51 protein-coding genes and 9 pseudogenes (2 of these 60 only partly in view) are annotated in these 55871 nt (G+C 68.8%); 31 read left to right on the top strand and 29 right to left on the bottom strand.

Going from position 1 to position 55871, the window contains the following annotated elements:
• Window positions 1-57, bottom strand: the start of a protein-coding gene (locus tag OHU89_RS02420) for a DinB family protein (RefSeq protein WP_405639338.1). The gene continues 507 nt to the left of window position 1, outside the view; only the first 57 of its 564 coding nucleotides appear in the window; its start codon is at window positions 55-57; its stop codon lies off the left edge, out of view.
• A gap of 216 nt (window positions 58-273) precedes the next feature.
• Between OHU89_RS02420 and OHU89_RS02415 the strand changes: the two genes are divergently transcribed.
• Entirely contained in the window at window positions 274-447 is a 174-nt protein-coding gene (locus OHU89_RS02415) for a hypothetical protein (RefSeq protein WP_405639336.1), read from the top strand.
• Window positions 448-536: 89 nt separating this feature from the next.
• The gene (locus OHU89_RS02410) at window positions 537-1013 is read left to right on the top strand and encodes a 4-oxalocrotonate tautomerase family protein (protein ID WP_405639334.1); all 477 of its coding nucleotides are present in this window, start codon (window positions 537-539) and stop codon (window positions 1011-1013) included.
• A 27-nt stretch (window positions 1014-1040) separates the two neighbouring features.
• On the opposite strand, the gene OHU89_RS02405 is transcribed toward OHU89_RS02410, so the two are convergent.
• The gene (locus OHU89_RS02405; protein ID WP_405639332.1) at window positions 1041-1625 is read right to left on the bottom strand and encodes a TetR/AcrR family transcriptional regulator; all 585 of its coding nucleotides are present in this window, start codon (window positions 1623-1625) and stop codon (window positions 1041-1043) included.
• A 129-nt stretch (window positions 1626-1754) separates the two neighbouring features.
• Between OHU89_RS02405 and OHU89_RS02400 the strand changes: the two genes are divergently transcribed.
• A complete protein-coding gene (locus OHU89_RS02400) occupies window positions 1755-2186 on the top strand; it encodes a 4-oxalocrotonate tautomerase family protein (protein ID WP_405639330.1) in 432 nt (143 codons plus the stop codon).
• Window positions 2179-3184: pseudogene (locus tag OHU89_RS02395) on the top strand (zinc-binding dehydrogenase); the annotation flags it as partial. The gene OHU89_RS02400 and the pseudogene OHU89_RS02395, both read left to right, overlap by 8 nt.
• Before the next feature lie 377 nt (window positions 3185-3561).
• On the opposite strand, the gene OHU89_RS02390 reads toward OHU89_RS02395, so the two are convergent.
• Complete coding sequence (locus OHU89_RS02390) at window positions 3562-4050, bottom strand: MarR family winged helix-turn-helix transcriptional regulator (protein WP_405639328.1); 489 nt, start codon at window positions 4048-4050, stop codon at window positions 3562-3564.
• A 98-nt stretch (window positions 4051-4148) separates the two neighbouring features.
• Between OHU89_RS02390 and OHU89_RS02385 the strand changes: the two genes are divergently transcribed.
• Window positions 4149-5627 (top strand): MFS transporter, encoded by a 1479-nt coding sequence (locus tag OHU89_RS02385; protein WP_405639326.1) that lies wholly within the window; start codon window positions 4149-4151, stop codon window positions 5625-5627.
• Window positions 5628-6001: 374 nt separating this feature from the next.
• Here OHU89_RS02385 and OHU89_RS02380 read toward each other — a convergent pair whose 3' ends face one another.
• The 4 genes from OHU89_RS02380 to OHU89_RS02365 all read right to left on the bottom strand — a co-directional run bounded on the left by OHU89_RS02380 (window position 6002) and on the right by OHU89_RS02365 (window position 9085).
• Window positions 6002-6391, bottom strand: coding sequence for a nuclear transport factor 2 family protein (locus OHU89_RS02380; RefSeq protein ID WP_405639324.1), 390 nt, complete (start codon window positions 6389-6391; stop codon window positions 6002-6004).
• Between the two features lie 354 nt (window positions 6392-6745).
• Window positions 6746-7255 (bottom strand): ester cyclase, encoded by a 510-nt coding sequence (locus OHU89_RS02375; RefSeq protein WP_405639322.1) that lies wholly within the window; start codon window positions 7253-7255, stop codon window positions 6746-6748.
• A gap of 14 nt (window positions 7256-7269) precedes the next feature.
• Window positions 7270-8220: an alpha/beta fold hydrolase gene (locus tag OHU89_RS02370; RefSeq protein WP_405639320.1), complete on the bottom strand. Its 951-nt coding sequence runs from the start codon at window positions 8218-8220 to the stop codon at window positions 7270-7272.
• A 100-nt stretch (window positions 8221-8320) separates the two neighbouring features.
• Window positions 8321-9085, bottom strand: coding sequence for a 3-oxoacyl-ACP reductase family protein (locus tag OHU89_RS02365; protein ID WP_405639318.1), 765 nt, complete (start codon window positions 9083-9085; stop codon window positions 8321-8323).
• Between the two features lie 129 nt (window positions 9086-9214).
• Here OHU89_RS02365 and OHU89_RS02360 point away from each other — a divergent pair, with 129 nt between their 5' ends.
• Window positions 9215-9808 (top strand): TetR/AcrR family transcriptional regulator, encoded by a 594-nt coding sequence (locus OHU89_RS02360; RefSeq protein ID WP_405639316.1) that lies wholly within the window; start codon window positions 9215-9217, stop codon window positions 9806-9808.
• Window positions 9809-9912: 104 nt separating this feature from the next.
• Here OHU89_RS02360 and OHU89_RS02355 read toward each other — a convergent pair.
• Window positions 9913-10127, bottom strand: a pseudogene (locus OHU89_RS02355) (IS5/IS1182 family transposase); the annotation flags it as partial.
• Between the two features lie 103 nt (window positions 10128-10230).
• A complete protein-coding gene (locus OHU89_RS02350) occupies window positions 10231-11085 on the bottom strand; it encodes a helix-turn-helix domain-containing protein (RefSeq protein ID WP_405639314.1) in 855 nt (284 codons plus the stop codon).
• Window positions 11086-11186: 101 nt separating this feature from the next.
• On the opposite strand from OHU89_RS02350, the gene OHU89_RS02345 reads away from it, so the two are divergent.
• On the top strand, window positions 11187-11765 hold the full coding sequence (locus tag OHU89_RS02345) for a YceI family protein (protein ID WP_405639312.1): 579 nt from the start codon (window positions 11187-11189) through the stop codon (window positions 11763-11765).
• Between the two features lie 562 nt (window positions 11766-12327).
• On the opposite strand, the gene OHU89_RS02340 is transcribed toward OHU89_RS02345, so the two are convergent.
• Window positions 12328-12558, bottom strand: a complete 231-nt coding sequence (locus tag OHU89_RS02340) for a hypothetical protein (protein WP_405639310.1) — start codon at window positions 12556-12558, stop codon at window positions 12328-12330.
• Between the two features lie 218 nt (window positions 12559-12776).
• Between OHU89_RS02340 and OHU89_RS02335 the strand changes: the two genes are divergently transcribed.
• From OHU89_RS02335 to OHU89_RS02320, 4 genes are all read left to right on the top strand, one after another.
• The gene (locus tag OHU89_RS02335; protein ID WP_405639308.1) at window positions 12777-13286 is read left to right on the top strand and encodes a hypothetical protein; all 510 of its coding nucleotides are present in this window, start codon (window positions 12777-12779) and stop codon (window positions 13284-13286) included.
• A gap of 33 nt (window positions 13287-13319) precedes the next feature.
• Entirely contained in the window at window positions 13320-13517 is a 198-nt protein-coding gene (locus tag OHU89_RS02330) for a hypothetical protein (protein WP_405639306.1), read from the top strand.
• A gap of 99 nt (window positions 13518-13616) precedes the next feature.
• Entirely contained in the window at window positions 13617-14153 is a 537-nt protein-coding gene (locus OHU89_RS02325) for an alpha/beta fold hydrolase (RefSeq protein ID WP_405639304.1), read from the top strand.
• 402 nt (window positions 14154-14555) lie between these two features.
• On the top strand, window positions 14556-15236 hold the full coding sequence (locus OHU89_RS02320) for a hypothetical protein (RefSeq protein WP_405639302.1): 681 nt from the start codon (window positions 14556-14558) through the stop codon (window positions 15234-15236).
• Between the two features lie 173 nt (window positions 15237-15409).
• On the opposite strand, the gene OHU89_RS02315 is transcribed toward OHU89_RS02320, so the two are convergent.
• On the bottom strand, window positions 15410-15868 hold the full coding sequence (locus OHU89_RS02315) for a MarR family winged helix-turn-helix transcriptional regulator (protein ID WP_405639300.1): 459 nt from the start codon (window positions 15866-15868) through the stop codon (window positions 15410-15412).
• Window positions 15869-15931: 63 nt separating this feature from the next.
• Here OHU89_RS02315 and OHU89_RS02310 point away from each other — a divergent pair, with 63 nt between their 5' ends.
• Together OHU89_RS02310 and OHU89_RS02305 are read left to right on the top strand one after the other, a co-directional pair.
• On the top strand, window positions 15932-16300 hold the full coding sequence (locus OHU89_RS02310) for a VOC family protein (protein WP_405639298.1): 369 nt from the start codon (window positions 15932-15934) through the stop codon (window positions 16298-16300).
• 49 nt (window positions 16301-16349) lie between these two features.
• Window positions 16350-16577: a hypothetical protein gene (locus OHU89_RS02305; protein ID WP_405639296.1), complete on the top strand. Its 228-nt coding sequence runs from the start codon at window positions 16350-16352 to the stop codon at window positions 16575-16577.
• 16 nt (window positions 16578-16593) lie between these two features.
• Here the strand turns inward: OHU89_RS02305 and OHU89_RS02300 are convergent, their stop codons facing one another.
• A complete protein-coding gene (locus OHU89_RS02300) occupies window positions 16594-18480 on the bottom strand; it encodes an ABC transporter ATP-binding protein (protein WP_405639294.1) in 1887 nt (628 codons plus the stop codon).
• A 487-nt stretch (window positions 18481-18967) separates the two neighbouring features.
• Between OHU89_RS02300 and OHU89_RS02295 the strand changes: the two are divergent.
• Window positions 18968-19218: pseudogene (locus tag OHU89_RS02295) on the top strand (transposase); the annotation flags it as partial.
• A 668-nt stretch (window positions 19219-19886) separates the two neighbouring features.
• On the opposite strand, the gene OHU89_RS02290 reads toward OHU89_RS02295, so the two are convergent.
• The gene (locus OHU89_RS02290) at window positions 19887-20027 is read right to left on the bottom strand and encodes a hypothetical protein (protein WP_405639292.1); all 141 of its coding nucleotides are present in this window, start codon (window positions 20025-20027) and stop codon (window positions 19887-19889) included.
• Between the two features lie 292 nt (window positions 20028-20319).
• Between OHU89_RS02290 and OHU89_RS02285 the strand changes: the two genes are divergently transcribed.
• The 4 genes from OHU89_RS02285 to OHU89_RS02270 all read left to right on the top strand — a co-directional run bounded on the left by OHU89_RS02285 (window position 20320) and on the right by OHU89_RS02270 (window position 26028).
• Window positions 20320-21183 (top strand): calcium-binding protein, encoded by an 864-nt coding sequence (locus OHU89_RS02285; RefSeq protein WP_405639290.1) that lies wholly within the window; start codon window positions 20320-20322, stop codon window positions 21181-21183.
• A 313-nt stretch (window positions 21184-21496) separates the two neighbouring features.
• On the top strand, window positions 21497-22084 hold the full coding sequence (locus OHU89_RS02280) for an exonuclease domain-containing protein (RefSeq protein WP_405639288.1): 588 nt from the start codon (window positions 21497-21499) through the stop codon (window positions 22082-22084).
• 1139 nt (window positions 22085-23223) lie between these two features.
• Window positions 23224-24732 carry a DUF4246 domain-containing protein gene (locus OHU89_RS02275; RefSeq protein ID WP_405639286.1) on the top strand — a complete coding sequence of 503 codons (1509 nt, stop codon included), beginning with the start codon at window positions 23224-23226 and terminating at the stop codon, window positions 24730-24732.
• 870 nt (window positions 24733-25602) lie between these two features.
• Window positions 25603-26028: a DUF6003 family protein gene (locus OHU89_RS02270; RefSeq protein ID WP_405639284.1), complete on the top strand. Its 426-nt coding sequence runs from the start codon at window positions 25603-25605 to the stop codon at window positions 26026-26028.
• A 148-nt stretch (window positions 26029-26176) separates the two neighbouring features.
• Here OHU89_RS02270 and OHU89_RS02265 read toward each other — a convergent pair whose 3' ends face one another.
• Window positions 26177-27163 (bottom strand): ornithine cyclodeaminase family protein, encoded by a 987-nt coding sequence (locus OHU89_RS02265; protein WP_405639282.1) that lies wholly within the window; start codon window positions 27161-27163, stop codon window positions 26177-26179.
• A gap of 355 nt (window positions 27164-27518) precedes the next feature.
• Between OHU89_RS02265 and OHU89_RS02260 the strand changes: the two genes are divergently transcribed.
• The 8 genes and pseudogenes from OHU89_RS02260 to OHU89_RS02225 all read left to right on the top strand — a co-directional run bounded on the left by OHU89_RS02260 (window position 27519) and on the right by OHU89_RS02225 (window position 32861).
• Complete coding sequence (locus tag OHU89_RS02260) at window positions 27519-27737, top strand: hypothetical protein (protein WP_405639280.1); 219 nt, start codon at window positions 27519-27521, stop codon at window positions 27735-27737.
• A 155-nt stretch (window positions 27738-27892) separates the two neighbouring features.
• Window positions 27893-28477: a GNAT family N-acetyltransferase gene (locus tag OHU89_RS02255; protein ID WP_405639278.1), complete on the top strand. Its 585-nt coding sequence runs from the start codon at window positions 27893-27895 to the stop codon at window positions 28475-28477.
• Window positions 28478-28734: 257 nt separating this feature from the next.
• Entirely contained in the window at window positions 28735-29310 is a 576-nt protein-coding gene (locus tag OHU89_RS02250; RefSeq protein WP_405639276.1) for a snapalysin family zinc-dependent metalloprotease, read from the top strand.
• A gap of 318 nt (window positions 29311-29628) precedes the next feature.
• A complete protein-coding gene (locus OHU89_RS02245) occupies window positions 29629-30003 on the top strand; it encodes an SH3 domain-containing protein (protein WP_405639274.1) in 375 nt (124 codons plus the stop codon).
• Window positions 30004-30197: 194 nt separating this feature from the next.
• Window positions 30198-30497, top strand: coding sequence for a hypothetical protein (locus OHU89_RS02240; RefSeq protein WP_266898316.1), 300 nt, complete (start codon window positions 30198-30200; stop codon window positions 30495-30497).
• A gap of 197 nt (window positions 30498-30694) precedes the next feature.
• Window positions 30695-31231, top strand: coding sequence for a VOC family protein (locus OHU89_RS02235; protein ID WP_405639272.1), 537 nt, complete (start codon window positions 30695-30697; stop codon window positions 31229-31231).
• A 161-nt stretch (window positions 31232-31392) separates the two neighbouring features.
• Window positions 31393-31617 (top strand): annotated as a pseudogene (locus OHU89_RS02230) (transposase family protein); the annotation flags it as partial.
• Between the two features lie 410 nt (window positions 31618-32027).
• Entirely contained in the window at window positions 32028-32861 is an 834-nt protein-coding gene (locus tag OHU89_RS02225) for a PIG-L family deacetylase (RefSeq protein WP_405639270.1), read from the top strand.
• 437 nt (window positions 32862-33298) lie between these two features.
• Here OHU89_RS02225 and OHU89_RS02220 read toward each other — a convergent pair whose 3' ends face one another.
• Window positions 33299-33802 carry a hypothetical protein gene (locus tag OHU89_RS02220; protein WP_405639268.1) on the bottom strand — a complete coding sequence of 168 codons (504 nt, stop codon included), beginning with the start codon at window positions 33800-33802 and terminating at the stop codon, window positions 33299-33301.
• Between the two features lie 67 nt (window positions 33803-33869).
• Here OHU89_RS02220 and OHU89_RS02215 point away from each other — a divergent pair.
• Window positions 33870-34083, top strand: a pseudogene (locus OHU89_RS02215) (IS5/IS1182 family transposase); the annotation flags it as partial.
• A gap of 9 nt (window positions 34084-34092) precedes the next feature.
• On the opposite strand, the gene OHU89_RS02210 reads toward OHU89_RS02215, so the two are convergent.
• Window positions 34093-34491, bottom strand: coding sequence for a DUF6223 family protein (locus OHU89_RS02210; protein WP_405639266.1), 399 nt, complete (start codon window positions 34489-34491; stop codon window positions 34093-34095).
• A gap of 231 nt (window positions 34492-34722) precedes the next feature.
• Here OHU89_RS02210 and OHU89_RS02205 point away from each other — a divergent pair, with 231 nt between their 5' ends.
• A complete protein-coding gene (locus OHU89_RS02205; protein WP_405639264.1) occupies window positions 34723-35850 on the top strand; it encodes a sensor histidine kinase in 1128 nt (375 codons plus the stop codon).
• A complete protein-coding gene (locus OHU89_RS02200) occupies window positions 35847-36506 on the top strand; it encodes a response regulator transcription factor (RefSeq protein WP_267016977.1) in 660 nt (219 codons plus the stop codon). The genes OHU89_RS02205 and OHU89_RS02200 overlap by 4 nt, the downstream gene beginning before the upstream one ends.
• A 42-nt stretch (window positions 36507-36548) precedes the next feature.
• On the opposite strand, the gene chrA is transcribed toward OHU89_RS02200, so the two are convergent.
• From chrA to OHU89_RS02170, 6 genes are all read right to left on the bottom strand, one after another.
• The gene (chrA, locus tag OHU89_RS02195; RefSeq protein ID WP_405639261.1) at window positions 36549-37757 is read right to left on the bottom strand and encodes a chromate efflux transporter; all 1209 of its coding nucleotides are present in this window, start codon (window positions 37755-37757) and stop codon (window positions 36549-36551) included.
• Window positions 37758-37805: 48 nt separating this feature from the next.
• Window positions 37806-38225, bottom strand: a complete 420-nt coding sequence (locus tag OHU89_RS02190) for a VOC family protein (protein WP_405639259.1) — start codon at window positions 38223-38225, stop codon at window positions 37806-37808.
• On the bottom strand, window positions 38222-39067 hold the full coding sequence (locus OHU89_RS02185; RefSeq protein WP_405639257.1) for a metalloregulator ArsR/SmtB family transcription factor: 846 nt from the start codon (window positions 39065-39067) through the stop codon (window positions 38222-38224). The genes OHU89_RS02190 and OHU89_RS02185 overlap by 4 nt, the downstream gene beginning before the upstream one ends.
• Before the next feature lie 137 nt (window positions 39068-39204).
• Window positions 39205-41850 (bottom strand): RICIN domain-containing protein, encoded by a 2646-nt coding sequence (locus OHU89_RS02180; protein ID WP_405639255.1) that lies wholly within the window; start codon window positions 41848-41850, stop codon window positions 39205-39207.
• 349 nt (window positions 41851-42199) lie between these two features.
• Window positions 42200-44482 (bottom strand): alpha-xylosidase, encoded by a 2283-nt coding sequence (yicI, locus tag OHU89_RS02175; RefSeq protein ID WP_405639253.1) that lies wholly within the window; start codon window positions 44480-44482, stop codon window positions 42200-42202.
• Window positions 44479-45867, bottom strand: coding sequence for a GH1 family beta-glucosidase (locus tag OHU89_RS02170; RefSeq protein ID WP_405639251.1), 1389 nt, complete (start codon window positions 45865-45867; stop codon window positions 44479-44481). The genes yicI and OHU89_RS02170 overlap by 4 nt, the downstream gene beginning before the upstream one ends.
• Window positions 45868-46095: 228 nt before the next feature.
• Here OHU89_RS02170 and OHU89_RS02165 point away from each other — a divergent pair, with 228 nt between their 5' ends.
• Window positions 46096-48240, top strand: a complete 2145-nt coding sequence (locus OHU89_RS02165; RefSeq protein WP_405639249.1) for a beta-galactosidase — start codon at window positions 46096-46098, stop codon at window positions 48238-48240.
• Between the two features lie 59 nt (window positions 48241-48299).
• Here OHU89_RS02165 and OHU89_RS02160 read toward each other — a convergent pair.
• The 4 genes and pseudogenes from OHU89_RS02160 to OHU89_RS02145 all read right to left on the bottom strand — a co-directional run bounded on the left by OHU89_RS02160 (window position 48300) and on the right by OHU89_RS02145 (window position 51994).
• Window positions 48300-49861 (bottom strand): annotated as a pseudogene (locus OHU89_RS02160) (xanthine dehydrogenase family protein molybdopterin-binding subunit).
• A 36-nt stretch (window positions 49862-49897) separates the two neighbouring features.
• A complete protein-coding gene (locus OHU89_RS02155; RefSeq protein WP_405639247.1) occupies window positions 49898-50890 on the bottom strand; it encodes an FAD binding domain-containing protein in 993 nt (330 codons plus the stop codon).
• Window positions 50887-51447: pseudogene (locus tag OHU89_RS02150) on the bottom strand (2Fe-2S iron-sulfur cluster-binding protein). Before OHU89_RS02150 ends, OHU89_RS02155 begins: the two are co-directional and overlap by 4 nt.
• A 61-nt stretch (window positions 51448-51508) precedes the next feature.
• On the bottom strand, window positions 51509-51994 hold the full coding sequence (locus tag OHU89_RS02145; protein ID WP_405639245.1) for a DUF5709 domain-containing protein: 486 nt from the start codon (window positions 51992-51994) through the stop codon (window positions 51509-51511).
• A gap of 208 nt (window positions 51995-52202) precedes the next feature.
• On the opposite strand from OHU89_RS02145, the pseudogene OHU89_RS02140 reads away from it, so the two are divergent.
• Window positions 52203-52403, top strand: a pseudogene (locus tag OHU89_RS02140) (hypothetical protein); the annotation flags it as partial.
• Here OHU89_RS02140 and OHU89_RS02135 read toward each other — a convergent pair.
• The 3 genes and pseudogenes from OHU89_RS02135 to OHU89_RS02125 all read right to left on the bottom strand — a co-directional run.
• Window positions 52389-52802, bottom strand: a pseudogene (locus OHU89_RS02135) (substrate-binding domain-containing protein); the annotation flags it as partial. The pseudogenes OHU89_RS02140 and OHU89_RS02135 overlap by 15 nt on opposite strands.
• A gap of 94 nt (window positions 52803-52896) precedes the next feature.
• Entirely contained in the window at window positions 52897-54651 is a 1755-nt protein-coding gene (locus OHU89_RS02130) for a cellulase family glycosylhydrolase (protein ID WP_405639243.1), read from the bottom strand.
• Window positions 54652-54689: 38 nt separating this feature from the next.
• A protein-coding gene (locus tag OHU89_RS02125) for a glycoside hydrolase family 43 protein (RefSeq protein WP_405639241.1) crosses the window boundary here: on the bottom strand, window positions 54690-55871 show its 3' portion. 330 nt of this gene lie beyond the right edge of the window; only the last 1182 of its 1512 coding nucleotides appear in the window; the start codon falls outside the window, past its right edge; its stop codon occupies window positions 54690-54692.

Here is a 55871-nt window from a genome sequence, read left to right as displayed (position 1 = left end):
CAGGTTCTTCTGCCAGTGCCGGTCCAACTGGTCCGCGAGTCGCTCGCCTCTTGTCATTTCCGCACACTACATACAACGGAGACCTGGGCTATCCGCCTCGCCGATCCCGTTGACCACCCGCGTCTCCCACAACGATGCGTCGGTCTGCATGACCGGCACCGTCATTGGCGACCGCTGCGGAGTTCGGTTCGGTCGAGGAGTCCGAGGATGCGGTGGTGATCTCCGCGCGATCCCGGGCAGGACCGGCCGCGTGTACCGGTTGCGACCGGAACCGTGGTGTACCCGACCAGGCTGACCCACGGCCCCGCCAAGGGCACCTACCGGGCGGATGACCGGCTGCCGATGAAGGGCAACCCGACGATCAGTCGTGCGGACGTGCCCGCCTTCATGCACACAGCGGCTCAGGGCAGCGAGTGGATCCACCGCACGGCCGTGATCTCCGACTGAGCGCCCACACCGCCGGCTATGACAGTCGTTATAGACGGGTGTAACCTGCTGGCGCCCCGTGTTTATAACGACTGTCATAGGAGGATGTTGTGACGATCATTACCGTGAACGCTCCGAAGGGGCGCCTGGGTCTGGAGCAGCGCCGTGAGCTGGCCGAGACGCTGACGGACGCGGTACTGGTGCCCGAAGTGGGGCAGCCGGCTCCGGCCGCCCGCGTCGGGTTCCAGGTGCACTTCGTCGAACGTGAGCGGGACATGATGGCGATCGGTGGGCGGCTGCTTTCGGACGCCGACCAGGATCTCGACGTAATGGTGATCGACATCGCGGTCATGGACGCCGCCTGGCAGCCGGACATACGAGCGCAGGTCATCGAGCGCGTCCTGGCCGCTCTGGCGGCGGCCTGCGGACTGGAGAAGCCGTCACCGGCATGGTGGGTCAACTTCCGCGTGATCGACGAGGGCAGCTGGGGCTCGTCCGGGGGCGTACTGTCCGCCCTCCCGCTCCTCGACGGCGGGGTGTTCACGGAGGAGAGGGCCAAGGCCGTCCGCGCCGCGCTGGGCGTCTGAAGTCCGGGGTGTCGAGCGCGGGGCGGCTCAGCCCTTGATCGTGGCGAGGATCAGCGCCTGCAGTTGTTCCGCAGTGCGGTCGAGGGGCTCGATGCTGCGCTTGGCGCGGCACATGGCCACGGTTCCCTCCACGGCCGCGACGACGAGAGTGGCGAGCTGGGCTGCCTGTTCGCGCTCGGCGCCATGCTCGCGCAGCGAGGCGGACAGCAGGCTCTCCCATGCGGTGAAGACGTCGGCGGCGGCTACCACGGCGGGGGGCGTCTCGTCAGTAGGCGGCTCCTCGATGGAGACGGCGAGTACCGGACAGCCCGCCCTGAAATCACTATCGACGACGATCTTGCGCCACAGGGCGAGGAACGCCTGTAGCCCGGCGACCGGCCCCGCCTCCAGCTCCTTGCGTAGACGGCGCGCGACCCACTCACCCGTATAGCGGACGGCCTCGGTGGCCAACTGCTGCTTGCCTTCAGGGAAGTAGTGGTACGTCGAGCCGAGCGGCGTCCTGGAGTGCTTGGCCATCTCTCGGATGCTCGTCGCGTTCAGACCGCGCCGACTGATCATGTCGGCCGCACCGGCCACAATCCGCTCGCGCGCCGCCGGGCTGGGCTTGGTCACGTACACGATCCCTTCTGACCCCACTGGATATAACGACCGTCATAGTCTAGCGTGTCCGTCGCTTATAACGACTGTCATAGGACTGCGTCGTCGAGCGAAGAGTCGAACGAAACGAAGAGAGGTATGCCCATGCCGATGATCCGCCTCACGGCCCCGGCCGCCGCCCTGACCGAACTAGGCCGTCAGAGCATCCAACGTGACCTCGCGGCCGTACTGCTGCGCTGGGAGAACGCACCCGACACGGCGTTCTTCCGTGGCCAGGCGTGGAGTTACCTCGTCGACCTGCCGGACGGCGCCCAGATCACCGCCGAGGACGACGCGCCCCGCTTCCTGGTGGAGGTCACCGTCCCGCAAGGAGCCCTGTCCGAGCGCCGTAAAGCGGGCCTGGTCGAGGAGGCGACGAAGAGCGTCCTGGCCGCAGCCGGCCTCGGCCAGAACGACGCCCTGCGGGTGTGGGTGCTCGTGCACGAGCAGCCCGACGGCACATGGGGCGCGGGCGGCTCCGTCATCCGCTACGCCGACCTGGTGGCACTGGCGAAGGGACAGCCCACCGATGCGTGAACTGACCTACGTCGCCCGGCGCACCGTCGAGTGGCGCGAGGCACCCGACCCGAAACTTCAGTCCGACGGACAGGCGATCGTCGCCCCGGTGGCCGCCACATCCTGCGACGTGGACTCCTCCATCCTGGCCGGTCACGGCTTCATCGACCCACCCTTCGCCCTCGGTCACGAGTGCGTAGCCCGGGTCGTCGATACCGGCGACGCCGTGACCACCGTCGCCCCCGGCGACCTGGTCGTCGTCCCCTGGTCCATCAACTGCGGCACCTGCGAGCGCTGCCGGGCCGGGCTGACCGCGCACTGCACCGCCGTCCCCTACATGGCGATGTACGGCGCACCGATTGGCGGCAACTGGGGCGGGCTCTTCTCCGACCTGGTCCGCGTGCCCTACGCCGACGCCATGGTGGTCCCGCTACCGGCCGGCCTGGACCCGGTCGCCATGGCCTCGGCAAGCGACAACTGGTCCCTGGCCTGGCGCCTGGTCGCCCCCCCACCTCAAGGACCGCCCCGGAGCACGCGTCCTGGTCGTCGCCCGCGGCAGCATCGGCCTGTACGTCTGCGACATCGCCCGCGCCCTTGACGCCTCCGAGGTGCTCTACGTCGACCCCGACCCCGAACACCGCGCCTTGGCTCGCGCCTTCGGGGCCGCCACCGCCGAAACCCTGGAGCCGATCCCGCAGGGCTACGACATCGCCGTCGAGGCCACCGGCCGCGTCGACCAGCTCGCGCTGACCGTCAAGTCCCTGACTCCGGAAGGGATCTGCGAATCGGCGGGAAACCATTTCCGCCCCGGCGAGCTGCCCCTGCTCGACATGTACCTCACCGGCGTCACTCTGCGCATCGCCCGCGACAACGTCCGTGCCCACATCCCCGACGCCCTCGAACTCGCCGCCTCTGGCAAGGTTGCCCCCGAGAAAGTCGTCTCCCACGTCATCGACTGGGAGGACCTGCCGACCGCGCTGCCGGAGAAGCATCTGAAGCCGGTCTTCGTCCGGGCCGATGACCGATTCCACGCGGCCCGCACCCCACCAAGCCCACCGCACCGACGGACTCGTTCAGGTGGCGTTGCGCATGGTCAAGGTTGCGGGGGAACCGCGTGGCTGCGGCCCCGGTGGCCGGGGCGATGACCGCGCCCTGGAGCACTGACCCAGCGCGCGCAGTGCATGCGGTGACATGCCTGTGGGGGATTCACGCGAGAGCGGCAGCCAGGTACTCACCTGGAGCTTGGCTGATACCGAGCCAACGACCTGCGGCCCGTGAGGAACAGGAGGTCGTGCTCCGACCGGGCGCCCTGGACCGGCTCGCCGATAGAGGATCGCTGTCGACTGCGCCGGCCTCACGCGGCGGTGGTCGCCCGGTCGGTTCCTGTCGCGCGACGTCAGGTTCGGGTCTGTGGTCGTGTCCTGGTGAGTCCGTGTTCCACGGCCCTGAGCAGAGCGAGGGCGGCGTCGAGGTTTTCGGAGTCGTGGTGGGCGGCTTCGGAGACGGTCGTGGCCCATTCCTGTCGTACGAGGGCGGCGTTGCTGCGCCCGCGCTCGGTGGAGTGGACCGTCACTCCGCGACCGTCGCCCGAGTGGGCGTGCCGCTCGATGAACCCCTTCTGTTCGAGCCCGCGCAGGACGGTGGACAGGTTGGTGCGCTGCAGACCGGTCGCGTCCGCGATCCGGCTGGGCGGTGCTGCGGGGTCGCTCTTGAGGTAGCGCATCACCATGCCTTCGGACTGCGACAGGTGGACGGCCTGCTCGTCCGTGTAGCGGCGGAACTGGATCTCCCTGCTGATGATCAGCACGAGGTCGGCCAGCTCGGCCCACCGGTCCTCGTGGTCCGTCCCTGCTGTGGGGTTCTGGCGTCCTCGGTCCTCCGTCACGGCTTCAGGGTACGGGGTTGCCGCCAATTAGTTATGAGGGCATACTCCTTATGTGCTCATAGTTATGAGTACATAACATCTGCTCGTCTGGAGTCGTCGTGACGACAACCACCCCCTCCTCACAGGCCAGGGCGACCGCGCTCTCGCCCTTCGCTGTGGCTCGCGCTGGCGGACTGCACCCGGCCGGAGTGCTCATCCTGCTCGCGGGTGCATTCCTGCCGATCATGGACTTCTTCATCACCAATGTCGCCCTGCCCAGCATCGACGCTTCCCTGCACGCCTCGGCGTCCGCGCTGGAGTTGGTGATCGCCGGGTACGGAGTGGCGTACGCGACCCTGCTCGTCCTCGGCGGCCGGCTGGGCGACCGCTACGGCCGCCGCCGCGTCTTCCTCGGCGCCCTCGTGGGCTTCGTACTGGCGTCGCTGGCCTGCGGTGTCGCCCCCGGCGTCGGTGCGCTGATCGCCGCCCGTATCGTCCAGGGCGCCACCGCCGCTCTGCTCGTCCCCCAGGTGCTGGCGACCTTCCACCAGGTCCTCGAAGGGGAGCGCAAGTCCCGTGCCGTGGCCCTGTACGGGGCCGTCTCCGGCATCGCCGCCGTGGTCGGTCAGCTGGTGGGCGGCCTGCTGGTCAGCGCCGACATCGCCGGCACCTCGTGGCGGCCGATCTTTCTGGTCAACGTGCCCATCGGCGTGATCGTGCTGATCGTCGCGGCCCGGATAGTGCCCGACACCCGCTCGCACCACCCCGTCGGCATCGACCTGCCCGGCACCGTACTCTTCGCCGCCACCCTGACCGCCCTGCTCGTCCCCCTCACGGAGGGCCACTCCCTGGGCTGGCCGTGGTGGACCTGGCTGCTGCTCGCCGCCGCGGTCGTGCTAGGAGTTGCCACCTACGTTGTCGAGACGCGCGCCGAGCGGCGCGGTGAGGTCCCGCTGCTGCCGCCGTCGCTGCTGCGCCTGCCGTCGATGTCCCGCGGCCTGGTCATGGTGTTCGCCTTCAGTATCGGCTTCGGCGCGTTCATGTTCGTCTTCGCGCTCACCATCCAGAACGGCCTGCACGCCGACGCCCTGCACGGCGGTCTGGCGATCCTGCCGATGGCCCTGCTCTTCTTCGCCGGCTCCCTGCTCGCACCCCGCCTCCTCACTCGCTTCGGCAGGGCAGCCCTGTCTGCCGGGGCCGTCGTCCAACTCGCCGGCCTGGTCAGCCTGGTGACGGTACTGCTTGTGAAGTGGCCACACGTCAGCCTGTGGGCCATGGCCCTGCCGCTCGCTCTGGCCGGGGCCGGGCAGTCGATGCTGTTCGCCGGCCTGTTCCGCAGCGTCCTCGCCGACGTCCCCGCCCACCTCGGCGGCATCGGCAGCGGCGCGCTGATCACCCTGCAGCAGAGCGGACTCGCCCTCGGGGTGGCCACGCTCGGCACCCTCTACATCGGCCTCGCACCGCACGGCGTCGCGCACGCCTTCGCCGGAGTCGAGTACGTGCACATGGGCATCGTCGCCCTCCTCGCGATCGGCGCCGCTGCACTGCCGCGCTTCACCGCTGCCGCGTCGGTCACCACGCCGGTCGTCGAAGCCTGAACCCCTGGACAACCTGGCCCGCCACTATGTCCCTGGTCCTCGCCGGCGAGAGCCGGGCGGCAGCGGTCGCGCTGCCGTAGCGGCAACCGCTGATCGAAGGCAGCTGTGGGCGATCGGTTGGTACCCGACGTCGTGTACAACTGCGCATGGGGCTAGGGCTGTTGGCCGACGTCTTCGTGCTGATGGCGCTGGCGCTGGCCGTCACCGCGCTCGGGGTCAGGCTGGGGGTGCCGGCACCCATCCGCCGACGGCGCTCACCACACGTGTCGAGCCGATCAGGGCCGTCCTTTGGTGTGCCAGTGGCGAGTCGGGCGAGCTTCTGACCCTCGGGAACACGCTCTCGTTCGCCCTGTACGCGGAGGCCGTCACGAGGCCTAGGCGAGGCTGTCGAGCACGCGCGAGTCGAAGTACTCCTCGATCCGTGCCACGAGCCCGTCGGAGTCGATCTCCAGCCGCATCATTGCCGGCATCCGGAAGTGGTCTCCGGAGTGGAGCGCCGCGGTCAGCGTGTACTGCAGGAAGGCCTGCGAGCCGACTGTCGTGATACGTCGGTCCTCGTAGCTCCGGCTCGTCGAGTGGGCGCAGAGGTGACCGAGCATCGCAGCCATGGCATGGACGTCCTGCTCGATCTCGTCGAAGTTGTGCCAGGTGAGCGCGCTGGGCGCGAAGCAGCGGCGCACCTGGTCCAGGTCGCCCTTCTCGATCGCGGTCAGCAGGGTGTTCACCACGCTGAAGTTCGTGGGGTCCGGTTCTTTGCTCGCCATCTCTTTCCTCGGTTTTCTCGGCCGCACTGTGCGGCAATGCGTCCTGAACTCAGGTCCCTTGTTACGGCTCGGGCTCAGCGCCGAGCCCCGACCACACGGCCTTTACGGGCGCAATCGGCGCGGCACTTTGGGCTCCTGGCCGGTGATGGTGCGTGGGACCGATTTGATCCTTCCCTGCACCATGTCAATGGCGTTACCTACTCCGAATGTCGTCAGACGGCCTTCAAGGCCAACGGGCAACAGCGTGAGCCATGAGAACCTCCGGCGAAGGGGCGATGGGGCGATCAACTTCGACTCTTCGCCGTGGTCGTTGTCTGGTCAGCTCACGCCGCGCCGATGATCCTTGCTGCTGCCTCAGCCGGTGAGCTGCATCTGCATCTGGAGTTGCAGCAGTTCCTCGACGTGCCGGATCTCGACGATCCTGTCGTCGACCACCCGCGCCAGATCGATGCCGGAGCAGGTCACGTCACGGCCGGTCGCGGGCAGTCCGAACCAAGGACCGGTGTGGGTCGCTGTGATCACCCACTGGGAGACGACCCAGCCGTCGTCCGTTTCGGCCTGGTAGACGATCTCGTGGTGAGGGTTGGTGAACCCGTCGCGCATGGCAGCGACCATGCCCTTCATCCCCTCGATCGCCGAGGGAGCCCCTGGGGGCAGGTTGTGGTCGATGAGGTCGGGCGAGACCAGGGTGTCCAGCGCATCGATATCGCCCGCGTCGAAGGCGGCGAATACGCGAGTAGGAACATCGCGGGCGGAAGTGGCTTTGCTGTTCACGAGGGGTTTTCCTCTCACCTCGGTGTGTCGGTTTTCGAAGTCGCCGTCCAGGGACCGCGCGAGCTTTCCGGCGGACGGGACGGAAGTCATGTGGTGCTCCCTGGTCAGGAGGTGGGGGTGGGGTAGAAGGCGTTGATCTCGGTCAGGACGCGGTCGGGTGCTTCGTGGAGGAGGAAGTGCCCGGCGCCGGGGACGTCGGCGGAGGTGGCGTCGGGGGCGGCGTCCTGGAGGGGCGCCAGGACCATGTCGGCGAGGCCGGCCTGGGTGATCATGCGGACCGGGATGGTCAGCGGGATCTCCTGCAGCTTGGTGTTGTCGGCCTCGTCCTGGGTCTCGGTCCGGTAGAGCTCGAAGCCGGCGTGCAGGACCTGGGGGCGGGAGTACAGCCGGACGAACTCGGCCAGTTCGTCGGCGGAGATGTTCTCGCCGGCGGTCCTCATCCCCTGGAAGAAGTGGGTGAGGAAGGTCTCGACCCGGCCGGTGACCAGTTGCTCCGCGAGGGGACGCTGCTTGTTGAAGGAGAAGTGCCAGAACATCGACTCGATGGCGGCGAACTTCAGGTTCTTGCCGGTCAGGCCGTAGTCCATGAGGAACAGCCCCGACACCTGCTCGCGGTACTGGGCGGCCAGCGGGTAGGCGACGCTGACGCCGAAGTCGTGGGCGACGACCTGCACGTTCTCGCGGTGACCGAGGTGGTCGAGCAGCTTGTGGACGTAGGTGGCCAGGACCGTCTTGGCCCTGGAGGCCGGGTTTCCGGTCGAGTCGCCCAGGCCCGGCAGGTCGACGGCGATGACGGTGCGGCCGGGCAGCAGCGAGGGCATGATCTGGCGGTACTCGTACCAGCTCTGCGGCCAGCCGTGCAGCAGCACCATGACCTGTGGCCCGTCGCCGCCGATGACGTAGTGCATCTGCACGTCGTCGATGGTGGTGAAGCCGTGCCGGAAGTGCTTGTTGAACTCGGCGTCGTCCTTGGTCGCCGCGTCGTAGCCAGGGCTGAGCGGCTCCTCCGACTCGACGGCTGCGGCGGTCGTGGAGGCTTTGGCGAAGGCGTTCATGATGGTGGTACGTCCTTTGTGACAGGGGGTGTCGTCGTGCACGGCAGTGCGGCTGGAGGCCGGTGGACCGCGCCTGCTTGCGGCCGCCTGGGGTGGGCGGTCAGACAGCGATGCCGCCGTCGACGTTCCAACTGGTGCCGGTGATGAAGTGGGCTTCGGGGCCGGCGAGATAGGCGACGGCGCTGGCGATGTCGGCGGGCTCGGCGAAGTGGTCGAGCGGCATGAGCTGCTTCAGGGCTTCCGCGTACGGTCCGGAGTCAGGGGTCATGTCCGTAGCGGTGGGGCCGGGCTGCACGTTGTTGACGGTGATGCCGTGCGGACCGAGTTCGCGGGCCAGGCCGCGGGTGAGACCGGCGACGGCGGCCTTGGTCAGGGCGTAGACGCTGGCGCCGGGGAAGGGGACGCGGTCGACGATGACGCTGCCGATGGTGATGATGCGACCGCCCTGGCCGAGGTGGGGAGTGGCGGCCTGGACGGCACTGAACACGCCCCGGACGTTGACCGCGATGAGCCGGTCGAACTCCTCCAGCGGGAAGTCCTCGATCGGCGCGATGTGGGCGACGCCCGCGTTGTTGACGAGGATGTCCAGTCCGCCGAAGTGCTTTGCGGTGCGGCTGACTGCGGCCCGGACGGCTTCGTGGTCCGCGTTGTCCGCCTGCACGGCCAGGGCTCCCGTCGCCTCGGCCACGGCGTCGGCCTGTTCCTTGGCGCTGGCATAGGTGAAGGCGACCTGGGCGCCGTCCGCGGTCAGACGGCGCACGATCGCAGCACCGATACCCCGGGACCCGCCCGTGACCAAGGCGGTTTTGCCGTCGAGCGGACGTACGCCTGACTGGTTGGTGTTGGGGGCGAGCTGGGGGCTCATAGGGGTCTCCGATTTCTTCAACACTTCACTTACGAACCGAACCGTTCGGTTACTATAACCACGATGACACTAACCTGAGCAACCACGGGATTCCTTCCGTAGCGGCGAACTTTTCTCAAGGAGGCTTCGATGCCCAGCACGGGACGGCCCCGGTCCTTCGACACCGACGAGGCGCTGGACGTGGCGATGCGGCTGTTTTGGGCCGAGGGCTACGAGGGCGCCTCGCTCGCCGCGCTGACCGAGGCCATGGGGATCAACCGGCGCAGCATCTACGCCGCCTTCGGCAACAAGGAGGAGCTGTTCCGCAAGGCTGTCGACCGCTATGTGGAAGGCCCCGGAGCCTTCGTGGCCCCGGCTCTTGAGCTGCCCACCGCCCGGCAGGTGGCCGAAGCGATGCTGCATGGAGCCGTGGACGCCCACACCACCCCCGGCTGCCCGCGCGGCTGCCTGCTGGTGCAGTCCGCGCTGGCAGCCGGCCCGGAAAGCGAACCGGTCCGCCGCGACCTGGCCGAACGCCGCGAGGCCGGAGTAGCCGCCCTGCGGAAACGGTTCGAACAGGCCCAGGCCGAGGGCGACCTGCCCCCCACCGCCGACCCGGAAACCCTCGCCCGCTATGTGAACACCGTCGGGCAGGGCCTCGCCGTGCAGGCCGCCGGCGGCGCCAGCCGAGAAGACATGCACCGCGTCGCCGATCAGGCCCTCAGCACCTGGCCGAGCGCCTGAACCCCCTACTCGGCCATCACCTGAACACGCGGCTGAAGCACGCCAGGTCGGCTTGGTCGGCCGACGGCGCGGGCCAGTCCTCGCGCCTTCTGGGCGTTTCTGCCGGCGCTGTTGGTGCTGTCTTTGATCCAGATCATCGAGGCGCGCAGGTGGAGGCCCGAGAGGTAGTAGTCCGGGGCCTTGTCGTATCGGTGGCGATACCTTCCCAGGCCTCGAGCTTGTTGGGCAGGCGCTGGACGGTGTTCCCCTCCTTGCAGAGACCGGCGTCGTGGCCGACGGGCCGACCGCCGCCGGAGCCCTTCTTCCTCCGGTCGGCGGCAAGGCGGGGGGTAGTAACTCGGCAAGCTGACGAGCCGGGTGAATGACGGAGCGGCGTGACAGCTGGCGAAGGGATCGGGCCGACCGGGGCTACCCCGTCGCCGTCAGCCGCTCACCGCTCGCAGTGCTCCGGGCCTGCGGCCGTTGAGACGGTCGAGCGCGGTGGCCGTGGCCTCGTCGGCCGGGAAGTGCACGACGAGGCGCTGGCCCTCGTCCGAGAGCGCGAGCGTCTCGTACGACAGGCGGAGGCGGCCCACCTCGGGGTGGTCGACGAGCTCGGTCCCGAATCGGGTGGGCAGGGCCGGAACGGCGAGTCGGTCGCTGAACGTCGCTCCCACCGTCGCGGTCAACTCCTCGGACAGGGCGGCTACATACGGGTCGTGCGGCGAGGCCTCGTTGCGCAGGTGGGCGACCTGCTCGTCGGCCATCCTGTCCCATCCCGGGTACACCGCGCGTGCCCGGGCATCGGTGAACAGATACCGCATCATGTTGGGCGGCTCGCCGTCGAGCAGGCCGAGCGGGCGGGCGTACCGCTCATAGCCCTGGGTGCAGGCCACGATGTCACCGATCCAGTTGAGCAGGACAGCCGGTGCGGGCTCCAGGCGGTCGAGAAGCGCCTGGAAGGTGGGGCGCACCGTGCGTGCCGGCGGCACGGTGATCGACTGACACACCGCCTTGGCATCGCCGTGATCCTTGGCCAGCCGGTGCAACAGGAGACGGTCCGCGTGCGACAGACGCAGCGCGTCGCCGAGGGCGCTGAGGACCTGGGGCGAGGGGTTGCGGTCGCGGCCCTGTTCGAGCCGGGTGAGGTACTCGACGCTGATGTCGGCGAGCGTGGCGAGCTCGGCCCGGCGAAGCCCCGGCGTACGGCGGCGCAGGCCCGCGGGCAAACCCACCTCGGCGGGGGTGACAGCCTCACGGCGGGCTCGCAGGAAGGTGCCCAACTCGTTGTCGTTCACCTGTCGAACCGTACAACGCGTGTCGTCGCGGAGGATGGCCCTGCCACTACCACCATTCGCCCGGCCTCCCTTACCCGCCTCGGGGCTCGCACGATGAAGCCATGAGCAATGACAACTCCGCGAACATCACCGCCGTTTCCGTCGACGCGCTGCCGCTCTCCCCGGGCTACTGGGAACTCGATCCGTTTCACTCTGCGGTCAACTTCACCATCCGCCACCTCGGGATCGCCAAGGTGCGGGGCCGGTTCACCGAGTTCAAGACCGGGCTGTACGTCGGTGAGACCCTCGACGACGTGCGGGTGAGCGCCGAGATCGCTCTCGCCTCCATCGACACCGGCAACTCCGACCGCGATGCGCACACCCGCTCCGCCGAGCTGCTCGATGTGGAGAAGCGGCCGACGATGGCGTTCCGCTCGACTCGGGTGTCCGGAGAGGGCGAGGACTGGACGATGGCGGGGGATCTGACCATCGGGGACGTGACCTGCCCGGTCACGCTCGCCGTCGAGTTCGGTGGGGTGGTGGACCACCCTGTGGACCAGAGGAAGCACGCCGGGTTCGAGGCGACGGGTGAGATCCGGCGCAGCGACTTCGGACTGGACTTCGGCGCCGGACTCCTCGGCGATGTCGTCAAGCTTCACCTGGACATGCAGTTCGTCGGACCGCAGGGCCAAGACGGCTGACCGAGGACGGGCTGCGCCTCACTGGGCGTCTCCGTGGGGCGCCGCCCGGCAAACGGCCGACATCGTCAGGGCCCGGCACGTTCCGTTCCCGCTCCGGTACGCCCGCGCAGGGGCCCAGCGCCGCACTTGTGGTGCCGCCAGCCCCGCAGTTCGGCAGAGTGGCTGGCCGGCTTCGATTCCTGCACTACTTCGACGCCTGTATGTCGGTCCCTGTCAAGAGCAGGAACCTTTGGCCCGAGGCGCCGCATCGACACCAGCACCCGTCCACAGCGCGCGTCCACCTCGACCGGGACACCCTGCCGCCTCGGACATCCAGCGCTGGATCAAGGCGCTCCTGAGGAAGCCGCGCAAGCGTCGGGCGGTGGGTCTGCCGGGCCGGCGGCCCAGTTCCGCTGAGGCGCCTTCGACGCCCACCGGGTCGGCACGCCCGACCGGATCCGCGTCAGCGGTCACGATCTCGGACGGTTCCTGCGAGATGTGCATGCCGAACAAGGCGTGCCAGTGATCACCAGGCTGCAATGACGGCGCGCTGCCCGAGCCCGTGTCTCCCGATCCGGAGAGGCTACTCCAGGAAGTCCTGCCAAAAGGCCACAGTGGCTCTGGGGTTCCAGCTGTCAGGGGTATGCGCGCTGAAGTCGTCGAATTCGTGGTTGATGTAGTCGGCCAAGTCAGCGCCGTAATAGATGATGTCAGTGCCCCAGATGGACATGACTGGGTGCCCGTGGGAGCCGTGACCGGCAGGCAGGAAACGGTGCGCGTACACGGGCACGAGCTTCGGTACCTGGGCCGGCATCAGCGTAGCTTTGTGGTGGGCTTCATCCGCATCCGCGGGCTGCTGCCCCCACGTCGGATGCCAGTAGCCGTGCTGAACTGCTCCAAGGACGCCTCCGACCGGCCATTCGAGGTGCTCCCGAAGCTTCGCCGGGTCCCCATGCCGCCAGTCGGGCCATCTTCGTTCCACTCATCAACATCTACGGCGACGGCGGCTACGGCCTGATGGGCCTCAAAGGCATGCTCCAGATCGTGGTCGCCTGCAACAACCTCACCCTGTTCAACGACGCCTACAACGCCTTCTACACCAACAGCTGCTGTGGACTGACGAAGTTGATCCAGTCCGGCACCGGCCAGTGCTGCGAGTCCGGCCGCGACCAGGCCCACACCCAGCTGATCCTCGGCTCCCTGGCCGAGATCTGCCAGACCGGCTGGATCCAGGGCCTCGACCTGTACGGCGCCTCCGGCTCGCTGTTGCTGTCCGGCTACGAATACACGGCGAAGTACAACCTCGGCAACACCGTCCCGTACGACGCCGCGTTCGGCCGATGTAACTGCCACTGGTCCGCCGCTTCCTCCGACGGCCGGGGCACGTTCCGGCCCATCTACGAGATCGCGTACAACCACTACGTCAAGCGGGCGGGCAAGGCAGCTCCGTACACCGCCCAAGTGGCGGACCGACTGCGGCCCGAGGGCGCCGCCGCCCAGTGCGACCACCCGGGCTTCGGCACCCTCCTGTTCTCCCTCTGAGTTCCGAACGGCCCCACGCGATCCGCAACCCCCTTGACCTTCGAGCAGTACCCCGACGTCCGCGGCCACCGCTCGCGGGACCTGGTCAACTGGCGAGCGCTGGAAGGAGTGTTGGAGAACCGGCGACTGCTCGATCTGACCGGTGTGCGGGACTCCGAAGGCATCTCGGCGTCCGGACTGTCGTACGAGGACGGCTTCCTCCACCTCCCCTTCACCGTGGTCGACACCTAAGCCGGGGGCCGGAGGCCCACCCAACCACCTGGCCACTTCGTCCTCGATCGAGGGCCCGCACGCGGACTTCGCGTACGCCACATACCGGAGGGGACACGAGTGATCGACCTCGGCCGCATCCGCCTGTTCTGCACGGGCCTGGGGCCCGCCGACGGCCCCGCCCTGCTGCTGGTCCACGGCTGGGGCGGCGACGGACGCGAATGGTCGCCCCACGCCGAGTCCCTGGCCGACCGCTTCCGCGTGATCGTGCCCGACCTGCGCGGCCACGGCCGCTCCGAGGTGCCGGCACAGGGCAACACACCGCTGGAGATGGCGGACGACCTGGCCGCGCTGGTCGAGACCCTCCACTGCGGCCCGGCGGTGGCCGTCGGCCATTCGATGGGCGGCCAGGTGGTCAACGCACTCGCCGTCCGGCACCCTGAACTCGTGCGCTCGGTCGTCGCGCTCGACCCGGCTCACGGCGCGCACGGCGCAGAAGTGGACGAGATTCCGGGCCGGTTGGCCGAGTACCAGGAGCAGGGGTCGCGTGCGGCGGCCGACTTCGTCGCCGGGGCCTTCTCCGCCCAGGCCCCGCTCGGTCTGCGTACCGCTCACATCCGTACCATGCTCGGCACCCCGGATCACGTCATCGCGTAGGCGTACGCGGGCATGTACACCGACCCGGAAGCGGTCGGCGTCCGCCCGTCCAGTGAGGCGCGCTCATCCGGAAATGGGCGGACACGGTGTAACAGCCGGCCGCCCGAGGGGCGTTGCGCAACCAGAGAAGGCGATCCGTCGCGACGGGTGGGTGTCGAGCGGGCGGCCCGACCGGCAGGGTGGCGCTGCTTGTCGGACGCGAGCGGGCTCGGTCAGGTGAGCCAGCTGTTCGCGGCGCACCCGGTGCTTTGCACCCACCAGTGGGGGAGATGCGGTTGGGCACGCTGCCGCTGGTGTACGTGTGGTCGGTGACGCACCGGGACCAGGAAGCCCCGCTCCGCGTCGCGTCGCTCGACACTCCGCGCCGCCGTGAGTGTCAGACCCCTGATGTTGGATGCACACATGACCATTCACCATGTTGCCCAGCGGCTGCCCGAGATCTCCGCGCTTCGCGATCACTGCCGTTCGATGGCGATGCTGGAAGCGATACTCAGCCCGGAATGGGCCGATCGGCACTACTCCTTCGACGCGCACTGGTCCGCCGGAGAAGAGATGGCCTCGATGCGCAACGGATCAGGCGACGAGTTCTCCATCGTCTTCTCGGACGTTGGCGCCTACATCCGTGGCTTCGCGCACGAGTCGCCTATGAGCCCCTACGCCAACGACGGGCCGTGGCCAGGCGTCCTGGACGACGTCCCGGACATCTTCCGTTCCTGCGTCGAAGAGCCCGCGTTCGCAGACGAGGACGGAATGCCGTCCGTGACCGCCTGCGCGTGGCGAGAACGGGGCGATGGGGCTTGGAAGGCGGGGACGATCGAGTTTCCCGACGACGGTGCCGGCGATCCGGATGGCTCCGAGTACCTGTTCCGACTCCTGGCCGACCGGGCTCCGGAAGCATTCCAGGGCTACGCCGAGGACTACTACGAAATCCCGGTGCCCCTCGCAGCCGTTCAGCACGTGTTTGCACTGCGTCCTTTGACGAGCGAGGTGGTTGCGGCTTTGAACCCGGAGGTGGAGATGGATGCCCTGGCAAAGGACATGGCTGAGATCGGCTACCCCACAGGCCGCAGCATCGACACCTGATACCGGAAGAGCGACTGCCTACGGTTGGTTGGGACGCCAGACATCACCACGTCCCGAACACCGTAGGCACCGTAAGTCAGGACCTCACCCCGCCCACACGCGGTCGCCGACACGGATTTGAGGCTCGGTTGCACTCCTGTCCGGGCGCAATGTGACGTGCGCCGCGGAGCGAGCTATGCGCTCTCGTTGTCACCGCGCAGGGAATGGATCATGCTGTGCAGGATCCGGAACGCCTCTGACTGCTCGGTCTCGGTCAGGTCGGCCAGCATTCTGGCCTCGACGGACCGGACGGCCGCGCTCGCCTCGACGAGGCTTCGCCGGCCGCGAGGCGTGAGCCGCGTGGGAAGGGCCTTCCCGACGGGTGCCTCCGCAGGCCTGGTCACGTAGCCGTCTCGTTCCAGGGCCTGGAGCAGCACGTTCATCGTCTGCCGTGTCACGAACGCGCCCCGCGCGAGCTCGGAGTTCGACAAGCCCGGTCGTTGCGCCAGCAGCTCGAGGCAGGAGTAGTGTGTCACGCTCATCCCGAGCGGCCGCAGCACTTCCTCCATGGCCGCGCGGAGGGCGCTCGAGGCTTCCTTGAGCAGGTAGCCCAGTGACGTCTCCAGGTCGACGCCGACACCTTCTTGACTCATGTCAGTATTCTGACATACGTTCCTGCGTGTCAGAAAACTGACATGCAAACAAGGAGTGTCATCATGCCCGCCACCGGACCCGACTTCATCTCGCTCCAAGTGCGCGACCTCGACGTTTCGCAGGCGTTCTACGAGGAGTACCTGGGCCTCGTCCGCTCGCCGGCCGGACCGCCGCACGCCGTCGTCTTCGAGACGAAGCCGATCGCGTTCGCCCTGCGCGACGTCATTCCCGGCACCGACCTCGCATCCGTCGCTCAGCCCGGCATCGGTGCCGCGATCTGGCTCCACGCCACCGACGTCCAGGCCATCCACGACGCGCTCGCCGCCGACGGCCACACCATCGTCTCCGCACCGATCGACGGTCCCTTCGGCCGGACCTTCACCTTCGCCGACCCCGACGGCTACCAGATCACGCTGCACGACCGCACTTGATCGACCAAACGCCACCGGACGATCACCAGCGGGTCGCGCCCCCGGGCTCGTGCGCGACGCCACCTTCTGCCCTGCCGACCTGTCGACGTTCTGCCAACTGGCTCACCTCGGCTGGGAAGTGGCCGGCCAACAGCTGCGTCCCGACCACGCCGTGTTGCTCTGTCCAGCGGTCGACCCCGATGACTGGTGCCATGCCTGCGGCCGCCTGGGGATGCCGCGCGACAACGTGCTGCGCCGACTGCCGCACGTCCCGCTCGGCCGGCGGGCAGCGACCTGACCCGGGGCAGTGCTGGTCACACGGTCTTGGTCCCTGCGGGCGACGGCAACGTAGGGCCAGCGTGCGGCGTTGGGCCGGTCGCCTGGTCCGGGCAGGCGGAGTTCTTCTGGTCGCTCTCGCCGAGGAAGCCGCCCGACTGGTGCTGCCAGAGCCTGGCGTAGGCGCCCTGTGCCGTGAGCAGCTCTTCGTGGGAGCCCTGTTCGACGACGCTCCCGCGGTCCAATACGACGAGACGGTCCATGCCCGCGACGGTGCTCAGCCGGTGTGCGACCACGAGCGCCGTGCGCCCCTTCATCAGCCGCCACAGCGCGTCCTGGACGAGGATCTCGCTCTCCGAGTCCAGGGCGCTGGTCGCTTCGTCGAGCAGCAGGACCGGTGCGTCCCGCAGGATGGCGCGGGCCAGGGCAACACGCTGGCGCTGGCCGCCCGAGAGCTTCACGCCGCGCTCGCCCACCAGCGTCCTGAAGCCGTCGGGGAGCTGCTCGGCGAACTCCGTGACGTGCGCCGCCTCGGCTGCCGCGAGGATCTCCTCGTCCGACGCGCCGGGCCGGGCGAAGGCGATGTTGTCCCGCAGCGGGCGGTGGAACATGGCGGGTTCCTGGGGGACGTAGGCGATCAGCGACCGCAGGTCGGTCTGGCGCAGCCGGCTGATGTCCTGGCCGCCGATCAGGATGCGTCCGCCGTCGACGTCCGACATCCGCAGCAGGAGGCGGGTCAGGGTGGTCTTGCCGCCGCCGGACCGGCCGACCAGCCCGATCCGCGCACCCGCCGGAACGTCCAGGTCGAGCCCTTCGAAGATCGGTGCCGCGCCTGCGTGGGCGAACGTGACCTTGTCGAAGCGGACACCGGAGTCACGCGGCGCGAGCGGCTCCGGCGTCGGCGGGTCGAGCACGGTGGGCGGATCCAGCAGCAGCTCAGTGAACTGCGCCGCCTCGGTCATCGAGCTTTCGAGGCGCCGGTAGATCTGATTGAACTCGAACATGATCTCGGTCGCCTGGGAGTAGTAGGTGAAGGCGACAACAACCCCCTCCACCCCCAGCCCCGGACCGCCGAAGGCGATCGCCACCACCAGCCCCAGCACATTGGTGGCGACGGACAGCGGCGCGATCACGGTGTCGACGCGCAGGTTGCCGTAGTCCCACGACCTCAGCGTCAGCCGTCGGGACTCCGCGACACGGCTGCGGTGCTCGGCTCCTTCCCGCCGTTCGGCCGCGAACGCCCGGATGGTCTCCATGTTCATGAGGCTGTCGGCGACATGGCCGGAGACGCGGGCGATCGCCGCCTCCCGTTCGTTGACCAGCCGTTGCCGGCGCCGGATCAGCGGGGTCGCGGCCACCAGGGTCAGTGCCATCATCACGAGCAGGCCTACGACCAGCATCGGCGAGTAGGTCCACAGCACCGCGGCACCGAACAGCAACGGCACCAGACTGCCGACGATCCGGTACGTCATCGTGTCGATGAAGTCCTCGAAACGCTTGCCGTAACTCAGGACCCGCTTGGTGAGGGAGCCGGCGAAGTTGTCGTGGAAGAACGCCGCGTCCTTGGCCAGGAGTTCGTCCATGCCGTCGACGTAGAGGTGCTCCATGCCGAGCGCTGCCACCCGGTTCAGACAGTGCTGCCCGACCCGCCACACGGCCTCGGAGAGCAGCAGCGTCACCCCGAAGCCCAGCACGTACGGCGACGCGGAGTCGAGGGTGAGGCCGCCGTCCGTGGCGGCCTGCCCCGCCAGCTTGGCGATCAGCAAGGGGGCGATGTAGCGGATGCCGATGTTGCCCAGGGCCGGCAGCAGCAGTGCGGGCAGTGCCAGCCACCGTAAGCGCAGGAGTTCACGGTTGTAGTGGCGCAGCGCCAGCAGGACCGCGCTCCTACCTGGCGCGGAGCCGTACGTGTCAGAGGTGCCCATCACACTCCCGGGGGTGAGGAAGCGGGCAGTGTCCCGTCGAACAAGGCTCTCAGTCCATGCATTTACGGCGGAGCGGTGATAACCGGACACTCTGCCGCCGGGCTCGGCAGCAGCACCAGTCCGCATAGCCGAGCCGTATACGGGCTCGGCCCGGCAGGCGCAGCGCCGGGGGAGTGCTCCGTGGCGATCAGGTCGGGCGGTTCGACGGAGGAGTTGGGCCTGGGGCGAGGCGTAGGGCAGGTCCTGTCCGGTGAGTCGGCAGGGCCCCCTTGCGAGTGGTGTGACCGCAGAGGCTCGCCGGTTTGGTGGTCGCGGCGGATGGATGCGGGGCGACGTCCGATCTGACCGCAGGGGGTGCGGCGGCCGAGCCCGTCCGTGTGCGCAGACTGACCGATCAGGAGGGGTAGAAGCTGCAGCAGATCGTGCGCCGGGGCAGGACGAGTTCGGTGCGCTACCGGAGGGCCATGATGCTGTTGGCCTCGGTCGTATCTACGTGATCCTGGACAACCTGTCCGCGAACAAAGGCGCCGACATCCGGCGCTGGGCGCAGAAACACAAGGTCGAGCTGTGCTTCACCCGATCTACGCCTCGTGGGCGAACTCGGTCGAAGCCCGCTTCGAACCGTTGCGACAGCTCACCATCACCAACTCGAACTACCTCAACCACACCGTGCAGACCCGTGCCCTGCACACCTACCTCCGGTGGCGCAGCGCCAACGCCCGCCACCTGGGCGTCCTACCCCTCGCCCTGCGGGCGTTCGTGGTGTCGACGCTGTCGTCGGAAGATCGTCGAGCCCTGCGCGAAAGGCTCGCCCCCGAGGAACGAGCCCACTTTGCAGCGGAGATGGCGGACGCTGAAGGAGGTCGCCTCCTCATGGCCCGCGCGGGGCTGCGGCTCCTCCTCGGGCAGATGTTGGACGCCGACCCAGGGGCCGTCGTCCTCGCTGACGGCCCCTGTCCGCACTGCGGCCGGCCCCATGACCTCACCGCGAGCTCCCCGGCCGACCGCCGACTGCACTTCGCCGCTGTCGGGCGAGGCGATCTCATCGTGTACGCAATCTGTCGCTTCCCCGTCGGGCTCGGGCTCGGCGTGCCCGACGGACCTGGACGCAAAGCATGGCTGCGGGCCCGCGGGCCGGCCCGGCTCGCCGCGCAAGGGCAGTCCGTGGCGCGGGGACGGTGCTCCCCTCCGCGGGACAGTTCGGTGGAGTACATCTTGCGCTTCGTCGATACGGCGCCGGAATACGACTGTGTCGTATCGGTGGCGCTGGAGGTGCCTTTCCGTCCGGACGACCCCGTTTTCCGGGACCCGTCGACCGGCTGACAGGCCCGGAACCGTCAAGCCGACCAGGAGCCGACCCCGGCCCGATCGGGTGGGGGAGATCTTGACTCGCAGCCCCGCCAGTATCAAGGCCCACCTGCCCCGACCAGCGTGTTGACGGTGACGTCCAACTCCGCGGCCTGACGGGCAAGCGCCTCGGCCTCCTCCGCCGACAGCGGCCTCTCCAGCCGGCCGATGCCCGGCTGGAGAGGCTTGAGGATTCGCATGGTGCCGTTCAGACAGCGGGGACGCGCCCTACAGAGGCCAGGACGCGTTGCACGTCCCTCCGTCCCGGCACACGATCTGATGCGGCCGTTGGCCTTCCTGATCCGCCAAGTCTGCGTACACGGACAGGATCGGGCACTGCGCAGAAAGGCGGAGTACGGGTTCCGATCCAGGGCAACGATCGGGCCAGTTCGGTAGTCGTAGAAGGCGACATACACCAGCTTGCTGTGCCTGCCGCCAACTGCCGTCGTTCGGTGCGCGGTTGGGCCATGGCGCGTTGCCCGTGGAGGAATCATGAGCCGTTACGTCGCACCGATGGGCCAGAGACAACTCGGCGAGCGCGAGGTCTCCTCGCCCGCCCGCGCCACGCACCCCTCGTGGCGCAAGCCCGTCCGGAACGCGGCACGGCGCGGAGCCGTTGTGGGAGCCGTCGCCGTGGTGCTGGTGGGAGCGGGAGCTTCGGCTGAAGCCGCGTCCGAACGCAGTGAGCCGGTGGTCAGCGGTGCCGTCATCAACTCCGGGCATGACGTCATCGTGGGGATCACGCACAACGTGGCGTTCCCGGTCACGGTCACCGGATCGGATGACTCCGGGCTGTCCTTTGTCGATGTGGACCTGAAAGGACCGCACGGCGGTTTCTACACCACCGACGCGTTCTGCGAGACCGCCACGGACTGCACGACGGTGTTCACCGTCAACGCCCACCCGGCTCCCGGCAGCGACGACCCCGTGGACCTGGCCAACGCCAACGCGGGAACCTGGTCGGTGGACTCCTTGGTCGACGCCAACGACGGCGATTCCACCTATTCCCCCGGCGTAGCGTCGTTCTCCCTCAAGCGGGCTGCGCAGCTGACAGTCAACGCGGCACCGGAACCGGTCGCCAAGGGCGCGCAGATCACCGTCACCGGCAAGCTGGTGCGGGCCAACTGGGACACCTACAGGTATGCGGGATATGCGGGCCGGGCAGTGAAACTGCAGTTCCGCCCCAAGGGCAGCAGCACCTACACCACGGTGGCCACGGTGAACACCAGCAGTACGGGCAACCTGCGCACCACCGTCAAAGCAGTCAAGGACGGCTACTGGCGCTGGAACTTCACCGGCTCGGCCACCACCGGGCCCGCCAAAGCAGCCGGCGACTTCGTCGATGTACGGCCCTGAACGGGCCAGGGTCACCGCGCAGCGGCTGCTGCCCCGGACGGATCTGGGGCATGCCGCCGGCGGCACGCGGCAGGTTGTAGGAGGGCGGGCCCCGCTTGCGACGTCCCTCTGCCTCGCGCGTCACGAGAATCCGCAACCATTGGTGAAGTAGTTGCCCTTGGCGATCGTCGCCGAAGCCTTGCCGCATTAGGGCGCGCTCCTGGTTCAGGTCAAGGCGCGAGGCCCGGCTCGAAGAGGTCGCGTTGGCAGCGACGGTGTGGACGTGGAGAAAACGAGGTGCCGGAACCGGGCGCGCATCTCTACCCTCGGCCCCATGCCCCATGAATCGTCGCTGTTGAACGTCATTGATGTGGAGGCCACCTGCTGGGATGGGCAGCCGCCGCCTGGCTCCGTGAACGAGATCATCGAGATCGGTCTCACCGTCGTGGACGTATCGGCACGGCGCCGCGTGTCCCGGCACCGTGTCCTGGTCCGCCCTGTCCGGTCGGCGGTGAGTAACTTCTGCACTGAACTGACCGGACTGACGCAAGCCGAGGTGGAACGGGGCGTCACCTTCGCCGAGGCATGCCGGATCCTCGTCGAGGAATACGAGGCCGGGAAGCGCCCCTGGGCGAGCTGGGGCGAGTACGACCGTCGGCAATTTGCTCGACAGAGTCAGGCCGACGGGGTGGCCTACCCGTTCGGCTATCCAACGGAACGCACCCATACCAACGCCAAGGCCGTATTTGCCGCGGCGTACGGGCTGCGGAAGAAGCCCGGTATGGACCATGCTCTACAGATCGCCGGGCTGCCGCTCGAGGGACGCCATCACCGCGGCGAGGACGACGCATGGAACATCGCGGCGCTAGTCCTCGATTTGTTGGGCCGCGGGGCATGGCCAGTGACGGCCGCAGTCGGTTAGCACTTCAACTGTAGATCGCGGTCTTCGTGCCTGAGTGGCTTGTCGCTGATAGTGGCTGGCCTGGGATCGAGCCTGGTGGCGAAGTCGCCAGTGGGACCAGTCGAGCCGGTGGGCCGCACCATGGACGCGGGGCACGACGAGCGCGGTGAACAGGCGCTGGATCTCGTTGCAGGCAGCGGTCCTGGACGTCCAGCGTCTGGCCCGGGTGTTCGTCCAGTCCGGCCAGGCCGTTGCCGGACTGAAAGGTCTCCTCGGCCGTGCATCTGCGCCCGGCGACCCGAACCAGGGTGGACAGTGGTATCCGAGCCGCCGAGTAGCAGCGGTAGAAGGGGAGTTCGCCGGTGCGCCGGTGGCGGGCGGACAAGCAGTTGGTGATGGCCGGACCGGTCGTCGGCGATGTCGGCCAGGGCCCATTCGTAAGACCTCATCGCCGACCACCCAGGACGCGCTGACGCCGGCCTCCAGGGCGTGGCAGATCATGCGGGCGGCGAGGGCGGGTGCTGCAGACCGTGCGGGGCCGCATTGCTGCATGGTCGGCGAACGTCCGGCAGTTCTTGCGCGGTAGGTCCGGCAGCATTCCGAGCGCGAACGCCCGTGCCCTGCACCGTGGTTCCACCCGGACGAACCGCCCCGCGATACGGCCCATCATGGGTGAGGTGCGGTTGGACGACGGAGAACGCTACCGGCCGGACGGGGGAGACCTCTGGATGCGGTGTCGCTCGAGTAGCGACACCTCCGTTGATCACTAGGCGGATGCCAATCAGGTCCGCGACGACCTGCGCGCCGTTGAGCTGAACCACCTGGCGACGACGCAACCAGGCCCGCGTCCGCCGTAGCCACGGCGCCGCCAGGCAGGGCGGGTGACGGGACGAAAGACTCTTGCTGCCGCAGGGTCCGTGTGCTGGGCGACCGTCGGGGTCAGGCCGTCGCGCAGGCTGACCATGGAGGATGGCGAGAGGGAGGCGGCCCTGTACTGCTGCCCGCGAGCACCCGCCCACCCGCTCACCCGCCAGGCTTTCCTTCCGGCGTGCGTGAGCCGTCCTGGCTACGGGATCAGTGGCGACAGTGGCCATCTCCTCGTGTCAGTCCCCTCCAGTATCCTTCCGGCCACCACTCACCTACTGGGAAGACACAGAGAATTGACTGAGCTGTCCGCTTTTCCGCTGCCCTTTCACGCTTCCCGGTCCATAGCGTTCGCAACACCTCGAACACTGAGGGAACTTCAGATGATGGAGTGCAGCTCACAGATTCGGGCGAAGCCGCGGTGGCTCGACAAGATGAACGACGCCGACATCGTCGCCAGGTGGACGCGAGAAGCGATCGCCCAGGGTCTCACCGAAGCACAGGTGCAGTACGTGCTGTCCGAACTTCGTCATTACGCCGCGCTGCGAGACACACGAACCGGCATCGAGGTGTCCGCCGTCGATGGAGTGTGGCAGTCGGACACCCTTGTTGACGACAAGCTCAGATTGCGGCTGCGCGAGGCGGTGCGGGCTCTGGAGCAGGTCCCCGAAGCAGAACTCGACTGGCATCCCGGATCCGACGGCCTCGTACTGGACCTGGTTCATCCCTCACTGTTTTGCCTGGTGAGAGAGGTGAGCGGTGCACCCGAGCGGGCTTGGCGCAATCCGACGGACCCATACTCAAAGTACGAATTCTCGGAGAAGTTCCAGTGGCTGCCGACCGACGTGGACGTCAGTGACGACGGTGCGGTCGCTTTCCGTTCGTACGTCAACAACGTGCATCCTGAGACGCATCGCGAACTGGTCTCCGTGCTACCAGACTTGTTCGCTCGCTTCCGCCCGCTCTGGGAGAACGTGCTGACCGACCTGCGGCATCCACGACCGCTGCGGATCGAGGCCGATCCGTACGGGTGGTACGACTCGGAGCCGGAATACCCGAACAAGTCCTCCTATAGCGAGGATGAGGCGTACGCCGAAGCCCTCCGAGTATGGGAAGAAGCCCAGGATTCCTGGTGGGAAAACCGCCGCCCGGTCATCCCAGATGCCCCCGCCTTCACCCCGCCCGAGATACCCGACGGGTCCGACCGAGTCGACCTGCGTGGCCGCTCTCTCCAGGTCATCGTCAAGATTGCCGCTATTCATCTCACCCCGGACAAGCCTGAGTACCCCGGCGGTTCCTGGCATGTCGAGGGGATGATGAACGAGCGGATTGTTTCGACCGGCATCTACTACTGGGACAGCGAGAACATCACCGAAAGTCACCTGAGTTTCCGGGCGGCACTCGACGACCCGAGCTACGAACAGAACGACGACAACGGTCTGCGTGAGGTCTACGGCTTGGAGAACGAAGAGGCACTGAACCAGGTACTCGGATCGGCATCGACCCCGGCGGGACGCTGCCTTGCCTTCCCGAACATCCTGCAACACCGCGTCGGCTCATTCCGCCTCACGGACCCAACCCGCCCGGGATATCGCAAGATTCTCGTGTTCTTCCTGGTGGATCCGTCGGAAAAGATCGTCTCGACATCCGATGTGCCACCGCAGCAACCTTGGTCCGACTCCTCGACCATGACCCTTGAACAGGCCAACGAGTACCGCGACCAGCTCATGCAAGAACGCAAGTTCTTCGTCGACGAGCACAACGAACAGCTCTACGAACGCGAATTCTCCCTCTGCGAACACTGAGCTTCTTCGCAAGGGTGTTGCATAAGGCCGTGTTGGGGCAGATCAGGATGTGTGACCGCGACTGTCTCTGCTCATGATGCGAGCGGAGGCCGTGCATAGGGGCGACGGCCTGGAGTGTGATGTCGAGGCCGTCGCCTTGATGCCGCCGATGACGTTTTCCACATGGGCGCGGACCTTACGGTGCTCGGCGATATCGTCCTCCTCACCAGGCAGTAGAGCCCGGCCCGGGCGTCTGCGGTGTGGCATCGCCCCAGACCGCAGTGGAGATTGGCGCCGTCGCCGAGCAGGGTCACTCCCTGGCAGTGCTCACTCAGCCCGGGGGCCCGCCAGGCGTGCGCGTCCGTGATGGTGCCCGGCACCGGACAGGCCGCGGCGATCATCAGCCGTGTGTCCGCACCACGATGACCTGAACGTTCGCGGAGAGCCGGTAGCTTCGGCTGGGCGCGGCCAGGCGCCGGTCGCGGACCGGGACCAAGGCAGCATCCATCCACGATCCACCACCGATCGGCGCCAACGGGGCCGAGCGGGAGACGGACTCGAGCGCAAGCAGCGGTCTCCAGCGTTGTCGGGCCGAGTTGCCGCATCGACAGGTCCGTGCGGTAGTACACGGCGACCACCAGCCTCTCTGGTGACGCCGGGGGCATGCGGGTTCGCGAGGATTTCTAGCCGGGCAATGCTCCGAACCGACTTGACAGTGCGACGGGCGCTCGCCCTGTCCGTGGCCCCTGCCTGGACTGTGGTGTGCGTACATGCCGTCGGTCTGGCCATCCGCGCAGGGGAGTTGGCGATGTCCTTGGGTCGAAGTGCCTCCCGCGGGTATTGGCATCACCATCGTGTTCACGCTTCGTTGCGAAGGTGGGTGCCAAGGCCATGGCCGACGATGCCTTGTTGTTCGTTCTCCCCGAGCGCCATCCGCGCCTGGGTGCGGCCCTGGCCGCTGTCGGCGACCTGGAGTGCGTGGAGACTCCTGCGGTGCGGGGATGGCTTGGGGCCCACGGGGTTCCTGCATCCTCCGAGTGCGTCAGGATCGTCCCGGTTGGAGCCGAGGTGCTCATTCCCGAGGACGCGGAGCGGCTGCCGGTGCCCCTGACGCAGGAGGAGACCGTGCGGGTGGAGCACGCCTGCGCGCCGCAATCTGTGACGGACATGGAGTCCGAGCTGCTCAACTTCCGCGATACCACCCACGACTGGCAGTCCCTGGTCCACCGGGCGCTCACGTCCGGGGTTCCCGCGGCGCGTATCGCGCAGCTCACCGGTCTGGACCCGCAGGACATCGCCCAGGCTGTGCAGGGCTGAGCTGTTGGGCTTTGGGTGGCCAATTCCTTTCCGGCCGCCAGGCTTGCCGTCGAACTGCACCGCTGACGTGACCTTGGCGGCGGAGCCGAGGGCTCGTCGGCACCTCGCGTGGACGCTCTGGGCCGTGATGGGCGTTGCGATGTCGACGCTACGCCAAGGCGATTTCTGTGCCCACCGATTGTTCATGGGCGGCGGTGACGACCAGTGCGGCGGCGACGGCGTCTTGGACCGCCACCCCTACTGATTTGTACAAGGTGATCTGGTCGGGTGAGGTGCGGCCCGGTTTGATACCGGAGACGAGTTCGCCCAGCTCGGCGTGGATGTGCTCGGCTTTGATGACGCCGTGTCGGATGGGTGCCAGCAGGTCGTTGCTGCCCGCGGGGAAGGGAGCCAGGGCGGCTTGCCGCGATTCGACGCACACCAGCGAGTCGGCGATGGTGGCGTCGTCGATTTCACGGCCGGCCGGGTTGAAGCCGACCGAGGTGATGTGTACCCCGTCCGTCAGCCAGGGGCGGCGGATCACCGGTTCGAGGGCATGGGTGGTCGCTGCGGCGATGTGGGCGCCGTTGAGCGCCTCAATGGGCGTCATCGCCCGTACGCTGGCGTCCAGTTCGGAGGAGAGCTCCGCGGCGAGGGCGGTCGCTTTTGCCGGGTTGCGGCCGACGATGCGCACCTCGCGGATGGGGCGGACGCGGCACATCGCGCGGGCGTGGGAACGGGCCTGTACTCCGGTGCCCAGGACGGCCAGCACCGTTGCGTCCTCACGCGCCAGCAGCCGCGCCGACAGCGCCGAGCAGGCACCGGTCCGCGCTGCGGTGATGGCCGAACCGTCCAGCAGTGCGGTCGGCTCCCCGGTGGAAGGATCGAACACGACGATGACCGCTTGATGGGTCGGCAGCGGCGTTGCGGCGTTACGCGGGAAGAGGGAGACCAGCTTGGTCATGAGGACACCGGTCGACGGCACGTATCCCGGCATCGCCGCAAGGAAGCCCTCTTGTTCGGGCACAAGCGCTGCGATCCGGTCCGGTGCCGAGGCGCGGCCCGCGCTGAGGTCCACCATGGCCGGAGCCAAGGCGTCGATCAGTGAGCCCATGTCGATGAGGGCCTCGACCTGCGAACGTCCGAGCACAAGCATCCGGTGGAACCTCCCAAGAATCCTCGCACCAAGCGACGACCGGTCGGTCACAGCCTTGTCCCACGACCCACTCGTCCCAGCCAGGACACGCCGCCTTCTTGAGTATGTCCATCCCTGTACACCTGGCCACGTCGGTCTACGCGCGGCACCGTGCTTGTGGCGCTCCTGTTGGGCCCTAACGGCGCAAATCGGCGCAATTGCGCGCGGCGGCCTGCCTGACGTCTTCTTCGCCGTGGTCTCGCGTCACGGCCTCGCCGAATGACGGGGGAGCGGAGAACCTGCACCTGCCTTTGGCGGCCACGCGGCTGGCGCACCACACCATGCGTCTCAGTCGTTTCGCGTGCAGGGTGGCATCATGGCTACCGATCACCCCGTCGTCGTCTACCCGCCCACCGCGGACGGAGGCCGACGTGTGCGGATCGATGACCACTTCGTTGGCATCGCCTACAGCGTTATCGACATCGCCGCGCTCGTTCAGGAGGCCGGGCTGCAGGACTGGGACGAGATGGACGTCGTCCGGTCCTCGCTGATTGAGTGGCGCAGCGGCGGGCCCGACGTCTGGACGCCTACTTGATGAGTACTCGTCGAGTGCCGCACGTGAATGTCCGGTCGGGGGTGCTGGTTGAAGGCGTGCACGATCTGCTGGTAGGCGGCGCCTTGGTCGTGAGGCCGGACCGTGATCGGATATTCGGTGTTCTGTCCGCCCCATGAGGACACAAGATGGTGCGCATGACTTTGGCCACCCCCGTACTGCACACTGCTCGCCTGCGGCTGCGGCCCTTCACCGACGCCGACGCGGATCCCCTGTTCGCGCTGCACAGCAGCACCTACGTGATGCGCTACTGGGACTCCCCGCCGTGGACCGACCGGGCCCGCGCCGAGCGTTTCATCGCGATGTGCCGGACGATGGCGGACGAAGGCACCGGGGCGCGGATGGCCATCGACCGTGCTTCTGACGGGGCCTTCGTCGGCTGGTGCGTTCTGGCCGAGTGGAACCCGGACTACCGCAGCGCGTCGTTGGGCTACTGCCTCGCCGAGACGATGTGGGGCCACGGCTACGCGACGGAGGCGGCGCACGCCCTGCTTGAGTGGGCATTCGACACACTGGACCTGAATCGGGTTCAGGCGGAGGCCGATACGCGCAACGTGGCATCTGCCCGGGTCCTGGAGAAGGTCGGGTTCGTGCGTGAAGGGACGTTGCGGGAGGACTGCGTCGTGAACGGCGATGTGTCCGACTCGTGGGTCTTCGGGTTGCTCAGGCGAGAGTGGCGGCAGTCGGCCGCGCCGATTCCGGCGCGCGAAGCGCAGCGTTAAGCCCGTTTCTGGTCGAGGCCGCGTCTGGGTTGAGGGCGGAAGCCTTGGCGGGGCGCCGCCCAACTTCCCTTCAGGATGTGGTGATGACGGAAAAATAGGCCTGGCAGGTACATGACCTACAGGGCTTGTGGGGCATACCATCGCAAGGCCCCGGAGGGGCGGTCGACGATGCGTCCGGCCCCACCGGACACTCGTGCCGCTCCTTCGCGTACCCGGCCCCGCCGGGGCCGGAATCCCCCCACGGATAAGGAGCAGAAATGCCCCTCGGCACATGGCTCAAGGCAGGCACTTCCGCCGCGGCGCTCATCCTCGCCATGGCGAGCGCCGCGACTGCCGCCCCTGCGGGCGAACAACCCAGCGCACAGGCGGCAGTGGTGACCCTTCGCTACGACGACAGCCGCGCCGGAGGCTGGGAGTCCGCGATCGCGGCCGGAGTCGCCTCATGGAACGCGAACGTGAGCAACGTCAAACTGGTGGAAGCGGCATCTGGCACTGCGGCCGAAATCGTGATCGTCGCCACCACGGGCTGGCCGCAGGCCACGCTCGGCCCCGTTCGTCCGGGCCGTCAGGTCCGCGTCGAGCTCGGAAGTCAGGCCGTGAGCCAGGGCTACGACAAGACGCGGATCGCCGCCCACGAGCTGGGTCACAGCCTCGGCCTGCCGGACACCAAACCCGGCCCCTGCTCACAACTGATGTCGGGGTCGAGCGCCGGCACGGCCTGCACCAACGCCGTACCCAACACGACCGAGCGCTCCCGCGTGCAGTCCGCATACGCAAGCGGCGTCGCCTCGCTCGTACTCACTGACGGTCGCACCCTTATCGACGCGCCCTGAGCACACGGTCTCGGAGTGGCGGCGCTTCCCGGGGACCTCGACGAGATCCCCGGGACGTCGTCCCCCTTCGTCGGTGCAAGTCGTCGTGGTGAGCATGGCGAGCCTTGTCGAACGGTTGACCGACGACGAGCCGTGCGGCATCCCACAGGCTCGCCCACTGCGTTCGGCCGTATCGAGAGTTCCAGCCTCCGCCTACGCGGTATCCCTCGCCAGTTTCCCTCTCGTCCCACCGCGACCCTGACAACTGTCAGGGTCCGCGCTGTCCCCGGGCTCCCTACAGTTCTGAGCGTCAGCCACACCGTTCAGGGGGAACCCGCCATGACCACTCACATCTTCGCCAGGGCCGCGCTCGTGGGCGCCGGGGCGCTCGCTCTGCTCGGCCCGCTCACCGCGGGGACCGCTGTTGCGTCCGCCGCAGGCGAGCAGGGTGCCGCTCGCGTCATGGCCGCGCCGTATGCGGTCGTGCCGTACGAGACCGTCAACGTCCGCACGGGGCCGGCCCGTGCGTTCCCCACGGTGGGTACCGTGGCGGCGGGTGAGTCGCGCGGCGCCCACTGCTGGGAGTTCGGTGAGCCGGTCAGCGACTACGGCTTCACCAACAGGGTCTGGGTGAAGCTCGCCGACGGCTACGTCAGCGCCGTCTACCTCAAGGGCAACGAGTACGGTGACCTGCCGGCCTCGGCGAGTTGCTGACCCATGCCACGACACCGATCAGCCGCATCACCGATGAGGGGGTTGCGGTAGCCGGTGCAGGTGGAAATTGTGTCTGCCATGGCGTTCGTGGTCGACGTGTCGTCCTCTTGGCTGAACTGAATGCCGTCTCATGGCTGAACCGGTCCCGCTGCGTGGTCGACTCTGCGCACCTCCGAGCCCTTTAGGTGGGGCACATGTCTGTGAACATCCATCTCTACCTGGACATCACGAATCTCGCCTCCGCCGAGGAAGCCGACGCGGTGGGGGTGACAGTGGAAGAGGTCTTCAAGGACCACGGGATCGAATCGTGGATGTACGTCGGCGTCTTTCATGACCCACCCAAGGTCCTGACGAGCAGCGAACACGGGGCGATCATCATCAGCGGGTTCGCAAAGTGGTCCGAGCAGTTTGAGTCCGACGTGACCAAGGCGATCCGTGCCACGGCGCCCGAGGCCCGCATCGACTTGGAGTGGGGCTACCCGGACGAGGGTTGATCGGGAGTGGCTGTCAGCCCGTGCACGGATTTCCCACCTCAGGCTGACGGGGTCAGAGGTCCATGGCGGGTTCTGGCAAGAGCAAGAGAGTGAGACAGCACTGGTTGCGACTCAAGCTCACCGCTGTTTAGGACAGAAACTGACCTAACTCGCGCCTATATTCGCTGCCTGCCACCAACGTCAGCGAAAGGACCGCGATGCCCGAGCAGACCAGCGCCGCGCCAGAGGGCTACACCACCGTTGCGCCCTGGGTCGTCACCGACGACACGGGGGCCTTCCTCGACTTTGTAGCCCAGGCGTTCGGGGGTGAGGAGCTCGGGCGGGTGTCAACCGAGGACGGCTCGATCGGGCACGGTGAGATCCGAGTCGGCGACACCGTCGTGTTGGCCTTCGACCGACACGCGGACTGGCCCACCATGCCGAGCCTGCTGCGCGTGTTCGTCGCCGATGCGGACGAGGCGTTCTCACAAGCCGTCGCAGCTGGCGGTCAAGTCGTCACTACCCTGGCCGGCGACGCCTTCGGACAGCGCGGAGGGCGTATCAAAGACCCCTTCGGAAACATCTGGTGGGTGGTCAGCTGCGTTGAGGACGTCTCTGAGGGCGAGATGTGGAAGCGGCTGCAGGACCCCGTATATGCCGAGGCCATGCGCGTGGCTCAGGAGACACTCGACGCCGAGCTCAGCGGTCGACACCAAGGGCGCAGCAGCGCACCCCTCAGGACGACCAGCCCATGATGTCGGGGTTCGCATGCGCCAGACCGGTAGCCGGGGAGCGTTTTCATCCTGCTTCGGCAGCTTGCGAGTCGGCCTGACACAGGGATGGTGCCCCCGGTGGATGGGGATTCGCCCAAGAAGTCTGGCCCTACCAGAGGCTTCACGTACTTGTTTACCCGTTCGGGATGAACGTGCAGGTGATCGCAGATCCTTCCGGCTACCTGCTGTGGGTCTCGCCGGCCCTGCCCGGGGCCGTCCACGACGTCCGTGCGGCCCGCGAGCACGGCATCATCGACACGCTCGCCGAGGCCGGCGTCAACTGCTGGGCCGACAAGGGCTGCCAGGGGTGCCGCAGGCGCAGTCCGTGTTCCTACCGCGGCCGGTGGGAGACGCTTTCTGCCGGGCAGTAGGCCGGCTCAGCTTGAGGATGGAAAACGCTTCGTGCCTAAATGTCACCAAACGCCTCGGTTGATCGGGCGGGCTCCAATCCGTGTACCCACGCGCCAAGGGCTGGGGCCGGCGCAATGAGCCGACAAACTCGTAAAGACTAACGAACAAGTCCGGAAGCGAAGCCCACGGGGCGGAGGTCCAAGACTCGGGCGTTTTCCCTTGCGTGGCGGGAACAGCCGAGTCGGACAGCACTGTTGCACCAGCCGAGGGACCGGCATCGCGCGGGCGGGGATCAGGGAAAAGCTGGTTCGCTCCAACGCGTTCCGGCCCTTGGTCCGTGGTATGCCCGGTCACTCGATATCTGGGTGCCCTCATACACGCCTGCCGCGGACTCGGACCGAGGCTTTTCACACAGGAGGACTGTTTCATGAACGACCGGCCGTTGACGCTCATGGCTGTGCATGCCCACCCCGACGATGAGGCAACCGGGACGGGCGGTGTCCTCGCGCGGTACGCGGCGGAGGGCATGCGCACGGTCCTCGTGACGTGTACCGACGGCAGTTGCGGCGACGGACCGGGGGGTGTCAAGCCGGGCGATCCCGGGCATGATCCGGCGGCCGTCGCCCTGATGCGGCGGCAGGAACTCGAGGCAAGCTGCGACATCCTGAAGATCAGTCATCTTGAGATGCTGGACTACGCCGACTCCGGAATGATGGGCTGGCCGACCAACGACGCGCCAGGATCCTTCTGGCAGACACCCGTCGAGGAGGGCGCCGCCCGACTCGCGGAACTCTTTCGGTGCTACCGACCCGATGTGGTCGTCACTTACGACGAGAACGGCTTCTACGGTCACCCCGACCACATCCAGGCCAACCGCATCACGATGGCGGCACTGGCGATGACCGTGCCGACACCGAAGGTGTACTGGACGACGGCGCCCCGCTCAGCGATGCAGCGGTTCGGGGAGACCATGCGCGAGTTCGGTGTGGACGTACCGGAGTCGGATCCTGCTGAGGCCGACGCAATGGCCGAGATCGGGCTCCCCGACGAGGAGATCACCACCTGGGTGGACACCACCGCGTTCGGCGGCCAGAAGTTCAATGCTCTGGCCGCGCACGCCAGCCAGGGCGAGAACATCTTCTTCCTCAAGATGGGCCAGGAGAGGTTCACCGAGTTGATGGGCGTCGAGACCTTCGTACGCGTCCAGGACACCACCGGCGCGGCCGTGCCCGAGAACGACCTCTTCGCCGGACTGCGCTGATCTACCCGCCCTGGGGCCGTCGAAGGTTCACGGTCCGTGTTGCTCGATGGAGCGTGCTTGCGCGTCGGCAGGCGGGACTCCAGTTCGCAGCGGGGGCAGTACGAGTACCTCACGAACGTCGGCTGCGCCGCCTGACGCGGCGAGCGAGGCCGATGGCCGCTCCCGCCCGCCGAGCCGCGGTAACGGGAGCGGCACGCCCCTCTGGGAAACCGGCACGAGAGTCACGCTTGCCGCCAGTCGTCAGTCTGCCGGACTTCTTCCGCGCTCGCGTCGCGGGCCGGCCGGATACACCGCAGGGGTCGGTTGACGGAGTGGCGGCGTGTCAGTTCACCACGCGGGTCCGGGAGTTGGCGGGATGCATGGACCGTGGACGCCTGCTCTGCGAGGGTATGGCGATGATCGAGGGAGACCGGGAAACTCTGGCCGTTTTTTACGGTTCAGCGTGCGCGAACTGACGCTCCGTAGGCGTCGGTCTGGCGGAGCACCCGCACCTCCTGGGCGGGCGCCGGCCAGGCCTGGATGAGATACCACTCGGTGACCCCGTCTGGGGTCAGGTCGACGGCGGTGTCCCGTCCGCGGGCGTGAACCCGCAGCCGGTAGTGACCGGGGCCGTTGAACGACAGGACGGGGAGTTCTTCGTCCAAGTCGTCCATCGTGCCGCGAACCATGAGGTCGCCGGATGCGGAGTGCGCGGAGACCTCCACCATCTCGCGCCAAGTACCCCTGTCGGGCGCCGGCTCGGTTTGATGGAGGGTGACCGTGACGTCGACGTCGCCGGTGTGGATGCCGGTCATGACGACGATGACGCCGTCAGTGACCCGTACCAGTCCGTTGTGGCCGCGGTTCAGGTCGGGGCCGGTCGGGCCGTCCTCATCACTGATGTCGAACTGGTGGTACTGCACCGGGACCCTGGCCTGGCCCCGCTCGGCTTTGCTGCTCATCTTGCAGTCCTCTGCTGGCGAAGCCTGGCTCTGGTGAGTGCATGCTGGGCACCGAGGCGCGGGTGATCCTGGGCTGCGGGAATGGCTGCGCGGCCAGCAGATCGGAGTGCGCATCGCCCGCAGGGCACCGAATCCAGCGAACGATTAGCGCACAACGTCATAGCTGTCCGGCTACTGCAGACTGAGCCCCCGCTACGAGCGTCATTCCCGCAACCGCCTGGCCTTCCTCGGGCTTGCCGCTGCTCTGCTGCAACAAGCGACTCCTCCGCCTCACCACGTAGGACACGATCTTATGAGGTGGACCCGAACTCCCGCTCGTGGTCGAAGCGGTCGGCGGTCTGCTCAGTGCGTCGGGAGCGTGCGAGAGCACGCCGGCCGATGGCCATGGCGATCAGCCCCAATGGGATGGCCGCGATGGCTCCCACTATCCCGTTGCCGGTACCGGGGCCACCGCTGGAAGTGGCCAGATGCAGCGCCGCGAGGGCTGTGCCGATCAGTCCGACGACCATGGCGGACATGGCGCCGGTGCGCACGTTGCCGGTGCTGATACGGCCGGCGAGGCGGGTCTGGGCCAGCCAGCCGATGGCCACGCCGATCAGCCCTACCCCGAGGGCCAGGTTGGCCCCGGTCCGGCCGTCGCCGATGACTCCGCCCTCGGCGGCCACCATCAGGGCATCTGCTGCACTCATGCCACTCTCCTCCTTAGGTCGGGGTGAATTCCGAGGTTTCGCTGTGCCATGAGCGTGCCTGCCGACCGTCCTGCCAGTCATCCGGCGGCTGCAGTCACTTCGCGCTGCCGCCCATGCCGCAGCCCCGTACAGCGGATGCGGCAAGCGTCGTTCAGGTACTGCGGGTGCGGTAGTCGGCCGCTCGTCCGCGGGCGGGACTCGCCCGCTGCGGCCTCGGGCTAGGGTGCCCGCATGGACACAGGGCGTATTCGTCTGCCGGCCGGTGCCATGGACTGGGCAATTGCCGTCAGCGTGGCGGCACTGCTGCTGGGGACCGGGTTGTCCGGGCAGCACCCGGCGGGGGAGCGCGAGTTGCTCGGCGCCGTGCTGTTGGCGGCCGGCGGTCTGGCGCTGGTCGCACGTCGTAGGGCGCCGATTGCCGTCCTGGCCGTGACCGGGCTGTGTGCGGTTGGGTACGAGGCGGCCGGGTTCGAGGTGCTCGCTGTCTCGTACCTGGTCGCGGTGTACGCCGCCGTGCGAGCCGGGCACCGTGCCCTGACGGTGGCGGTATCCGTGTCCCTCCTCGTCGTCCTGCCTCTCACAGCGCTGGTCTTCCGCGACGGGCCGGCGCGCGAGGCGTTCGCACAGGCCCGGAACGTGCTGGAGATCGCCTGGCTGATCGCCGCCTTTGCCGCCGGGGAGGCCCTGCGGCAGGCCGAGCGGCGGGCGGACGAAGCTGAGCGCACCCGGGAGGAGACCGCTCGGCGCCGCGCAGACGAGGAGCGGCTGCACATCGCGCGGGAGCTGCACGATGCGCTCACGCACCAGATTTCGATCATCAAGGTGCAGTCCGAGGTCGCCGTCCACGTAGCCCGCAGGCGCGGCGAGCAGGTGCCCGAGGCGCTGCTGGCGATCCAGACGGCCGGGCGGGAGGCGACCAGGGAGCTCCGCGCGACTCTGGAGGCCCTGCGCGACGACGACACGAGCCCGCCCCAGAGCCTCGAGCACGTGCCGCAACTGGTGGAGCGCGCCCGTTCGATGGGCCTGGACGCGACGCTGACGATCGAAGGGCAACGGCACGACGTGCCGGCCGCGGTGGGCCGCACCGCCTACCGCATCGTCCAGGAGGCACTGACCAACACCGCCCGGCACGCCTGTGCCACCACCGCAGCGGTCCGGATCGAGTACCGGCCCGACGCGCTTGCCGTCCAGGTCGACGACGACGGCAAGGCCACCCCCGATGACGCCCCCGCCCCCGGCCTCGGGCTGCTCGGCATGCGCGAACGCATCACAGCCCTTGGAGGCCGGCTGCGCGCCCAACCACGCACCGGGCACGGATTCACCGTCCAGGCCGAACTCCCCGTGGAGCGAGCATCGTGATCCGTGTCCTGCTGGTCGACGACCAGCCGCTCATCCGCAGCGGCTTCCGTGCACTGCTCGACCTCGAGGACGACATCGAGGTAGTGGCCGAAGCCGCCGACGGCGAAGCGGGTTTGGTACTCCTCAAGGAGCACCTGCCCGACGTCGCGCTCATCGACATCCAGATGCCGGTCATGGACGGCATCGAGACGACCCGGCGCATCGCCGCGGACCCGGCCCTGACCGGCGTACACGTCGTCATGCTGACCAACTACGGCATGGACGAGTACATCCTCGAAGCACTGCGCGCCGGCGCCGCCGGATTCCTCGTCAAGGACATCGTGCCGGAGGACCTCCTGCACGCCGTACGGGTAGCCGCCCGCGGCGACGCTCTGCTCGCCCCGTCCATCACCCGCAAGCTGATCCACCGGTACGTCACCCAACCCCTCCCCACCACCGGCGCCGCACTGGAGGAGCTGACCAGCCGGGAACGCGAAGCGGTCGCCCTGGCCGCACAGGGACTGTCCAACGACCAGATCGCTGACCACATGGTGATCAGCCCGATGACCGCCAAGACCCACATCAACCGGGCCATGACCAAACTCCACACCCGTGACCGGGCCCAACTCGTCGTCCTCGCCTACGAATCCGGCCTGGTTACCCCGCGCAACCGCTGACAGCCGGGCAGCGGTACCCGACTTCTCGGTGGCGGGGACGGGTCAGGTGACCGGCCAGCCGGCCAGCGCGGCTACGATCCCGAGCGCGCCAGCCCCCAGCAGTGCGCTCACCACTCCCCGCTGCAGACCCAGCAGCCAGACGGCCGTTGCGGCCAGCACACCGAACTGCCAGGCGTGCTGCAGCACGAGGGCGAGAGGGATCGCGGATCCGGCGATCGCACCGATCACTGCCGGCCCGGCACCGGCGAAGAAGCCCTGCACCGCCGCACTGCTGCGCAGCCGATCGAACCGGGAGCCGCCGAGGATCACCAGGAGGAACGACGGCGCGAAGGCCGCCGCGGCGGCCAGCAGCCCGCCGCCGAGCCCGGCAGCGGCGTAACCGACCACGGCCACCGTCTGCACCACCGGCCCAGGGGTGATCTGGCCGAGTGCGACCGCGTTGAGGAACTGCCCGTCGCTCATCCAGTGGTAGCGGTCCACCGCGTCCGCCTGCATCAACGGGATGATCACGAAGCCGCCGCCGTATGACAGCGCCCCGACCTTGAACGCCACCCACGCCAGCGCACCCAGCCCACCTGCCGCCGGTGCCGCGAGGGCGAGCGGCACCGGCCAGGCTGCTCCGCCCCTGGGACGCGACACGGCGGGGCTGGTGCGCACGCCCATCTCCACCAGGCCGACGGCCACCAGCACGATCACCAGCCACGGGCCCGCCAGCGCGGCCGCCGCACCGCCCGCCAGCGCGTAGCCGACCCACCGTGCCCGCGCCGCGCGTCGATCGCCGGCCCGCTTCCAGCTGGCTGGTACCAGGGCTCCCGCCGCCTGCACCGCGACCGCCGCCACCGCGGCCCCTGCTCCGGCTGCGGCCCCGAGTACCCACAGCGGCGGATCCCCAGCCAAAAACAGCGCGGCCAGTGCCAGGATCAGCACCAGTCCCGGCACGATGAAACACACCCCGCCGACCAGCGCTCCGGGCGTGCCGCGCAGTCGCCATGCGGTGAGGATCGCCAGCTGGGTGGAGGCCGGTCCTGGCAGGAGATTCGTCGCCGCGATCCCGTCCTCGAACTCCGAGGCCGATATCCACCCCCGGCGCTGGACGCACAGCTGCCGCAGCAGTGCGATGTGGGTCGGGGGCCCGCCGAAGCCGATACAGCCGATCCGGCCCCACTCGCGAGCGATCACCCCCAGTCCCACCCGCGGCGCCCCCCGCTCCCGCTCGCCGTCCGCGGCATCCGCCATCGCCTCACTGGTCATGCACTGCACTCCTTGCCGACGCGCCCAGCACGCCTCTACGCCGAGCGGTCAGCTTCGCGCCTGGTCGGGACTGGCCGGCGGGGTCGGCCGGCGGGCGGGCTGGAACAGCTCGATGAGGTTGCCCGCCGGGTCGGTCAGCAGGATCTGGCGTCCGCCGGGACCGGCGACGACCTCGCTGCGGAAGGAGACACCGGCGCTGTGCAGCCGAGCGATCTCGGCATCGAGGTCGTCGTAGGTGAGGTGGATGCGATTGCCGCCCGCGACGGCAAGCTCCTTCGGGGTGGCACGGGCGCCCGAACTCGCCGCGCCCGACAGCAACAGCCGCAGCCGGCCACGGATCACGTCGGCGAAGGCAGGGACGGCGCTGGAGTGCAACGTGAAACCGAGATGGGCGGTGTAGAAGTCGATGGCGGCCTGCACGTCATCGACGAGGTAGCGGACACTGACGTATTCGTCGCGAGTGGTCATGGCTCGGACCTCGTAACGGTCTCGGGGGTGTTCAGGACCGGCATCAGGTACTTGATGCGGGCGTCGATGTCTGCCGCCGTGTGCTGAAAGGCCGCGTAGCCGGTCTGGCCGGTGTCACCGCCGGCGCCCGGGTCGGCCATGCTCCAGTGGAGGTGCCGCGAGCCGAACTCCGGGCAGACTTCACGGGCTTTGTCGCACAAGGTGATCACGTGGTCGAAGCGGCGGCCGACCAGGTCGTCCACGTGCTGGGTACGGCGACCGGACAGATCGATGCCGAACGACTCGCGCAGCACCCGGACAGCGTGCGGGTGCACCTGCGGCTTGGGAATGGTGCCGGCGCTGGCCGCAGTGACGCGGCCGGCGGTGTGGTGGCGCAGCAGCGCTGCAGCGATCGGCGAGCGGGCGCTGTTGCCGGTGCACACGAAGAGCACCGCAACACGGCGTGCCCGCGCCCGGATCACCGGACGAGGCGGCGGTGAGGGGGCCTGGCGCAACGCCGGGTGCAGGGCGGCACCGCTGGCTGCCAGCGCCTCGGCGCAATGCTCCAGGTCCAGGCGGTAATAGCTGTCCCGACCGTCGAAGCTGCTGCGCCTGGTCGTGACCAGCCCACCGCTGCGTAGCAGTCGCAGGTGGTACGAGACCAGGTTCTGCGGTTCCCCGACGCGTTCCACCAGTTCACGGACCCGCAAGTCGCCGTCGCCGAGTTCTGTCAGAAGCCGCCAGCGCAGCGGATGCGCTGCCAGCCGGACGAACTCCGGCGGCGCGACGGTCGCATCCTCGGATCGGGATCCCATACATCGAAAATACATCAAGCCAGATTGATGTATCAACACCGAGCTCACGAGCCCGCTCCGCGCTCGACACGGTGTACTGATTGCGCCGTCCGGCCCCGACCGCGACGCCTCTGTGAGGTCGTGCGGCCGGGGCGGGGCCGTCGGCTGTCGATCGCCGACTGTTGTGCCCGGGGGTCGGCTAGGCGTCAGGACGACGGGGTGCCGTACTGGAGGCCGCGGCCGTTCGTGCCGACGTAGACGCGGCCGAAAGTGTCGGGGTCGCCGGTGATGACACCGACGCCGCCGATGCTGCCCCACTGGTGGGCCTTGTCGTTGATGCGGAGCCAGGTGGCGCCCTTGTCGGTGGAGCGGAAGACTCCGGTGATGTTCTTGACGGTGCCGATCAGGTACTGGGCCTGGTACGAGGTGCCCGGTTTGGCCTTGCCGAAGCCGAGGGCGGAGGCGGACTGCACCGTTTTGAGCGTGGTGAAGGTGCGGCCGCCGTTGGTGGAGTGCAGCAGCCCCTTGGTGTCGTCGGCGATCCACAGGTCTCCGGCGACACCGGGGACGGCCGTGAGCCGGCCGTTGGGCAGGTTGCCGGCCCGCGCGGTGAAGGTCGCGCCGCCGTCGGTGCTGGCGTAGAGCGTGCCGCCGGACAGCGAGTAGAAGGCCTTCGCCGAAGCACGGTCGGCGACCACCACGGCATCGGTGCCCAGTGTGCCGATCCGTGACCAGCTCGCCCCCTTGTCGGTCGAGCGGTACGGGGCCTGGCCGGTCTCGGTCCACACGATGGTGGAGCCGTCCGCGGCGAGCGCGATGCGCCCGCTGTGGGCGCCGGCCACCGGCTCCGCCTTGAAGCCGCGCCAGGTGCGGCCGCCGTCGGTGGAGTAGGCGCCGTCCTGCTCGCCGCCCTTGCTGACGCGGACCATCGTCGACGGCTTGGACTGGGCGAAGTCGATGTCGGTGCTGTTGGCCATCAGCGGGTTCTTCAGCCGCCCGGCGGGCACCTTGGTCAGGTCGTCGTGACGGAAACCACCCTGGTCGCCCATGGCGGTGATGACGGTGGCGCCGCCCGGAGGGGCGATCGCGTCCATCAGCGCGGTCTCCTCAAGGCCGCGGGCTCCTGCGATCCAGTGGCTGGTGCCGCCGCTGTCGGAGGCGCCTGCGTCCTTGCTGCGCCAGATGCCGTTGCCGGTGCCGTACAGCACGTGCCCGGAGTCGAAGGGGTCGATGGCCAGGGCGGTCATCCAGTGCCCGGTGTGGGTGCCGACGTAAGGAGCGCCTGAGGCGTTGCGCACCGACTTCTCGGACAGCGCCTTCCAGGTCGTACCGCCGTCGGTGCTGCGGTAGATCTCGTCCTCGGGCCACCAGCGGTCGAGGGTGGTGACCATCACCGTGGACGGCTTGCGCGGGTCGACGGCCAGACCGGAGAACCCGTATCCGCCCTGGGACGGAGAGACGTTCTTCCATATCCCGCGGGCCGGCGCGTACTTCCACACCGAACCGGCCGTCACGCCGTTGGGGCCGAGGGCGTCGGTGTACGTCAGGTACAGCGAGCCGTCACCGGAGAGCACGCCGTGCTGCGGCATCTGGCCGGTGGGCTGCCCGGGAACGGCCTGCCAGGTGCTGCCGCCGTCGGTGGAGCGGTACAGGGAGGTGGACTTGTCGGCGACGCCGACGTAGATCGTCCTGCTGTCGGCCGGGCCGTACGTCACGAAGGAGATGCCTCCGCCGCTGCTCGCCCCGTCATGGACGGGGAAGGACGAGACCTGACTCCATGTCACCCCGTAGTCCTTGCTGCGCCACAGGCCGTTCTTGCGGGTGCCCAGCAGCAGCGTGCGGTGGTCCGACGGATCGATCATGAGCCGCTCGCCGGCCCCGCGGCCGTCCTCGTTGCCGCCCAGTTTGAAGGGGAGTTCGGTGCGCTTGAAGGTGCGGCCCCGGTCGGTGGAGCGCAGGATCGCGCCGTTCCCGGCCCAGTCGTTGGTGTAGGTGCCCGCCGCGAGGTAGAGCCGCTTGGGGTCGACGGGGTCGGTGGCCAGCGCGTCGATGCCCAGCAGGTTCCAGTCCTTCTCGCCCAACCAGTCGGTCAGCGGGATCCACTGCTCGGCCCCGGTGTCCCAGCGATAGGCGCCACCCATGTCGGTGCGCGCGTACAACAGCCCCTTCTCCCGCGGGTTGAACACCAGCCCGGTGACATAACCCCCGCCCACGACCTGGGCGTTCTTCCACACATACGACGAACTCGCAGCCGCCGTTTGCACCCCGCCGTCCCCGGAGGTCCCGCTCCCGGCCACCTTCACCAGCTTCCACTGCTGCCCGGCACCACCCGCGCCGGGAGCCTGGACGACCGCCGCGCCCTCGGCCGCCGAACCACCCGAGACACTCAGAACCTGGCCACTCCTGCGGGAGGTGAGGGTCACGGCACCCGAACTGCCCACCTCATCGACCCGCCACTCCTGAGACGTGGCCGAGCTGTCGGTCTGCTGCTCGGCGGCGGCCGACTTCGCGGTCGAATTGCCCGTGATACCCAGCACCTTGCCGCTGGTGCGGTTCACCAGCTCGTAGTAGCCGCCGCCGGCGGGCTTGAGCCGCCACTGCTGGTTGGCGGTGTTCTGGTCGGTCCACTGCTGGATCCGGGTCCCGTCGGCCGTGGAGTACCCATTGACGTCCAGCACCTTGCCACTGCGTGCCGACACCAGCCGGTAGTAGGCGTCACCGTCGACCGTCGCAGCCTGCGAGTCCTCCTGCGCGAACAGCAGATACGGCACCAGGATGGCCGGCACACCGAGGACCAAGCCGGTCGCGGTCCACCGCCGACGGTGCCGCCCGCCGTTCGTGGGGTTTCTCATGGGGGGTGTTCTCCTTGCAGCCGTTCACCAGAGGAAGAGCGGACCCGATCATCGCGATGATCGAATCCGCCTCCTTGTGGTCACAGGGACTGCATAGGGTTGCCGTGAGATCCAAAACTTCTTTGACGTAGTGGTCGGCTCCGGAAGTCCTTTAGGGTCTGACCCGAGCCCTGGGCGCTCAGCCGGTGCGCAGCGCCTCCAGCAGTCGCCGCTGGCTGCACTCGCAGCATGATCAACCCCCGAAGGAGTACCGGAGCCGACCACTTGGCCGCCCCCGGTTGCGGCCTGGCGCGCCGAGGCAGCGGGCCGAGGACGGGCCCCGCAGGGACCCCGCCCCTGGCTGTCGGGTTCAGGCCGGATACGGCAGGTCGGCCTCCGATGTGCCGGCGGGCCGGGTGTGCGCGGTGGCGTTCGGGCCGCCGATCCGCAGTTGCCACGCGTGCGGACTGTCGGTGGTCACATGCAGGCGGTCGCCGCGGCGGCGCAGGTGGAAGCACGCCGTCTCACCGGCGCCGTCGGTGCTGGGGATCACCACGGTTCGCTCGGCGCCGTCGGCGAAGGCATGCACCCGCAGTTCGACGCCGTCCGCCCAGGCGGAGACCGGGTGCTGGTCGTCGGCGCCCAGCGCGATGACCGAGTCCGGGCGGGCCAGCAGCGGCAGGGTGTGGAAGCCGTGCTGCTCACGGGCCCAACGGGGACCAGTGACCTGAGCACCCGTCAGCACATTGGTCCAGGTGCCTTCCGGTACGTAGTACTCGACTGTGCCGTCGTCCGTGAAGACCGGGGCGACGAGCAGGTCGTCGCCGAGCATGTACTGCCGGTCGACGGTGGCGGTGGCCGGGTCGTCGGGGAACTCCAGCACCATGGCGCGCATCACCGGGACACCGGTGGTGTGCGCTTGCTGCGCGGCACGCTGGAGGTACGGGGCGAGGCGGTGCTTGAGCAGGGTGAACTCGCGGGTGACGTCGACGGCTTCCTCGCCGTAGTCCCACGGCACGCGGTACGACTTGCTGCCGTGCAGGCGGCTGTGGGAGGAGAGCAGCCCGAACTGCACCCAGCGCTTGAACACGGCCGGGGTCGGGGTGCCCTCGAAGCCGCCGATGTCATGGCTCCAGAAACCGAAGCCGGACAGGCCGAGAGAGAGTCCGCCACGCAGCGACTCGGCCATTGCTCTGAAGTGGGACTCGCAGTCGCCGCCCCAGTGGACCGGGTACTGCTGGCCGCCCGCCGTGGCGGAGCGCGCGAACAGCAGCGCCTCGCCCTCGCCTCGCTCGGCGCGCAGCAGATCGAAGACGGCCTGGTTGAACAGGTGGGTGTAGTAGTTGTGCATCCGCTCGGGGTCGGAGCCGTCGTGCCAGACGACGTTGGTGGGGATGCGCTCGCCGAAGTCCGTCTTGAAGCAGTCCACGCCCTGGTCGAGCAGCGTCTTGAGTTTGCCGGTGTACCAGTCGCGCGCGGCCGGGTTGGTGAAGTCCACGAGGGCCATGCCGGGCTGCCACAGATCCCACTGCCACACGCTGCCGTCCGCGCGCCGCACCAGGTAGCCCTCGCGCATGCCCTCCTCGAACAGCATCGACTTCTGTGCGATGTACGGATTGATCCAGACGGAGATCCGCAGCCCCTGCTGCCGGAGTCTGCTGAGCATGCCGGCCGGGTCGGGGAAGGTGTCGGAGTCCCAGGCGAAGTCGCACCACTGGTAGCCGCGCATCCAGAAGCAGTCGAAGTGGAAGACGCTCAGCGGGATGCCGCGTTCGGCCATGCCGTCGATGAAACGGCCCACCGTGGCCTCGTCGTAGTCGGTCGTGAACGACGTGGTCAGCCACAGGCCCAGTGCCCAGGCGGGCGGCAGCGCCGGGCGGCCGGTGAGCGCGGTGTAGCGCTCCAGGACCTGCTTCGGGGTCGGGCCGTACATGATGAAGTACTCCAGCGACTGGTCCTCGACGCTGAACTGGACCTGTCCGACGCTCTCCGAGCCGACCTCGTAACTGACCTTGCCGGGATGGTTCACAAAGACGCCGTATCCACGGTTGGTCAGGTGGAACGGGATGTTCTTGTACGCCTGTTCGCTGCTGGTGCCGCCGTCGGCCTGCCAGATGTCCACCGCCTGCCCGTTCTTGACGAACGGGGTGAATCGCTCACCCAGCCCGTAGACCAGTTCGCCCACGTCCAGGGTGAGTTGGCCGACCATGTGGTGACTGCCCTCGGCGTCGGTGACGAAACCGGTGCCGCGTTCGCCGGCGGAGGTCAGGACGCGTCCGCCGGCGGTGAACTCCAGCCGCCACGGCTGCTCCGTATCCACCCGCAGCGTCAGTTCGCCGGAGGTCAGTTCCCGTACCGCGCCGTCCTGGTGCACCTTGCCGGCCTCGGTATCGGCACCGGACAGCGTGAACTCCGGTCCTCGGCGCACCGATCCGGCATGGTGGGTGGTCCGTACGCCGATGATCCCCTCGGCCGGGGACCAGCACTCGACGGTCAGCAGCGGGCTGTTGAGGGTCTGCCCACGCCGGCTCACGTGTTTGACGGGTGCGTACAGGATCAGCCGGTGGTCGTCGGCGCGGACGTCGGCGACCTCGGCCGCATAGCGGGCGGTGCAGCCCGGACGCATCAGCCAGTAACCGTCCGTGAACTTCATGGGGCGGGTTCCTCCCTGCGCGCGCGGTGCGCGGTGATCAGGCCCCGGTACCAGTGGTAGCTGTCCTTGGGGGTGCGGTCCTGGGTGTCGTAGTCGATGTGGACCAGGCCGAAGCGCTGGTCGTAGCCGCGCGCCCACTCGAAGTTGTCGAGCAGCGACCAGGCGTAGTAGCCGCGTACGTCGACGCCGGCGGCGATGGCGTCGGACACGGCGGCGAGGTGGTCGGACAGGTAGCGGATGCGATCGGCGTCGTGGACGTGGCCGTCGGGGGAGACCGTGTCGGCCTCCGCGGAGCCGTTCTCGGTGATCCAGATCGGCGGCAACTGCGGGTAGTGGGCGTGCAGTTCACGGAGGAGTTCCGTGAACGCGGACGGAACGACCGGCCAGCCCATGGTGGTGTGCCGGGTGCCGTACGGGTCCAGTTCGGCCACGCCCACGTCCACGGCGGTGCGCTTGGCGGGGTCGGCCACCTGATGGGGCGCATCGGTCACGGTGAGGGGCCGGTAGAAGTTGATGCCCAGGAAGTCCAGCGGGGCGCCGATCAGGTCCAGGTCGCCGGGCAGCCGCCAGGGGCCGTCGGCGAACCCCGCCCAGGTCTCGGCCTCATGCAGGGGGTAACGGTCGGCGAGGAGCGGTTCCGTCCAGATGTCGTTGTGCAGGGTCTCTGCACGACGCAGGGCGGCGCGGTCCTCGGGCCGGTCGGAGGCGGCGTGGATGCGGTCGAGGTTGAGGGTGATTCCGATCTCCCGGGCGCCCGCGGCGCGCAGTGCGCGTACGGCGAGGCCGTGGGCGACCAGCAGGTGGTGAGCGGCGGCCAGTGCGCCGCTGCCCTCTTGGGCGCCGGGTGCGTGCCGCCCTTCGGCGTAGCCGACGAAGGCGGAGCAGTAGGGCTCGTTGAGGGTGATCCAGCGTTCCACCCGGTCCCCGTAGCGCTCGGCGGCGAGGGCCGCGTACTGCGCGAAGGCCTCGGCGGTCTCCCTGACGCGCCAGCCACCGCGGTCTTCCAGGGCCTGGGGCAGGTCCCAGTGATAGAGCGTGACGGCGGGTGCGACACCGGCGGCCAGCAGCTCGTCGATCAACCGGTCGTAGAAGTCCAGGCCCTTGGCGTTGACCGGCCCGGTGCCCTCCGGCAGCAGGCGGGGCCAGGCGATCGAGAACCGGTAGCCGTCGACGCCCAGCCCGCGCAGCAGGCCGATGTCCTCGCGGTAGCGGTGGTAGTGGTCGCAGGCGGTGTCGCCGGTGGCGCCGCCGAGGGTGCGGCCAGGGGTGTGGCTGAAGGTGTCCCAGATGGAAGGGCCGCGGCCGTCCTGGTCGTGGGCCCCCTCGATCTGGTAGGCGGCGGTCGCGGCTCCGAAGCGGAAGCCTGCGGGGAGGAAAGCACCCACGGAGGGATACCTCCACAAGGAGGAGAAGGGTCAGTTGGTGAAGCGCTTCGACGCTGTCACCGTCCAAGATGTCATGTCAATCCCTGGCAAGGAAGAGGGCTTCCTTGACTGCGGCCCCCTTGTTCGGTCCGAAATTCCTCATTAGCTTCATCATCGATTGAAGCGCTTCGACTGCTCAGCGTCCTCGTCCCGGCCGCCGGGATCCACACGTCTCTCAGGGGCTTCGCCATGACTGCTGATCTGCCCGCGCGCGTCCTGTTCGGCGCCGCCTACTACCACGAGTACCAGCCGTACGAGCGGCTCAAGGCCGACCTCGATCTCATGGCGGAAGCGAAGTTCACCGTCATCCGCGTCGGCGAGTCGGTCTGGTCCACCTGGGAACCGGAGAACGGCCGGTTCGAACTGGACTGGCTGCAGCCCGTCCTCGACGCCGCCCACGAGCGCGGCATCTCCGTGGTTCTCGGTACGCCGACGTACGCGGTGCCGCCCTGGCTCGCCCGGCAGTACCCGGAGATAGCCTCCGAGGACGCGAACGGAAAGCCCGCCGCGTGGGGCGGCCGTCAGGAGGTGGACTACACCCACCCCGCGTTCCGCTTCCACGCGGAGCGCGTCATCCGCCGGATCGCCGCCCGGTACGCCTCGCACCCCGCCGTCATCGGCTTCCAGGTGGACAACGAGCCCGGCACGCGGATCGCGCACAACCACGGCGTCTTCCAGCGGTTCGTGGACGATCTGCGGCAGCGCTACGGCGACGTGGAGAACCTCAACCACGAGTGGGGACTGACCTACTGGTCGCACCGGCTGAGCACCTGGGCGGACCTGTGGAAGCCGGAGGGCAATGCCCAGCCCCAGTACGACCTGGCCTGGCAGGCGTTCGAGGCGCGGCAGACCACCGAGTTCATCAAATGGCAGGCCGACATCGTGCGCGAGTACGCGCGGCCAGGCCAATTCGTCACCACGTGCCTGGCCTACGGCTCTCCCGGCCTGGAGGACGACGAGCTCACCGACAGCCTGGACGTCACCGCGGGCAACCCGTACTACGACATGCAGGACAGCCTCACGATGCCCGAGCCGCCGCGCGAGAAGCTGCCGCAGCAGTGGATGGCGTACGGGGCGTGGGCGCTGCACCACAGCGCCGACCGGATCTACTCCTCGCGACAGGAGCCGTTCCTGATCACGGAGACCAACGCCCAGGCCATCGGCGGCACCTCCGACAACCGGCCCGCCTTCGACGGGCAGTGGCGGCAGGCCGCGTGGGCGCTGGTCGCGCGCGGGGCCCGCATGATCGAGTACTGGCACTGGCACACGCTGCACTTCGGCACCGAGACGTACTGGGGCGGGATCCTCCCGCACAGCGGACGGCCGGGCCGCGTCTACGGTGAACTCGCCCGCCTGGGAGCGGAATTCGAGCGGGCAGGAGACCTGGTCGCCGGGATCACACCGGACGCCGACATCGCGATGGTGTACTCGGCGCCGAGCAAGTGGCTGATGCGCAAGTACCCGCCGCTCGCGACTTCCGACGGCGGTCCGGACGGAGGTGCTTACGAGGGCATCTTCGACCCGTTCTACCGGGGCGCGTTCGAGGCTGGACGCCAGGTACGCATCCTGCACACCCGTCAGTTGCACGACCCGCGCGGCGAATGCCCAGGCATGGCACCGGAGTCGGCGGCCGAGCTGCACCCCGTGCTCATCGCACCAGGGCTGTACGTGGCCGACGACGCGACGCTGGACTGGCTCGGCGCCTACGCGGAGGCGGGCGGCCACCTCGTCCTCGGTCCCCGCACCGGCTACGGCGACCATGAGGCGCGGGCACGCCACGAGGTGACGCCGGCACGACTGGTCCGGGCCGCCGGCGTCCGGTACGACGAGTTCAGCAACCTGCACGCCGACCTGCCGCTGCGCGCCGCACCCCACAGCCCGCTCCAGCTGCCCGCCGACGCGGTGGCCACCCGTTGGGTGGAGGGCCTGGCCGTCGAGGACGCCGATGTCCTGGCCGAGTACGACCACCCGCACTTCGGGCGCTGGCCCGCCGTCACCACCCGCCGACACGGCGCGGGCCGCGTCACGTGCGTGGGCACCGTGCCCGGCCGCAGTCTGGCCCGCGCGCTCGCCACGTGGCTCGCGCCCTCCCCGCGCAGCGGCTGGCAGGACCTGCCCAACTCGGTCACCGTCGCCACCGGCACCGCCCCCGACGGCCGGCGCGTCCACGTCGTCCACAACTGGAGCTGGCAGCCTGCCACCGCCCAGGCACCGGTGGACCTGACCGACGCCCTGGACGCCAGCGCGGTCCCGGCCGGTGAGCCCGTGCGGCTCGGTGCCTGGGACGTCCGCGTCCTCGCCGCCGCACCGGGGCCTGCCGCGCGGAACCAGTGACATCCGCCACCGCGAGCGAGCGAGCGCTGAAGCCGAGTCCGGCACCGAAGTGAACGGAACTACGGGAGGCCGGCCAGCACGCGGTCCGGTGTCAGGGGAAGCTCCCGGTACCGGACACCGGTGGCGTGGTGGACGGCGTTGCCGATGGCCGCCGCCGTACCGACGATCCCGATCTCGCCGATGCCCTTGCTGCCCATCGGGTTGAGGTGGGGATCGTCCTCGTCGATCCAGTGGGCCTCGACGGCGGGCACGTCGGCATGGGCGGGTAGGTGGTAGGCGGCCAGGTCTGCCTCGGTGAAGTCACCGAACGCGGCGTCCATGGTGCTGCCCTCGGTCAGGGCCATGCCCAGGCCCATCGTCATGCCGCCGATGAACTGGGAGCGGGCGGTACGGGCGTTGAGTATGTGCCCTGCCGCGTACACGCCCAGCAGGCGGCGGACCCGGACCTCCCCGGTGACCGTGTCGACGGTGACCTCGGCGAAGTGGGCGCCGAAGGCGTGCCGCGAGTAGTCGCTGTCGGCGTCCGCGCTGCCTTCCGTGTCGGCGCTCGCGGTGAGACCCGGCTCGGGCAGGGAGCCCGTGTGTTCCGCGAGAACGGCGCGCAACCGTGTGCACGCCTCGTGGACCGCCCAGCCCCATGAGGCGGTGCCCGAGGAACCGCCGGCCAGTGAAGCCGAGGGCAGGTCGCTGTTCCCGATCTCGGTACGGACCCGTTCCAGCGGGACGCCGAGGGCGTCGGCGGCGACCTGCGCGAGGACCGTGCGGGCACCGGTGCCGATGTCGGTCGCGTTGACCCGCACGACGAAGCTTCCGTCCGGCCGCGCTTGAGCGGTCGCGGTGGAGGGCTGGATCAGCACGGGATACATGGCGGCCGCCACCCCCGATCCCAGCAGCAGGGGGCCCGCGGAACGGGTGCCCGGCCGCGGATCCCGGTGCGACCAGTCGAAGCGCCGGGCGCCCTCACGCAGACACTCGACCAGATGCCGGCTGCTGAACGGTTTGTCGCTGTCCGGTTCGGTGTCCGGCTCGTTCGCGATGCGCAGTTCGACGGGGTCCATCCTGAGTGCCACGGCGAGTTCGTCCATGGCCGACTCCAGGGCGTACATGCCGGGTGCCTCGCCGGGCGCGCGCATCCAGGAGGGGCTGGGAACGTCCAGCGGTGTGACGCGGTGGCTGGTAGCCACCGTTGGCCTCCTCGGGGACGTACGCTCCCGGATGGTTCTCGGTGAGAGTCACGTCGTGGTCCTGTGCGGCGTACTCGACACGCACCGCCGCGGCACCGGACCGGGCCGCTTCCAGCGTCTCGGCGACCACCAGGGCGACCGGCCAACCGCGGTGCGGTACCCGGGAGTTCTGCAGGACGGCGAGTGTGGGGTCGTCGGGGGTCGGCGAGCCGGGGAGCGTTCTCGTGGGTGAGTACGCTCAGGACCTCGGGGAGCCGCAGGGCCTCGCTGGTGTCGATCGCGCGGACCGAACCACAGGCGACGGCGGCAGCCACGGGCCACGCGTGCACCCGGCCGGAGACGGTGGGTTCGGCGGCATAGCGGGCCAGGCCGGTGACCTTGTCACGGCCCTCCCGGCGCTCGGCGGGCGCGCCCAGTGCGGTGTCGGTGTCGGCCATGGAGTCCTCCTGGGGCTGCCAGTGGCGAGGCGGCTGTCAGGTGTTGGTCGGCGGCGCCAGCCTGGTCAGGACGTCGAGGGCGAGATTGCGGGCCAGACGCACTTTGTATGCGTTGTCGCGCAGGGGCTGGGCGGCGGCGAGTTCGAGGTCCACGGCACGCTCGAAGGCGGCGGCCGTGGGCGCGGCGCCCAGCAGGGCTTCCTCCGCGCGCCGGGCGCGCCAGGGCCGGTGGGCCAGCGCGCCGAAAGCGATCCCGGCGTGTTGGACGACGCCGTCGCCGGTGTGCAGGACCGCGGCGACGGAGGCGAGGGCGAAGGCGTACGAGGCGCGGTCGCGGGCCTTGCGGTAGAGGGACGGCAGCCCGGCTGCGGCGGCTGGTAGGACGACTGCGGTGATGAGTTCGCCGGGGCGGATCTCGGTGTCACGCTCGGGGTGGTCACCGGGCAGCCGGTGGAACTCGGCGGCGGGGACGGAGCGTTCGCCGTCGGTCCCGTACAGCTCGACGCGTGCGTCGAGGGCGGACAGGGCTACGGCCATGTCGGAGGGGTGCGTGGCGATGCACTGCGGGGAATGCCCGAGCACCGCGTGGTCACGATGGACGCCGTTCCGGGCGCCGCAGCCGCTGCCGGGCTCGCGTTTGTTGCAGGGTTTGCCGGTGTCCTGGAAATAGGGGCAGCGGGTGCGCTGGAGAAGGTTGCCGCCCGTGGTGGCGATGTTGCGCAGTTGCCCGGAGGCGCCTGCGAGCAGTGCCTGTGAGAGCACCGGGTAGCGGTCACGGACCAGGGGGTGGGCCGCGAGGTCGCTGTTGCGGACGGTGGCCCCGATCCGCAGCCCGCCGTCGGGCAGTTCCTCCACCGAGTCCAGGGGCAGTCGGCTGACGTCGACGAGGGTGGCCGGCTCTTCCACGCCGAGCTTCATCAGATCGACGAGATTGGTGCCGCCGCTGAGATACCGCGCGCCGGGATGCGAGGCGTACGCGTCGGCCGCCTCCTCGGCGCTGCCCGCGCGTATGTATCCGAAGGGCTTCACGGGATCACGTCCTGGACGGCTTCGACGATGTGCGGGTAGGCGCCGCAGCGGCAGAGGTTGCCGCTGAGCCGCTCGCGGATCTCGTCCGCGCCCAGCGGTACGGGCTGCCCGGAGGGGACGGCGGGGTCGGTGACGTGGGAGGGATGGCCGGCCGCCGCCTCGGTGACCGCGCCCAGGGCGCTGCAGATCTGTCCTGGGGTGCAGTAGCCGCACTGAAAGGCGTCGCGGTCCAGGAAGGCGCGCTGGAGCGGATGGAGTTCCTCGCCCTCCCCCGAGAGTCCTTCGACGGTGGTGATGTCGCCGCCGTCGAGGGCGACGGCGGGCAGCAGGCAACTGTTGGCACGGCGGCCGTCGACCAGGACCGTGCATGCGCCTCACTGGCCGTGGTCACAGCCCTTTTTGGCGCCGATGAGGTCGAGGTCCTCACGCAGCACGTCCAGCAGAACGGAACGGTGGTCGACGGTGAGCGTGTGCGGTTTGCCGTTCACCCGCAGCGTGACGTCCGAGTGGTGGCTGACGGGTGAGGCGGAGGTACCGCGCGCGACGTCGGAATTCATGAAGACCTCCCGTACGTAAAGGCCGTTGGGACACGTCGTTCGGAAAAAGGGGGCGCGAGAGCTACGGCAATGTGTCGTCCTCGTCCGGGACGCGGTGGACGGCAGCCTCTTCCGCGGAGGCCGCGCCGCCGTCGATGCCGACGTCTTCGGCGATCATGTCCTTCTCGGCGTCCTCGTGCGCGCCTTCGTCCGGAGCCACGAGGCGGCCCGCGCGGTCGGCACCCACCTCGGCGTCCAGCGGCTCCCCCTGCCCGCCCGGGAGATCCCCTACGCGGTCGTCCGCGTCGAGCTCCTCCAGCGCCGGATCCGTACGCTCCTCGGCCAGCCTCTGGTCCAGACTCTCGCCCTCGTGCTGCTCACGAGCGGTGGTGCCCTGATGCTCCACGGCGAGCGGACGCTCGGGGGGTGACCAGCCTTCCTCGTAGGGGTCGCTGCCCCGGTCGCTGAGGGTGTCCTCCGGGTCCAGGACGCCCTCGTCCTCACGGTCGTCGGTGCCTTGGGGCTGGTAGACCTCGTCACCCATGACGTCGTCGTTCGGGCTTCCCATGGCGCACATACCTTTCGGATGGATCCAGGTTCTTGCGTTCACGTATCCAGGCTGACCCCGTCCACACCTTCCGGCACGCCGGGGAGGTGCGCGGGGCTGGGCCGGGGGTTTGTGCGGGGGTGGGGCGGGTACCCGGGCTGCCTCCGAAGGGCGAGGGCCCGCGAAGTCGGAGGAGGCTCGCACGACCAGCAGCACAGAGACCGGCGGCATCACGGGTACGCCGGACAAGGACTGCAATCTCGTCTGGTACGTGGAGGCGTGCTTGGGCAACGCGCTGCGCCTGGAGAAGTACATCGCGGATGCGGAGCGCGACAAGGCGCCGAGGTCGCGGATCCTTTCCGCAAGGCGCAGGCCGACAGCTGAGGGACTCGGGAGAGGGCGTCGCCCCGAGCGCTCACGGTGCTCGGGCTCCCTGGCCCAGGGCTCGGTCCGACACGCGGGTAGCCCGGTCGGCGATGACGATGCTCGGTGGGGCTGGCCCGGCCACCTCTCGCCGCTGCTTTTCCGTCGCCGACTGGCTTGCTGAGCGCTTGTTTCCGCGTGTCCTCGTGCGGACGGTCAACGCGGGTGCGATGAGGACGACTTCGTCCTTGCCGCGGCCTTCCAGCTTGGCCACCAGGCGTTCCACGGCGTGCCGGCCCATGTCCTGTGCGGGGATGGCGACCGAGGTCAGCCGCACGGAGGCCTGGGTGGCGACCTGGTCGGGGCAGACCGCGACGACGAAGCCCGTGGTGCCCGGACGCTCGTCGAGGATACGGGCGAGGGTCACGGCCATCGCGTCGTAGCCGCCCTCGTGCCCTCGGCGGAGCCGGTGTGCCGTTCATACACTGCGCGGCGTCGAGGCTCTCCTCTTCAGCCTGGCCGCCCGGGGGAGCGGGCGGCCAGGCTGAAGGAGTGGCCGGTCAGGAGACCGTGCCGGTGACCGAATTTCCGGACCTGGTGACGTGGTAGGTCACCTTGGCTCCGCTGTAGGGGTGGAAGACCAGCGTCGCCGGTTCCCCGTCGCGGAGTGTCTTGAGGAACTCGGGGGTCAGGATGATCGTGCCGTTCGGGTAGTCGGGCGAGAACGCCTTGTTGAACTCCTGGTACGGAGTCCAGTCGGTCGGGCCGGCGTTGCTGCCGTCGGCGTACGTGGCGTGCATCGTGGCCAGGTCGTTGCCCCGGTACTGGGTGGGAACGGTGAACGATTCGGTGGTGCCGGTGGCGTCCGACAGCACCGGAACGTCGTTGGTGACGATGTCGATGTTCCAGGGCACCCCACTGGTGAACCGGGCCTGGAGCGTCGAGTTGACGCCGTATGCGCGGTTGCCGACCAGGTGGGTCAGCGCCTTGGCGGTGAAGGTCAGCGTGGTGCCGGAGACGGTGTAGTCCCGTCCCGGGAGCAGTCGGGTCTCGCCCTGCCACACCCCTCGCAACGAGGTGCCGTTGAGGTTGAGGGTGAGCGACTTGGCGGTGACCGGGCTGGACTTCGGCACGAAGACCTTGTCGAAGGAGGCCGTGCCCGAGCGGGTGGTCCAGCTCGACTTGATCGCGGCGAACAGGGCCGGGTCACGCCACTCGAGGGTGTCGCGGTTCAGATACGAGAACGGGTCCCACAGGGCGGTGGTGATGCCGTACCTGCGCGCCCCGTAGCCCACGTGCTCGTAGTACTTCAGCGCCTCGCCGCGCTCGACGCGGGAGGGGTGGAAGTGATTGGGGTATTCGAGCAGACCGTACTCGCCGATGTAGAGCGGGATGCCCTTGGCGACGAACGTGCGGTGCATGGCGGCGAAGGAGTCCTCCAGGTTCTTCTGCGCGACGTCGTCGTAGTGGGTGCCGCCCGCGACGTTCACGCTGAACGGGTACCAGCTGTAGAAGTGCACCTGCGCCACGAGCTGACGGTCGTTCAGCGAGGAGATCGTCTTGTACAGGTCGTCCATGAGGGCCTGTTCGCCACTGCCGAACTGCGTGGTCAGCGACAACATGCGGTTCGTGTTCGCGCCGCCCGAGGAGCGGACGATCGAGTGGAAGGAGAGCTGAAGCTCGCTCAGGAACTCGGTCTTCTGCGCGGGCGTGGCGTTGTCGAACTGCGGTTCGTTGATGCCCTCGAAGAGCAGGGAGCGCGGCTCGTTGCGGAACGCCGCGGCGATCTGCCTCCAGGTGGAGTTGAAGCGGGCGACTACGTTGTCGTGGTCGGTGGTCATCTTCGAGACCCACATCCACGAGTCGTGGTGGACGTTGAGCACGACGTACAGGCCGCTGTCCTGCGCCCAGTCGGCGAGCTGCTTGACGCGGGCCATGTAGGTGGCGTCGATAGCGTAGGGCGCGGTGGTGGACTGGTGATCGCTCCAGGTCACCGGGATGCGGACGCTGCGGAACCCGTCCTTGGCGATCTTCTCGAACGTCGCTTTGCTGGTCTGCCCGTTGCCCCAGGAATCCTCATTGGGTATGGCGTCCAGGGTGTTGCCCAGGTTCCAGCTGGGCTGCATCTGTGCGACGGCGTCCTTGGCGGAAGCCGGAACTCTGATCGCCGACGGTGGCGCCTGATTCGTGCCGTCGGGCGCGGCCAGCGCGGTGCCGCCGGTCAGGCCCAACATGACGACCAGGGTCAGCAGCAGAGCGGCCAGGCGGCCTGGGCCGCGGCCGCGGTGGTGTGCGGGTTGCCGTCTCAGCTTCACGTGTGTCGTTCCTTTCGGTCGGTGTCTGTTCGGTCGGTTCAGTGCTTGAGGGGCTCGTAGCCGAACCAGTCGAAGTGGACGGTGTCTCGCGCGGCGTACATGCCGATGACCCGGCCGGTGAAGCCGCCGGCGACCTCGGTCGACAGGTAGCGGCCGTCGAGGGTCGCGAGTTCGGTGAACGTGCCGTCGGGCTGCTCGACGCCGAGGGAGACGACGTCGGGTCCGGTGCACGGTCCGTGCGGAGGCGGCGGGGCCGTGATCGTGACGGCGAGGATCACCGGCCCGGCGGGCACGGGCTGCGTGGCGACGACCGTCCGCAACGAGCCGACGCGCGCGGTCACTTGGACCTGCGTGCCGGACACCTCGATCGCGTAATGGTGCCGTTCGTCGAGCCGGACGGCGAGGCCGCCGCTGCCGTCCGTGGCATCGACCAGAGTTCTTGCCCGGCACGTGGCATGCTGCTGGCGCCTGCCGGTGAACACCACGTCGGGTTCGTCCAGGGAACTGCCCCGCGCGCGGAGCGTCAGCCATCCGGGACGCTCCTTGGTGGTGCAGTGTTCGGCGGGCCGGTCGCGCAGGGAGATCCAGGACGGTCGCAGTTCGGCGAGTTCGAAATCGTCTCGCTGCTCTTCGACAGGGCCGGGGGAGAGCGGCCACGGGAGCTCGGGCAGGTCCAGGGCGACCTCGCCGACGACCGGCCAGTCGTCCACCCACGTCACGGGGGCCAGGAAGGTCTCCCGCCCGAGCACGTGCCAGCCCGGTGTGCCGCCACCCGGTCGGACGCCGAGCAGCACCATCCACCAGGAGCCGTCGGGGCCCTGGACCAGGTCGGCGTGCCCGGTGTTCTGGACAGGGTGGTCGGTGCCGCGGTGGGTGAGGACCGGGTTGTCCGGGCACGGTTCGAACGGGCCGGCGGGCGTACGGCCGCGGGCGATCGAGACGCCGTGGCAGCGCTCGGTGCCGCCCTCGGCGATGAGCAGGTACCAGTAGTCGCCGATCCGGTACAGGTGCGGGGCCTCCGGTGCTTTGGCGCCGGGCCCGCCGGACCAGAGGCTGTGCGGTGTGCCGTACGTCTGCCCGGTGGACGGGTCGATACGGACCTGTGAGACTCCGGCCACCGTGCACCAGCAGGTGCCGTCCTCGTCCCAGACCAGGTCGGGATCGATGCCGGGGACACCGGGTGCCCAGATGGGGTCCGACCACGGTCCGGCGGGGTCGGT

The organism is Streptomyces sp. NBC_00019 (assembly GCF_045041015.1).
GTDB lineage: Bacteria > Actinomycetota > Actinomycetes > Streptomycetales > Streptomycetaceae > Streptomyces.
Note: the sequence above shows the minus strand (reverse complement) of the source record. Positions and strands in the feature narration are given on the sequence as shown.

Excerpts from the sequence above, each read along its gene's own strand:
- OHU89_RS02400 (WP_405639330.1), top strand. The coding sequence starts at position 1,755 with ATGCCGATGATCCGCCTCACGGCCCCGGCCGCCGCCCTGACCGAACTA.
- OHU89_RS02380 (WP_405639324.1), bottom strand. The coding sequence starts at position 6,391 with ATGGCGAGCAAAGAACCGGACCCCACGAACTTCAGCGTGGTGAACACC.
- OHU89_RS02375 (WP_405639322.1), bottom strand. The coding sequence starts at position 7,255 with ATGACTTCCGTCCCGTCCGCCGGAAAGCTCGCGCGGTCCCTGGACGGC.
- OHU89_RS02370 (WP_405639320.1), bottom strand. The coding sequence starts at position 8,220 with ATGAACGCCTTCGCCAAAGCCTCCACGACCGCCGCAGCCGTCGAGTCG.
- OHU89_RS02365 (WP_405639318.1), bottom strand. The coding sequence starts at position 9,085 with ATGAGCCCCCAGCTCGCCCCCAACACCAACCAGTCAGGCGTACGTCCG.
- OHU89_RS02360 (WP_405639316.1), top strand. The coding sequence starts at position 9,215 with ATGCCCAGCACGGGACGGCCCCGGTCCTTCGACACCGACGAGGCGCTG.
- OHU89_RS02345 (WP_405639312.1), top strand. The coding sequence starts at position 11,187 with ATGAGCAATGACAACTCCGCGAACATCACCGCCGTTTCCGTCGACGCG.
- OHU89_RS02340 (WP_405639310.1), bottom strand. The coding sequence starts at position 12,558 with ATGCCGGCCCAGGTACCGAAGCTCGTGCCCGTGTACGCGCACCGTTTC.
- OHU89_RS02335 (WP_405639308.1), top strand. The coding sequence starts at position 12,777 with ATGCTCCAGATCGTGGTCGCCTGCAACAACCTCACCCTGTTCAACGAC.
- OHU89_RS02320 (WP_405639302.1), top strand. The coding sequence starts at position 14,556 with ATGACCATTCACCATGTTGCCCAGCGGCTGCCCGAGATCTCCGCGCTT.
- OHU89_RS02315 (WP_405639300.1), bottom strand. The coding sequence starts at position 15,868 with ATGAGTCAAGAAGGTGTCGGCGTCGACCTGGAGACGTCACTGGGCTAC.
- OHU89_RS02310 (WP_405639298.1), top strand. The coding sequence starts at position 15,932 with ATGCCCGCCACCGGACCCGACTTCATCTCGCTCCAAGTGCGCGACCTC.
- OHU89_RS02300 (WP_405639294.1), bottom strand. The coding sequence starts at position 18,480 with ATGGGCACCTCTGACACGTACGGCTCCGCGCCAGGTAGGAGCGCGGTC.
- OHU89_RS02290 (WP_405639292.1), bottom strand. The coding sequence starts at position 20,027 with ATGCGAATCCTCAAGCCTCTCCAGCCGGGCATCGGCCGGCTGGAGAGG.
- OHU89_RS02285 (WP_405639290.1), top strand. The coding sequence starts at position 20,320 with ATGAGCCGTTACGTCGCACCGATGGGCCAGAGACAACTCGGCGAGCGC.
- OHU89_RS02280 (WP_405639288.1), top strand. The coding sequence starts at position 21,497 with ATGCCCCATGAATCGTCGCTGTTGAACGTCATTGATGTGGAGGCCACC.
- OHU89_RS02270 (WP_405639284.1), top strand. The coding sequence starts at position 25,603 with ATGGCCGACGATGCCTTGTTGTTCGTTCTCCCCGAGCGCCATCCGCGC.
- OHU89_RS02265 (WP_405639282.1), bottom strand. The coding sequence starts at position 27,163 with ATGCTTGTGCTCGGACGTTCGCAGGTCGAGGCCCTCATCGACATGGGC.
- OHU89_RS02260 (WP_405639280.1), top strand. The coding sequence starts at position 27,519 with ATGGCTACCGATCACCCCGTCGTCGTCTACCCGCCCACCGCGGACGGA.
- OHU89_RS02255 (WP_405639278.1), top strand. The coding sequence starts at position 27,893 with ATGACTTTGGCCACCCCCGTACTGCACACTGCTCGCCTGCGGCTGCGG.
- OHU89_RS02250 (WP_405639276.1), top strand. The coding sequence starts at position 28,735 with ATGCCCCTCGGCACATGGCTCAAGGCAGGCACTTCCGCCGCGGCGCTC.
- OHU89_RS02245 (WP_405639274.1), top strand. The coding sequence starts at position 29,629 with ATGACCACTCACATCTTCGCCAGGGCCGCGCTCGTGGGCGCCGGGGCG.
- OHU89_RS02240 (WP_266898316.1), top strand. The coding sequence starts at position 30,198 with ATGTCTGTGAACATCCATCTCTACCTGGACATCACGAATCTCGCCTCC.
- OHU89_RS02235 (WP_405639272.1), top strand. The coding sequence starts at position 30,695 with ATGCCCGAGCAGACCAGCGCCGCGCCAGAGGGCTACACCACCGTTGCG.
- OHU89_RS02225 (WP_405639270.1), top strand. The coding sequence starts at position 32,028 with ATGAACGACCGGCCGTTGACGCTCATGGCTGTGCATGCCCACCCCGAC.
- OHU89_RS02220 (WP_405639268.1), bottom strand. The coding sequence starts at position 33,802 with ATGAGCAGCAAAGCCGAGCGGGGCCAGGCCAGGGTCCCGGTGCAGTAC.
- OHU89_RS02210 (WP_405639266.1), bottom strand. The coding sequence starts at position 34,491 with ATGAGTGCAGCAGATGCCCTGATGGTGGCCGCCGAGGGCGGAGTCATC.
- OHU89_RS02205 (WP_405639264.1), top strand. The coding sequence starts at position 34,723 with ATGGACACAGGGCGTATTCGTCTGCCGGCCGGTGCCATGGACTGGGCA.
- chrA (WP_405639261.1), bottom strand. The coding sequence starts at position 37,757 with ATGACCAGTGAGGCGATGGCGGATGCCGCGGACGGCGAGCGGGAGCGG.
- OHU89_RS02190 (WP_405639259.1), bottom strand. The coding sequence starts at position 38,225 with ATGACCACTCGCGACGAATACGTCAGTGTCCGCTACCTCGTCGATGAC.
- OHU89_RS02180 (WP_405639255.1), bottom strand. The coding sequence starts at position 41,850 with ATGAGAAACCCCACGAACGGCGGGCGGCACCGTCGGCGGTGGACCGCG.
- yicI (WP_405639253.1), bottom strand. The coding sequence starts at position 44,482 with ATGAAGTTCACGGACGGTTACTGGCTGATGCGTCCGGGCTGCACCGCC.
- OHU89_RS02165 (WP_405639249.1), top strand. The coding sequence starts at position 46,096 with ATGACTGCTGATCTGCCCGCGCGCGTCCTGTTCGGCGCCGCCTACTAC.
- OHU89_RS02145 (WP_405639245.1), bottom strand. The coding sequence starts at position 51,994 with ATGGGAAGCCCGAACGACGACGTCATGGGTGACGAGGTCTACCAGCCC.